The 42,851-nt window shown below is 67.5% G+C and carries 44 protein-coding genes; 18 read left to right on the top strand and 26 right to left on the bottom strand.

Going from position 1 to position 42,851, the window contains the following annotated elements; all coding sequences use genetic code 11:
- Positions 1-200 precede the first annotated feature (200 nt).
- The 3 genes from GZH52_RS15820 to GZH52_RS15810 are packed head-to-tail and all read right to left on the bottom strand — an operon-like array spanning position 201 to position 1,799.
- The gene (locus GZH52_RS15820) at positions 201-662 is read right to left on the bottom strand and encodes a SixA phosphatase family protein (RefSeq protein WP_163317909.1); all 462 of its coding nucleotides are present in this window, start codon (positions 660-662) and stop codon (positions 201-203) included.
- Between the two features lie 58 nt (positions 663-720).
- The gene (locus tag GZH52_RS15815; RefSeq protein ID WP_163317908.1) at positions 721-1,452 is read right to left on the bottom strand and encodes an LrgB family protein; all 732 of its coding nucleotides are present in this window, start codon (positions 1,450-1,452) and stop codon (positions 721-723) included.
- On the bottom strand, positions 1,449-1,799 hold the full coding sequence (locus GZH52_RS15810; protein ID WP_163317907.1) for a CidA/LrgA family protein: 351 nt from the start codon (positions 1,797-1,799) through the stop codon (positions 1,449-1,451). Before GZH52_RS15810 ends, GZH52_RS15815 begins: the two co-directional genes overlap by 4 nt.
- Positions 1,800-1,856: 57 nt before the next feature.
- Here GZH52_RS15810 and GZH52_RS15805 point away from each other — a divergent pair, with 57 nt between their 5' ends.
- Both GZH52_RS15805 and ubiA read left to right on the top strand, forming a co-directional pair.
- A complete protein-coding gene (locus tag GZH52_RS15805; protein WP_163317906.1) occupies positions 1,857-2,408 on the top strand; it encodes a chorismate--pyruvate lyase family protein in 552 nt (183 codons plus the stop codon).
- Complete coding sequence (gene ubiA, locus GZH52_RS15800; protein WP_163317905.1) at positions 2,378-3,253, top strand: 4-hydroxybenzoate octaprenyltransferase; 876 nt, start codon at positions 2,378-2,380, stop codon at positions 3,251-3,253. Before GZH52_RS15805 ends, ubiA begins: the two co-directional genes overlap by 31 nt.
- On the opposite strand, the gene GZH52_RS15795 is transcribed toward ubiA, so the two are convergent.
- The 6 genes from GZH52_RS15795 to GZH52_RS15770 all read right to left on the bottom strand — a co-directional run bounded on the left by GZH52_RS15795 (position 3,231) and on the right by GZH52_RS15770 (position 7,773).
- Positions 3,231-3,668 carry a hypothetical protein gene (locus GZH52_RS15795; RefSeq protein ID WP_163317904.1) on the bottom strand — a complete coding sequence of 146 codons (438 nt, stop codon included), beginning with the start codon at positions 3,666-3,668 and terminating at the stop codon, positions 3,231-3,233. The two genes, ubiA and GZH52_RS15795, sit on opposite strands and share 23 nt — an antisense overlap.
- Entirely contained in the window at positions 3,665-4,381 is a 717-nt protein-coding gene (locus GZH52_RS15790; RefSeq protein ID WP_163317903.1) for an NUDIX domain-containing protein, read from the bottom strand. Before GZH52_RS15790 ends, GZH52_RS15795 begins: the two co-directional genes overlap by 4 nt.
- Entirely contained in the window at positions 4,381-5,250 is an 870-nt protein-coding gene (locus GZH52_RS15785) for an ATP-binding protein (protein WP_163317902.1), read from the bottom strand. The genes GZH52_RS15790 and GZH52_RS15785 overlap by 1 nt, the downstream gene beginning before the upstream one ends.
- A 68-nt stretch (positions 5,251-5,318) precedes the next feature.
- Positions 5,319-5,987, bottom strand: coding sequence for a histidinol-phosphatase (locus GZH52_RS15780; RefSeq protein ID WP_163317901.1), 669 nt, complete (start codon positions 5,985-5,987; stop codon positions 5,319-5,321).
- Positions 5,984-6,661, bottom strand: a complete 678-nt coding sequence (gene hda, locus GZH52_RS15775; protein WP_163317900.1) for a DnaA regulatory inactivator Hda — start codon at positions 6,659-6,661, stop codon at positions 5,984-5,986. The genes GZH52_RS15780 and hda overlap by 4 nt, the downstream gene beginning before the upstream one ends.
- 35 nt (positions 6,662-6,696) lie before the next feature.
- Positions 6,697-7,773, bottom strand: a complete 1,077-nt coding sequence (locus GZH52_RS15770) for an AI-2E family transporter (RefSeq protein WP_203525807.1) — start codon at positions 7,771-7,773, stop codon at positions 6,697-6,699.
- An 84-nt stretch (positions 7,774-7,857) separates the two neighbouring features.
- On the opposite strand from GZH52_RS15770, the gene purM reads away from it, so the two are divergent.
- The 9 genes from purM (at position 7,858) to GZH52_RS15725 (ending at position 16,245) form a co-directional block, all read left to right on the top strand.
- Positions 7,858-8,895, top strand: coding sequence for a phosphoribosylformylglycinamidine cyclo-ligase (purM, locus tag GZH52_RS15765; protein WP_163317899.1), 1,038 nt, complete (start codon positions 7,858-7,860; stop codon positions 8,893-8,895).
- A gap of 108 nt (positions 8,896-9,003) precedes the next feature.
- On the top strand, positions 9,004-9,642 hold the full coding sequence (gene purN, locus GZH52_RS15760; RefSeq protein WP_163317898.1) for a phosphoribosylglycinamide formyltransferase: 639 nt from the start codon (positions 9,004-9,006) through the stop codon (positions 9,640-9,642).
- A complete protein-coding gene (locus GZH52_RS15755) occupies positions 9,642-10,787 on the top strand; it encodes a DUF3108 domain-containing protein (RefSeq protein WP_163317897.1) in 1,146 nt (381 codons plus the stop codon). The genes purN and GZH52_RS15755 overlap by 1 nt, the downstream gene beginning before the upstream one ends.
- Positions 10,783-12,033, top strand: coding sequence for an RsmB/NOP family class I SAM-dependent RNA methyltransferase (locus tag GZH52_RS15750; protein WP_432417445.1), 1,251 nt, complete (start codon positions 10,783-10,785; stop codon positions 12,031-12,033). The genes GZH52_RS15755 and GZH52_RS15750 overlap by 5 nt, the downstream gene beginning before the upstream one ends.
- A gap of 24 nt (positions 12,034-12,057) precedes the next feature.
- Positions 12,058-13,404, top strand: a complete 1,347-nt coding sequence (locus tag GZH52_RS15745) for a chloride channel protein (RefSeq protein ID WP_163317895.1) — start codon at positions 12,058-12,060, stop codon at positions 13,402-13,404.
- Between the two features lie 80 nt (positions 13,405-13,484).
- On the top strand, positions 13,485-13,811 hold the full coding sequence (grxD, locus tag GZH52_RS15740) for a Grx4 family monothiol glutaredoxin (RefSeq protein WP_163317894.1): 327 nt from the start codon (positions 13,485-13,487) through the stop codon (positions 13,809-13,811).
- 168 nt (positions 13,812-13,979) lie between these two features.
- A complete protein-coding gene (gene upp, locus GZH52_RS15735) occupies positions 13,980-14,612 on the top strand; it encodes a uracil phosphoribosyltransferase (RefSeq protein ID WP_163317893.1) in 633 nt (210 codons plus the stop codon).
- Between the two features lie 84 nt (positions 14,613-14,696).
- Positions 14,697-15,941, top strand: coding sequence for a uracil-xanthine permease family protein (locus GZH52_RS15730; RefSeq protein ID WP_163317892.1), 1,245 nt, complete (start codon positions 14,697-14,699; stop codon positions 15,939-15,941).
- A 130-nt stretch (positions 15,942-16,071) separates the two neighbouring features.
- A complete protein-coding gene (locus GZH52_RS15725) occupies positions 16,072-16,245 on the top strand; it encodes a hypothetical protein (protein ID WP_163317891.1) in 174 nt (57 codons plus the stop codon).
- A gap of 43 nt (positions 16,246-16,288) precedes the next feature.
- Here GZH52_RS15725 and GZH52_RS15720 read toward each other — a convergent pair whose 3' ends face one another.
- Positions 16,289-19,126 (bottom strand): FAD-binding and (Fe-S)-binding domain-containing protein, encoded by a 2,838-nt coding sequence (locus tag GZH52_RS15720; protein WP_163317890.1) that lies wholly within the window; start codon positions 19,124-19,126, stop codon positions 16,289-16,291.
- A 121-nt stretch (positions 19,127-19,247) separates the two neighbouring features.
- Here GZH52_RS15720 and GZH52_RS15715 point away from each other — a divergent pair, with 121 nt between their 5' ends.
- Entirely contained in the window at positions 19,248-19,802 is a 555-nt protein-coding gene (locus tag GZH52_RS15715; protein WP_163317889.1) for a hydrolase, read from the top strand.
- Positions 19,803-19,872: 70 nt separating this feature from the next.
- Here GZH52_RS15715 and GZH52_RS15710 read toward each other — a convergent pair whose 3' ends face one another.
- The 4 genes from GZH52_RS15710 to GZH52_RS15695 all read right to left on the bottom strand — a co-directional run bounded on the left by GZH52_RS15710 (position 19,873) and on the right by GZH52_RS15695 (position 25,954).
- The gene (locus tag GZH52_RS15710; protein ID WP_203525806.1) at positions 19,873-22,635 is read right to left on the bottom strand and encodes a hypothetical protein; all 2,763 of its coding nucleotides are present in this window, start codon (positions 22,633-22,635) and stop codon (positions 19,873-19,875) included.
- A gap of 337 nt (positions 22,636-22,972) precedes the next feature.
- A complete protein-coding gene (locus GZH52_RS15705) occupies positions 22,973-23,653 on the bottom strand; it encodes an ATP-binding cassette domain-containing protein (RefSeq protein ID WP_163317887.1) in 681 nt (226 codons plus the stop codon).
- A complete protein-coding gene (locus GZH52_RS15700) occupies positions 23,646-24,860 on the bottom strand; it encodes an ABC transporter permease (RefSeq protein ID WP_163317886.1) in 1,215 nt (404 codons plus the stop codon). The genes GZH52_RS15705 and GZH52_RS15700 overlap by 8 nt, the downstream gene beginning before the upstream one ends.
- Entirely contained in the window at positions 24,860-25,954 is a 1,095-nt protein-coding gene (locus tag GZH52_RS15695) for an efflux RND transporter periplasmic adaptor subunit (RefSeq protein WP_163317885.1), read from the bottom strand. Before GZH52_RS15695 ends, GZH52_RS15700 begins: the two co-directional genes overlap by 1 nt.
- A 26-nt stretch (positions 25,955-25,980) precedes the next feature.
- Between GZH52_RS15695 and GZH52_RS15690 the strand changes: the two genes are divergently transcribed.
- Positions 25,981-26,301 carry a DUF2322 family protein gene (locus GZH52_RS15690; protein ID WP_163317884.1) on the top strand — a complete coding sequence of 107 codons (321 nt, stop codon included), beginning with the start codon at positions 25,981-25,983 and terminating at the stop codon, positions 26,299-26,301.
- Positions 26,302-26,313: 12 nt separating this feature from the next.
- The gene (locus GZH52_RS15685) at positions 26,314-26,610 is read left to right on the top strand and encodes a hypothetical protein (RefSeq protein ID WP_163317883.1); all 297 of its coding nucleotides are present in this window, start codon (positions 26,314-26,316) and stop codon (positions 26,608-26,610) included.
- A 192-nt stretch (positions 26,611-26,802) separates the two neighbouring features.
- On the opposite strand, the gene GZH52_RS15675 is transcribed toward GZH52_RS15685, so the two are convergent.
- The 6 genes from GZH52_RS15675 to flgA all read right to left on the bottom strand — a co-directional run bounded on the left by GZH52_RS15675 (position 26,803) and on the right by flgA (position 31,483).
- A complete protein-coding gene (locus tag GZH52_RS15675) occupies positions 26,803-27,315 on the bottom strand; it encodes a GNAT family N-acetyltransferase (RefSeq protein WP_163317882.1) in 513 nt (170 codons plus the stop codon).
- Positions 27,316-27,379: 64 nt separating this feature from the next.
- On the bottom strand, positions 27,380-28,876 hold the full coding sequence (locus GZH52_RS15670) for a DEAD/DEAH box helicase (RefSeq protein ID WP_163317881.1): 1,497 nt from the start codon (positions 28,874-28,876) through the stop codon (positions 27,380-27,382).
- A gap of 112 nt (positions 28,877-28,988) precedes the next feature.
- Positions 28,989-29,909, bottom strand: coding sequence for a CobD/CbiB family protein (locus GZH52_RS15665; protein WP_163317880.1), 921 nt, complete (start codon positions 29,907-29,909; stop codon positions 28,989-28,991).
- A 72-nt stretch (positions 29,910-29,981) separates the two neighbouring features.
- Positions 29,982-30,449, bottom strand: a complete 468-nt coding sequence (locus GZH52_RS15660) for a flagella synthesis protein FlgN (protein WP_163317879.1) — start codon at positions 30,447-30,449, stop codon at positions 29,982-29,984.
- A 5-nt stretch (positions 30,450-30,454) separates the two neighbouring features.
- Positions 30,455-30,733: a flagellar biosynthesis anti-sigma factor FlgM gene (gene flgM / locus GZH52_RS15655; RefSeq protein ID WP_163317878.1), complete on the bottom strand. Its 279-nt coding sequence runs from the start codon at positions 30,731-30,733 to the stop codon at positions 30,455-30,457.
- A 66-nt stretch (positions 30,734-30,799) separates the two neighbouring features.
- Positions 30,800-31,483 (bottom strand): flagellar basal body P-ring formation chaperone FlgA, encoded by a 684-nt coding sequence (flgA, locus tag GZH52_RS15650; protein WP_163317877.1) that lies wholly within the window; start codon positions 31,481-31,483, stop codon positions 30,800-30,802.
- Between the two features lie 129 nt (positions 31,484-31,612).
- On the opposite strand from flgA, the gene GZH52_RS15645 reads away from it, so the two are divergent.
- Positions 31,613-33,628 carry an autotransporter outer membrane beta-barrel domain-containing protein gene (locus GZH52_RS15645; RefSeq protein WP_163317876.1) on the top strand — a complete coding sequence of 672 codons (2,016 nt, stop codon included), beginning with the start codon at positions 31,613-31,615 and terminating at the stop codon, positions 33,626-33,628.
- A gap of 53 nt (positions 33,629-33,681) precedes the next feature.
- Here the strand turns inward: GZH52_RS15645 and astB are convergent, their stop codons facing one another.
- From astB to GZH52_RS15620, 5 genes are all read right to left on the bottom strand, one after another.
- The gene (astB, locus tag GZH52_RS15640; protein WP_163317875.1) at positions 33,682-35,025 is read right to left on the bottom strand and encodes an N-succinylarginine dihydrolase; all 1,344 of its coding nucleotides are present in this window, start codon (positions 35,023-35,025) and stop codon (positions 33,682-33,684) included.
- A 189-nt stretch (positions 35,026-35,214) separates the two neighbouring features.
- Entirely contained in the window at positions 35,215-36,621 is a 1,407-nt protein-coding gene (gene thrC, locus GZH52_RS15635; RefSeq protein WP_163317874.1) for a threonine synthase, read from the bottom strand.
- Between the two features lie 10 nt (positions 36,622-36,631).
- Positions 36,632-37,147 (bottom strand): GNAT family N-acetyltransferase, encoded by a 516-nt coding sequence (locus GZH52_RS15630; RefSeq protein WP_163317873.1) that lies wholly within the window; start codon positions 37,145-37,147, stop codon positions 36,632-36,634.
- On the bottom strand, positions 37,140-38,450 hold the full coding sequence (locus tag GZH52_RS15625) for a homoserine dehydrogenase (protein ID WP_163317872.1): 1,311 nt from the start codon (positions 38,448-38,450) through the stop codon (positions 37,140-37,142). The genes GZH52_RS15630 and GZH52_RS15625 overlap by 8 nt, the downstream gene beginning before the upstream one ends.
- An 81-nt stretch (positions 38,451-38,531) precedes the next feature.
- Positions 38,532-39,761: a pyridoxal phosphate-dependent aminotransferase gene (locus GZH52_RS15620; RefSeq protein ID WP_163317871.1), complete on the bottom strand. Its 1,230-nt coding sequence runs from the start codon at positions 39,759-39,761 to the stop codon at positions 38,532-38,534.
- 163 nt (positions 39,762-39,924) lie between these two features.
- On the opposite strand from GZH52_RS15620, the gene GZH52_RS15615 reads away from it, so the two are divergent.
- Positions 39,925-40,293 (top strand): Mth938-like domain-containing protein, encoded by a 369-nt coding sequence (locus tag GZH52_RS15615; protein ID WP_163317870.1) that lies wholly within the window; start codon positions 39,925-39,927, stop codon positions 40,291-40,293.
- 72 nt (positions 40,294-40,365) lie between these two features.
- Here the strand turns inward: GZH52_RS15615 and GZH52_RS15610 are convergent, their stop codons facing one another.
- Positions 40,366-40,749 carry a carboxymuconolactone decarboxylase family protein gene (locus GZH52_RS15610; protein WP_163317869.1) on the bottom strand — a complete coding sequence of 128 codons (384 nt, stop codon included), beginning with the start codon at positions 40,747-40,749 and terminating at the stop codon, positions 40,366-40,368.
- A 237-nt stretch (positions 40,750-40,986) separates the two neighbouring features.
- Between GZH52_RS15610 and GZH52_RS15605 the strand changes: the two genes are divergently transcribed.
- Positions 40,987-41,841 carry an HDOD domain-containing protein gene (locus tag GZH52_RS15605; RefSeq protein ID WP_163317868.1) on the top strand — a complete coding sequence of 285 codons (855 nt, stop codon included), beginning with the start codon at positions 40,987-40,989 and terminating at the stop codon, positions 41,839-41,841.
- Positions 41,842-41,938: 97 nt separating this feature from the next.
- Entirely contained in the window at positions 41,939-42,466 is a 528-nt protein-coding gene (locus GZH52_RS15600; protein ID WP_163317867.1) for a DUF6680 family protein, read from the top strand.
- Positions 42,467-42,851: the final 385 nt, after the last annotated feature.

Below are 42,851 nucleotides of genomic sequence, written 5' to 3'. Positions count from 1 at the left end.
TTCCTTCTCTTGCAGTGCAAGTGTTGGCTGCGCCAAGCACTCACACCTATCGGTTGTTCGTTCTGTTAAAGAGCAGTGACGTTTCGCGTTGTGTGCGCTGCGTCGAGGTGGCGAACTATACGTTTGCGGCCCGCCTCCGTCAACACCCGGCAGCAACAAAACCCGGACAAATTCGTCATACCATTGTTTTACAAGGAAAATCAGTTTTGCAGCATCGACACCGGCATCATCACGCGCAGGCGGACCTGCTCGAGGTCGCCGTGCGCCTTGTGCTGTAACCACCACACGCTGCCCTTCTTCACGCTGAAATACAGCGGCTGCTCGCACAGCAGGCTGGAAGCGATACGGCCGATATACGGCTGGTGACCGACGACGACGACGGTACGCGAGCCGCCATGCGGCCAGTTCAGCGCCTTTAGCACATCGGCCCAGCCGATGTCGGGGTTGATGCCGCTCTCCACCCGGAAGTCCTTGCGCAGATAGCTTGCCGTCTGCTGCGAACGCCGCGCTTCGGACGCCCATAATTCGTAATGCACGGGCAGGCGGTCGCGCAGCCAAGCCGCCATCTGACCGGCCTGCTTGTGGCCGCGGCGGGTCAGCGTCCGCGCCAGATCGTCGTTGCCGTCTTCCGCCTCGGCGTGTCGCCACAGGATCAGGTCCATACCGTCTGTCTCCGTTCTCTTGTTGGCCGCGCAGCTTCCAGTATCGCAGCCCGAGGCGTCAATGCCAGAAACGGGTCAGCAGTCGGAGTAGCAGCGGCGCGATCAAGGCGGTCATGAGGCCGTTAAGCCCCATCGCCAGCGCGGCGAACGCACCGGCGCCCTGCGAGATCTGGAACACGCGCGCGGTACCGATGCCGTGCGCGGCAACCCCGGTCGCAAAACCCAGCACCCGCTCGTCCATCAGGCCGAGCCGGGTAAACAGCGGGCGCACCAGCACCGCGCCGAGGATGCCGGAGACGATCACGAATGCCGCCGCCAGCGTCGGGTCGCCGCCGATCGCCTCGGCCACCCCCATCGCGATCGGCGTCGTCACCGAACGCGGCACCAGCGACAGCACCAGGGTTTCGGACAGACCAAACAGCCGCCCCAGCAGCACGCTGCTGGCAATCCCGATCAGCGAGCCGGCCAGCAGCGCCAGCGTCAACGCCACCGCCGAGCGGCGCAGCCTGGCGAACTGGTGGTAGAGCGGCACCGCCAGCGCGACGGTCGCCGGCCCCAGCAACAGCATCAGCAAACGCCCGCCTTCCATATAGGTGTCGACGCGGACGCCGCCGGCGAGTAGCACCGCGCCGACCAGCACGCAGCCGACCAGCACCGGGTTGCTCAGCGGGTGGCCGTGGCAGCGCCGGTTCAGCCAGAGGGCCACACGGTAGGCAAGCAGGGTGAGGAAGAGGCCGAACAGCGGCCCGCGGCTGACAGCGGACAGGGCGTCCAACACCGATGCACTCATCTCGCGGCCTCCTTGCGGGCCAGTAATGCACGCAACAGATAGGCCGTTCCCAGCAGCGGCAGCAGGGTCGACAGCAGCAACACCAGCGCAAGACGCCAGCCGGCATCGAGCAGTTGCGGCCACCACGCGAGCACGCCGACGCCGGCCGGGATGAACAGCAAGGACAGATGGCCCAGCAGGGTCGGTACCGAATGCTGCAGGCCCTCCGGCACCGAGCGGCGCGCCAAGAGCGTCAACAGCAGCAGCAACATGCCGACGACGGCCCCCGGCAGCGGCCAGCCGAAACAGCGCACGATGAATTCGCCGGCGAGCTGGTAGCCCAGCAACCAGATGACAGCTTCGAGCATGCGGATTCCTCCTTCCGATGGACGACAATCGCCAGCCACGTTTGGCATAATGCGCCGATGACTTTCACCCCACCGCTGTGGCAGGCGAGCGCACCGGCCGTCACGCCCGCACTCCAGGGCGCGCTGACCGCAGCCGGCTCGCTGACCGAGTACCTGCAGGCCAGCGGGCGTCTGTTTGCCGTCGACGTTTTATTCCAAGGGAATAGTACCGCGCTGCAAGACGAAGCGGCACTACTGGGAAACCCGTCTGCCGCCTACGCCCGCCACGTCGCGCTGACGCTGGACGGCCAAACCGTGGTGGTCGCGCGCAGCGTATGCCGCGCCGACTGTCCGCACTGGCAAGAGCGGCTTAACCGCGGTCGCCGCTCGCTGGGGCTGACGCTGTTCGGCGAGATGCCGACGCTCGCGCGTGGCGCGCTTGCCTACGCGCGGCTCGGCGCGGGCGACCCGCGCCACGCGCTCGCCGCGCCGTTCGGGGCGCAAGGCGCGCTGCCGGCACGCCGCTGCCTGTTCAGCTTTGAAGGCGCTCCGCTGATCGTCACCGAACTCTTCCTGCCCGCACTCGAACTGCTGACCCCATGTCCATACCCGCCCGTGAAGACCGCCTGACCGTCTACCTGCAACTGATGCGCGCCGACAAGCCGATCGGCACCCTGCTCTTGCTGTGGCCGACGCTGTGGGGGCTGTGGCTGGCGGGCACCGGCAAGCCCGACTGGCTGATTGTCGCCATCTTTGCCGCCGGCACCTTTTTGATGCGTTCGGCCGGCTGCGTGATCAACGACTACGCAGACCGCCATTTCGACGCACATGTGGAACGCACGCGCCACCGGCCGTTCGCGCGCGGCGCGGTCAGCGAGAAGGAGGCGCTGCTGCTGGCGCTCGCGCTCGCGCTGCTTTCCTTCGTGCTGGTGCTGCCGCTAAACAAGTTGACCTGGCTGATGAGCGTGCCGGCGCTGCTGCTCGCGGCGAGCTACCCGTTCACCAAGCGCTTCTTCCCGCTGCCGCAGGCCTATCTCGGCCTCGCCTTCTCGTTCGGCATCCCGATGGCGTTCGCCGCGCAGACAGAAAGCGTGCCGGCGATCGCGTGGCTGCTGTTGGCGGCCAACCTGTGCTGGACCGTCGCCTACGACACCGAGTACGCGATCGTCGACAAGCCGGACGACCTGAAGATCGGCATCCGCACGTCGGCGATCACCTTCGGCCGTTACGACGTCGCCGCGGTGATGCTCTGCCACGCGCTGTTCCTCGCGCTGATGGTGGCCGTCGGCCTCGTCGCCGAACTTGGCTGGCCTTACTACCTGAGCCTGACCGTGGCAGCCGGGCTGATCGCGCGCCAGTACGCGGACATCCGCGGGCGCGACCGCGCGCGATGCTTCAAGGCCTTCCTCGACAACAACCGGGTCGGCCTTGCCGTGTTCGCCGGCGTCGCGCTCAGCTACTGGCTGCCGCTGTAGCGAACGGTACGACCAGCCGGCGCGTGCCCAGCTGCAGCGTCATCAGCCAGTTGCGGCTCTGGCTCACGCACACCGGCAACTGCACGCGCGCGACCCAGCGCCCGTCCTCGCGCACGAAGCGATAACGGTTGAAGCCCATGTCCATGTCGGCCATCGCGAATTCGGCGGTGGGCGCGTCGCCGACCTCGCCCATCAGCGCGATCTCGAACGGTTTGCCTTCCAGCGGTGCACTGGCAAAGCGCAGTTCACCGCCGCCGGGCAAGACGCACGCAGCGCCCACCGTACAGGCGACGGTCTCGGTCTGCGGCACCGCCGGCTGCGAACGCCACCACCAGCCAAGCAAGGCCAGCTTGAGCGCGGCGAGCAAAAAGAGCGCGACGGCGAGCCACAGCCATTTCTTGCGGTCCATCTTCATGCGTCCGCCTCCAGCACGCCGTGCGCGCCGTGTTCGAGCGCGACAGCCAGCGCCGCACCCGCCGCGTACACCGGCAGCGGCCAACCATCGTTGACCACCCGGTCGAACGTATCCCACTCCCCTGCCGCGTCGGCCACCGCAAAGTCGAAGCCCAGCCGGGCCGCCTCGGAGAGCTCGGCCGCCGAGCCCACACAGGCGCCGGCCCACGGCGCGTCCGGACGCCCGCTGCGTTGCCAGTCGTTTAGCGCCAGCAGCACGCCGGCCTCGTTACCGATGGCAAAGCCCCCATCCACGCCGACCCGCAGCGACAGCGGCAGGCTCAAGGCGCGCAGGATGGGGCCATTGGCCGGCAACATCGGCGCGACGCGCTCCTCGCCCGGTTTCTGCCAGGCAAACGACTGCCCTTCGTGCGGGCGCGGCGTTCCCGCCCACGACCAGACGCGGAAGAAGGTCAGGTGCACCGACGCGTGTTCGTAATGGTGGACGCGGGTCAGCCACGGCGTCGCGTGCTCCACCCGGACGCCCATCTCCTCGTCGAATTCGCGCGCGAGCGCCGCAAACAGCGTCTCGCCCGGCTCGACCTTGCCGCCGGGAAACTCCCAGTAGCCGGCGTACGGTTTACCCTCGGGGCGCGAGCCCAGCATGTAGCGGCCGTCGGCGTCGATCAGCGCGCCGGCGACCACCGCGATGGTCTTGCCTGTGTTGTCCTTCATCAGAATGCCTTGCGTTCCTTTTGTGTGCGTCCGGCCCAGTCGCAGGCGAACTGCCACGCGACCCGCCCCGAGCGGCTGCCGCGCGCGAGCGACCATTGCAGCGCGGCGCGCTCGGCGGCGGCGTCCATCGCCAGCGAGAAGTGGCCGAGCCAGCCGGCGACCGCCGTCAGGTAGGCGTCCTGGTCGAAAGGGTAGAACGACAGCCACAGGCCGAAGCGGTCGGACAGCGAGATTTTTTCCTCGATCGCCTCGCCCGGGTGGATCTCGCCGCTCTCGCTCTTCCCGTCGCGGTTTTCGCTGAGGCGCTCAGGCAACAGGTGGCGGCGGTTGCTGGTTGCGTAGACGAGCAGGTTGCCGGCGCGCGGCGCGACGCCGCCGTCCAGTTGCGACTTGAGCGCCTTGTAGCCGTCCTCACCCTCCTCGAACGACAGGTCGTCGCAGAACAGGATGAAGCGCTCGGGCCGATTCTTCACGATGTCGACGATCTGCGGCAAGTCGCCCAGGTGCGTCTTGTCGACCTCGATCACGCGCAAGCCCTTCTCGGCGAACTCGGCGAGCAGCGCCTTGATCAGCGAGGACTTGCCGGTACCGCGCGCGCCGGTGAGCAGCGCGTTGTTGGCCGGCCGCCCCTTGAGGAAGTGGCGGGTGTTGCGTACCAGCGCCTCCTTCTGCCGCTCGACGCTGGAGAGTTCGTCCAGCCGGATGCTGTGCGGCTGGTATACCGGCTCCAGCCAGCTGGCCAGCCCCTGGCGGCGCCAGCGGAAAGCCGGTGCCGTCCAGTCGGGCGCCGGTTGCAGCGGCGGCAGCAGCGGCTCCAGTCTGGCCAACACTTGCTCGGCCCTCTCCAGAAAGGCGTTCAACCTGTCCATGCGTCCCCCTTGCTTGTCCATAAGAAAAAGGCCGCGGCAGGCTTGCCGCGGCCCGGTGCGCGAACCGTTCAGTCGCGCAGCGTGATCACCGGCCAGCCGTGCGAGATCGCGTGTTCGCGCAGCGCGTCGTCCGGGTCGACCGCGACCGGGTCGCTCACCAGCGAAAGCAGCGGCAGGTCGTTGCGCGAGTCGCTGTAGAAGAAACTGTGCCCGAAGCTTGCGAGCGTCTGACCACGCGCGGCCAGCCACTCGTTCAGGCGGGTGATCTTGCCGTCCTTGAAGCTCGGCGTGCCGGTGTAGCGGCCGGTGTAGCGGCCGTCAGCGTCTTCCTCGAGTTCGACCGCGATCAGGTGCTCGACGCCCAGCTCGCGCGCGATCGGCCCGGTGATGAAGCGGTTGGTCGCGGTGACGATCATCACCAGGTCGCCCTGGGCCTGATGCGCGGCCACCAGCGCGCGCGCCTTGGCCGGAATGATGGGCAGGATATGCTCGCCCATGTACGCGGCGTGCAGGCGGTCGAGTTCTTCGCGCGTAAAGCGGGCCAAAGGCGCCAGCTGGAATTCGAGGAAGGCGTCGATGTCGAGGGTGCCGGCCTTGTACTGTTCGTAGAAGTAGTCGTTGTGGCGGGCGTGGTGTTCGGCGTCGAGGATGCCGCGGCCGATCAGGAATTTCGGCCACTCGACGTCGGAGTCGCCGGCCAGCAGGGTGTTGTCGAGGTCGAACAGCGCAAGGTTCATGGGGCTTCGTTTCGGGTCGTTTGCAGGATGTTCTTCACCAGCGGCACCGTGATCGGCCGCTGCAGCGCCAAGGAATAGCGATCCAGCGTGTCGAGCATGTCGATCAGGCTGGAGAGGTCGCGCCGCCAGTGCGTGAGCAGGTAGCGGAACACGTCGTCGGGGATCGCCAGCTGGCGCTCGGCGGCGTGCCGCTTGAGCGCGGCGAGCTTGTCGTCGTCGGACAGCGCCTTGACCTGGAACACCAGCCCCCAGCCCAGGCGGGTGCGCAAATCGTCGCGCACCGGCAGGCGCATCGGCGGCAGGCGGCCGGCCATCAACAGGCGCCCCTCGCCGCTTTCCTTCAGCGAGTTGTAGATCGAGAACAGCGTGATCTGGTCGTCCGGGGTCAGGTCGTCGACATGGTCGACCGCGATGAAGCTCGCCTCGCGCGCGAAGTCGGGCAGGTGCTCGGTCTTGGCGTCGAGGTAGATCGCCGCGCGGCCGGTGCGCTCGGCGTGGGCAATCCACGCCTGCAAGAGGTGCGTCTTGCCGCAGCCGGGCGCACCCCACAGGTACACGAAGCGTTCGCCCGACGCGTCGTTGAGCGCGGCGATGATCTCGCGGTTATGCTCGGCGAGAAAGTTGTCGAAGCCGGGCGTCGGCGTCGGCGTCAGGTCGAGGACGAGTTGATCCAAAATGCGTTCTGGGTGTGTCTGCGATAAAAAGCCGTTTAGCGCCCGATTTTACGCTGATAGAAGCGCGAGGTGAAATAGCGCGCCAGCAAGCTGCGCGCGAGCACCATCACGATCGCCGCCAAGGGCAGCGCCAGCAGCACGCCGGTAAAGCCCATCAGCTGGCCGAATGCCATCAGCGCGAAGATCACCGCCATCGGCGACAGGCCGATGCGCTCGCCGACCAGATAAGGCGTGACGACGAAGCTCTCCAGCGTCTGCCCGGCCATGAATACCCCCCACACCAGCGCAAGCCCCGAGAGCGTGCCGAACTGCAACAGCGCCGCCAGCGTCGCCAGCAACAGGCCGATGAAAGCGCCAAGGTAGGGGATGAACACCAGAAGGCCGGCAACGATGCCGATGGCGAGGCCGGACTCGAGCCCGGTCAGCATCAGCCCGCCGCCGTACACCGCCGCCATGATCAGCATCACCGAGATCTGCCCGCGCAGGAACTCGCCCAACACCTGGTCGAGCTCGCCGGTGACGCGGCCGACCTCTGCCGCCCAGCGTCTGGGCACCAGCGTCGCCACCCAGCGGCACATGCGCGGCCAGTCGAGCAGGAAGTAGTAGAGCAGCAGCGGCAACAGCACCATGTTCGACACCAAATCGAACAGCACGGCGCCGCCGTGCGTCAGCTGCGGCCACAGTTGCTCGAGCGCCTTGCGCAGCGCGCCGCCCTGGTCGGATAGCGCGTTGCGCCAGGTGTCGGCGTTGAGCACGATCTTGACGCCGAAACGCGCGTCCAGCCACGGCAGGAAGCGGTGCTGCACGAAGTCGATGAAGGCCGGCAGCCGCGCGGCGAGCGCCTGCGCCTGCTCGATCAGCATCGGCACCACGACCAAGAGCAGCAGCGAGATCAGCAGCATGCCGCCGGCCATCACCAGCAAGGACGCGAGCGGGCGGCCGACGCGGTGGCGGGTCAGCGTGCCGACCAGCGGGTCGAGGATGTAGGCGAGCACCGCGGCGACGACGAAGGGCGTAAGCACGCCGGCGAGGCTGATGACCAGCCAGAAAAAGAGGACACCGCACGCGACGGCGACCAGCCATGGCATCAGCGAGTTGGCAGAGCGTTTCATCTTTGATTCGGGTAGAATATCGGCGCTTTCGTTCAGGCGAAAGTTTGAAGTAAAACAAACACGTTAGCAGAAAGCGAGTCGACCTTGAACACCACGGCCCTCAGTTACCGCGACGCAGGCGTAGACATCGACGCCGGCGACGCGCTCGTCGAAAACATCAAACCGTTCGCCAAACGCACCATGCGCCCCGAGGTGCTCGGCGGACTCGGTGGTTTCGGCGCACTGGTGGAAATCTCCAAGAAATACCGCGAACCGGTCCTCGTCTCGGGCACCGACGGCGTCGGCACCAAGCTCAAGCTCGCCTTCGACTGGAACCGTCACGACACCGTCGGTATCGACCTGGTCGCCATGAGCGTCAACGACATTCTGGTACAGGGCGCAGAGCCGCTGTTCTTCCTCGACTACTTCGCGTGCGGCAAGCTTGACGTCGCGCAGGCGACCGACGTGATCAAGGGCATCGCCGCAGGCTGCGAGATGGCAGGCTGCGCGCTGATCGGCGGCGAGACCGCCGAAATGCCGGGCATGTACCCGGTCGGCGAGTACGACCTGGCGGGCTTTGCCGTCGGCGTCGTCGAGAAGAGCCGCGTGATCACCGGCCGCGACATCGCGCCGGGCGACGTGGTGCTCGGCCTCGCGTCCAACGGCGTGCACTCGAACGGCTACTCGCTGGTGCGCAAGATCATCGAGCGCGCGACCCCGGATCTTGACGCCGAATTCGACGGCGGCAAGACGCTGCGCGAAGCGGTGATCGCGCCGACCCGCATCTATGTGAAGCCGCTGCTCAAGCTGATGGCCGAACTGCCGGTCAAGGGCATGGCGCACATCACCGGCGGCGGCATTACCGAGAACACTCCGCGCGTACTGCCGGAGAACTGCGTCGCGCGCATCGACGCCGCCGCGTGGCCGCTGCCCAAGCTGTTCCAGTGGCTACAGGAACAGGGCCAGGTCGACGCGCAGGAGATGTACCGCACGTTCAACTGCGGCATCGGCATGGTCGTCATCGTCGCTGCCGAGCACGCCGACGCCGCGGCCGAGCTGCTGCGCGCCGAGGGCGAGACCGTGTACTGCATCGGCCGCGTCGACGCGCGCGCCGGCGACGAACACCAGACCCAGGTCCGCTGACCCGCCACCACAACAAGGCCGAAGGCCGACGACGCCGTGCCGCGCCCGCATCCGGGGCGGTGCGGCGTTTATTGCTTCTGGCGTGCAAACCGCTAGCGTGAAACCATCATGAAACGAATTGTCATCCTGATTTCCGGCCGGGGCTCGAACATGCAGGCCATCTGCGAACAAGAGATGTCCGGCGCCGCCGTCGTCGCCGTCATCGCCAACCGCCCGGACGCGGCGGGCCTGGCCTGGGCGGCCGCGCACGGCATTAAAGCCCGCGTGGTCGACCACAAGGCCTACCCGGACCGCGCGTCATTCGATTTGGCGCTCGCCGAGGTGATCGACGGCTACGCGCCGGACCTTGTCGTACTGGCCGGCTTCATGCGCATCCTCGGCGCCGACTTCACCCGCCGCTACGAGGGGCGCATGCTCAACGTGCACCCGTCCTTGCTGCCGGCGTTCACCGGCCTCAACACCCACCAGCGGGCGATCGACGCCGGCTGCCGCGTCGCCGGCTGCACCGTGCACTTCGTGACGGCCGAGCTTGACCACGGCCCGATCGTGGCGCAAGGTGCGGTCCCCGTGCTCGAGGGCGATACCGCGGCGACGCTGGCCGAACGCGTGCTCGCTGCCGAACACCGCCTGTATCCGGCCGCGGTGCGCGACTTCGTCGCCGGCCGCCTGACGCTGGCGAACGGCCGCGTACACCGCGTGGCTGCCGCCAACGCCGGCGCGCAGTTGCTGAGCCCCGCCGAGGCCTGATGAAACACGCGCGGCCCCTGCTGATCGCCGTCGCCCTCTCGCTCGCCGTCCACCTCGCGGTGTTCGGCGGTGGACATTGGCGCTGGCCGGACGCCGCGCAGGACATGGCGGTCAAGCCGCTGACCGCGCAATTGCGCAAGCTGGAACTGGACGCGCAGCACGAGGTGCCGCCCGCGCGGCCGACCGTGCGCCTCACGCCCAGGCAGGCGGATGCGGCGCTGGCCGCCGCCCGCCCCGCGCCGCGCAAGGCCGAGGCGTCGGCACCGCAGGCGGAGGCGTCGGCCGCGCGTGCCGATACGCGCGCGACCAGCCCCCCAGGCGACGAGGCGCCGCCGTTCGCGCCGGCACCGCCCGCGCAGACGGCCGCAAGCTCGATCGCCCGTGCGGCCGAGGCGCTCGACGCGCTCGCGAGCGCGCCTGCTGCAGTGGCCGCGCCCGTCGCCGAAGCCACGGCGCAGGACGATGGCCGGATCCGGCCCGCGACGCCGATCACCGCCTTCCCGGATCAGGCGACGCTGCACTACCACGCCTACTACGGCAATATCCAGGTCGGCAGCGGGCTGATCCACTGGCAACGCCAGGGCGGCCGCTACCACCTGGAGGCGCGCGTCAAGGGGCTGTTCAGCCCGCTGCTGCGCTACGTCTCCGAAGGGCGGGCGGCCGGCGGCAAGCTTGCGCCGGAGCGCTACCAGGCGTGGCGAGACGAGGCGCCGCGCGAATACGCGCGTTTCGACCGCGAGGACAAGCGCCTCGACTTCGGCGACAAGCAGGAGGCTAGCGTGCCGCTCGAGCCCGGCGCGCAGGACGTACTGAGCCTGGGCTTCGCGCTGGCGCTGGCCGGTGGCGAGCCCGCGGCGGGCGACACGCAGATCACCACCGGCAAGAAGGTGTACGGCTTCAGGCTGCGCCCGTCCGGCGAGGCCGACTACGACACCGGCGACGGTGCCATCCGCGTGGTGCTGGTGCGCGCCGGCGAAGGCGCCAACCGCAACGAGTACTGGCTGGCGCCGGACTTCGCCAACCTGCCGGTGCGCATCGTGCGCGCCGACGAAAAAAAGACGCTCGAACTTCGGGCTTACCGTATCGACATTGCAGGCAGCCCCGTGTGGACACTGCCGCCCAGAAAGAACAGCCATGAAAATTAATCCGCTGCAGTTCCAGCAGACCGTGCGCGTCCTCGAGAAGATGCTGCGCTTCGAAAGCCCCGCCGACGCCGTGCTCTCCGGCTGGTTCCGCGAACACCGCGAACTGGGCGCCAACGACCGCCACGTGATCGCCGAGGCGAGCTTCACCATCCTGCGCCGGCTGGAGACGCTGCGCGCCTGGTGCGCACCGAAAAAGCCGAACGCGCGCCACCTGCTCTTGGTCGCGATGGCCAAGCTGTGGGGCACCAATATCAAGGAGTTCGGCGAGGCGGTGAACGAGGACGAGAAGACCTGGCTTGCCGCCGTCAAAGGCAAGACGCAGCCGGACAGCCTGGCAGCGCGCGCCGAGCTGCCTGCCTGGATCATCGAGCGGCTGGCCGACCAGGACGAAGAAGCGGTCATCGCGCTGGGCCGCGCGCTGATGCAGCCGGCACCGCTCGACCTGCGCGTGAACACGCTGAAGGCGCGCCGCGCGCAGGTGCTCGACCTGTTGCGCGACGAGGGCTTCGAAGCCGAGGCGACGCCTTACTCGCCGCTGGGCATTCGTCTGGCCGGCAAGCCGTCGATCAACCGCCACGAATGCTTCCTGCGCGGCGAGATCGAGGTGCAGGACGAGGGCAGCCAGCTGCTGGGGCTGATCACCGGCGCGCGCCGCGGCGAGATGGTGGTCGACTTCTGCGCCGGTGCCGGCGGCAAGACGCTGCTGCTGGGTGCACAGATGAACTCGACCGGCCGCCTCTACGCGTTCGACGTCTCCGAGAAGCGCCTGGCCAACCTCAAGCCGCGCCTCGCGCGCTCCGGCCTCTCCAACGTGCACCCGACGCTGATCGCGCACGAGAACGACGTGAAGGTCAAACGCCTGGCCGGCAAGGCGCAGCGGGTGCTGGTCGACGCGCCGTGCTCGGGGCTGGGCACGCTCAGGCGCAACCCCGACCTCAAGTACCGGCAGAGCCCGGAATCGATCGCCGAGCTGAACGTCAAGCAGGCGTCCATCCTCGCCTCCGCCGCACGGCTGGTGGCCCCAGGCGGCCGTCTGGTGTACGCGACGTGCAGCCTGCTGCCACAGGAAAACATGGGCATCGTCGAAGGCTTCCTCGCCGCGCACCCCGACTTCGAGCTGACGCCGGTCGACGCCGTGCTCGCGGAACAAAAGATTCCGCTCGCTGTCGGTGACGTGTTACAACTGAACCCTGCCGTGCACCAGACTGACGGCTTCTTCGCCGCCGTACTCACCCGCAAACCGTAACAGAGGACCGCCGCCGCCGTGCCCTTGTCGCCGCCGTCTGCCATCGTCGCCACCAGCCGCCGTGTCAGCCGGCGCATGGGTTTCCTGTTCCTGACCCTGCGGCTGTGGCGACGGCGGCTGGAACTGTGGGTGGCGGCGATCCTGATCGGCTTGGTCGCGGTGGTGTTCAGCCTCGGCGGCCACGCGCTGCACGAACTGTTCTTCCGCGTTTACGAGCACTCGCCGCACTGGGCCTTGCTGATCACTCCGCTCGGGCTCGCGCTGTCGGTCTACCTGTCGCGCCACGTGCTGGTCGGCGCCGGCGGCGGCGGCATCCCGCAAAGCATCGCCGCGCTGGAAGCGGACGCCAGCTTGCTGCGCGAGCGCTTCCTGACGCTGAAGGTCGCCGTCGGCAAGACCTTCCTCACCCTGCTGGGCATCGGCTCGGGCGCGACCTTCGGCTACGAGGGGCCGATCGTGCAGATCGGCGCCGCGATCAAGTACCGGCTGGGCATCCGCGGCATCGGCGCCGGCGGTTACGGCCGCGGCCTGATCCTCGCCGGCAGCGCGGCCGGCGTCGCCGCCGCCTTCAACGCGCCGCTCGCCGGCATCGTGTTCGCGATCGAGGAGATGGGGCGCACCTTCAACCAGAAGGCGAGCTCGACCATCCTGCTCTCGGTGATCATCGCCGGCCTCACCGCGTACGCCTTCCTCGGCAACTACAGCTACTTCGGCACCGCGTCGGTCTCCATCCACTACCTGCGCGGCTGGACGGCGATCCTCGCCACTGGGCTGGCCGGCGGCGTCGCCGGCGGGCTGACCGCCCGCGCCGTCCTCGCCATGAGCGGTGCGCTGCCCGGCCCGCTGGAAAAATTCCGCCGGGGCATGCCCATCCTGTTTGCCGCCGCCTGCGGCCTCGCCATCGCCGTCATCGGCATTGCCAACGACGGCGTGACCTTCGGCACCGGCTACTTCCGCGCACGCGACATCATCGAAGGCCATACCGAAGGGCTGGAAAACTACGGCCTGCTCAAGCTCGCGACCCTGCTGTTGAGCTACCTGTCGGGCGCGACCGGCGGCATCTTCGCGCCGGCGCTGTCGGTCGGCGCCGGCATCGGCCTGAACGTCGCCGCGTGGCTGCCCTCGCAGCCGGAGACCGCGGTAGTGCTGCTGGGCATGGTCGCCTTCTTCGCCGGCATGACACGCGCACCGGTGACCGGCTTCGTGATCGTGATGGAGATGACCGACTCGTCGACCATGCTGATCCCGCTGATGGCCAGCGCGCTGATCGCCGCCGCGGTGTCGCGCCTCTTCAACCGGCACTCGCTGTACGACGCGCAGGCGCGGATACTGCTGCGCACGCTGCGCGCGGCGCGCACCCCGGCAAATTGACCCGGATGCCATGGCAAGGCTAGAATTTCCAACCGACCAGCTCGGGTATTCGGGCGCCAGACCACAATAAAGGGAACACCATGAACATCCAGGACACCATCCGCGACACCGTCACCCAGAATCCGGTCGTGCTCTACATGAAAGGCTCGCCGACCTTCCCGCAGTGCGGCTTCTCCGCACGCGCGGTACAGATCCTCAAGGCGTGCGGCGTCGCCGACTTCAAGGCGGTCGACGTGCTGCTCGACCCGGACGTGCGCCAGGGCATCAAGGACTACGCGAGCTGGCCGACCATCCCCCAGCTCTACATCGGCGGCGAATTCGTCGGCGGCTCGGACATCATGACCGAGCTCTACCAGAGCGGCGAGCTGCAGCAGATGCTGGAAGCGCTCGCCAAGCGACCCGCCTGACATCGCGCGCATCTGCTACCAAATCCATATGGATTTTGGTGGGAAAGTTGCGCTAGAATACGCCCCATTCGACCGGTTGCGCCCTGCGCAGCCGGTTTTGCACATCGAAAGCTGCCGATCCCGCCGCCTGACGGCGCTGGAGACGCAGCTTTTTCACAAGGGCACGCCATGAACATCACCGTCGTCAAACACCCGCTGGTTCAGCACAAGCTCGGTCTGCTGCGCGAGGGCGACATCAGCACCATGAAGTTCCGCCAGCTCACCCACGAACTCGCGCGTCTGCTCGCCTACGAGGCGACCCGCGACTTCGAGCTGGAATCCGTCACCATCGACGGCTGGTGCGGCCCGATCGACATCGAACAGATCAAGGGCAAGAAGGTCACCGTGGTGCCCATCCTGCGCGCCGGCCTCGGCATGCTCGACGGCGTGCTCGACCTGGTGCCGTCGGCCAAGATCAGCGTGGTCGGCCTCTACCGCAACGAAGAGACGCTGGAGCCGGTGCCCTACTTCGACAAGTTCGTCGATAGCCTGGACGAGCGCATCGCGATCGTGATCGACCCGATGCTCGCCACCGGCGGCTCGATGAACGCGACCATCGAGCTTCTGAAGCGCAAGGGCTGCAAGCAGATCAAGGCGGTGGTGATGGTCGCCGCCCCCGAAGGCGTGAAGGCCGTCAACGACGCGCACCCGGACGTCGAGATCGTTACCGCTTCGCTGGACAGCCACCTCAACGAGAACGGCTACATCATCCCGGGCCTGGGCGACGCCGGCGACAAGATCTTCGGCACCAAGCACGCCTGAGCACAGTCATTGCATATCAAACGCCGCCCGCTTCGCAGGCGGCGTTTTTTTGAGAACCACCATTTACAACACAAGGGGAAAACCATGTTTCAACACGTGAAACAGGCGGTGTCGGGGGCGCAGATCCTGTTCGTCGCCTTCGGCGCGCTGGTGCTGGTGCCGCTGCTCACCGGGCTCAACCCGGCGATGGCACTGCTGGGCGCCGGCGTCGGCACGCTGCTGTTCCAGCTCATTACCGGCTTCTCGGTGCCGATCTTCCTGGGGTCGAGCTTCGCCTTCATCGGCCCGATCATCTACTCGATGCAGACCTGGGGCATGGGCGCGACCATGTTCGGCCTGTTTTGTGCAGGCTTCATGTACTTCGTGGTCGCCGCCATCGTGCGCTGGCGCGGCATGGAACTGGTCAACCGCCTGCTGCCGCCGGTGGTAATCGGCCCGGTCATCATGATCATCGGCCTGTCGGTCGCCGGCGCCGCGTCGAATATGGCGATGGGCCGCGCCGGTGGCGCGCAGGTGATGCCGTACGAGAGCTCGCTGTTGCTGGCGGCGATCTCGCTGACCACCACCATCGTGGTGTCGATCTTCGCGCGCGGCATGTTCCGCCTGGTGCCGATCCTGGCCGGCGTCACCGTCGGTTATATCGCCGCAGCCTTCATGGGCGCGGTCGACTTCGCCAAGATCGCCAACGCCCCGTGGTTCGCCATCCCCGAGTTCCACTCGCCCGAGGTGAACTGGGCGGCGGCGATGTTCATGCTGCCGGTGGCGATCGCCCCGGCCATCGAGCATATCGGCGGCGTGATGGCGATCGGCGGCGTGACCGGCAAGGACTACACCAAGACGCCGGGCCTGCACCGCACGCTGGCCGGCGACGGCCTGGGCGTGTGCTTCGCCGGTCTGGTCGGCGGCCCGCCGGTAACCACCTACGCCGAAGTGACCGGCGCGGTGATGATCACCCGCAACTTCAACCCGCGCATCATGACGTGGGCGGCGCTGTTCGCCATCTGCATGGCGTTCTTCGGCAAGTTCAACGCGCTGCTGCAGTCGATCCCGATGCCGGTGATGGGCGGCATCATGGTGCTCTTGTTCGGCACCATCGCGTCGATCGGCCTGAAGACGCTGATCGAATCCAAAGTCGACCTGATGGAGCCGCGCAACCTGGTGATCATTTCGGTGGTGCTGACCGCCGGCATCGGCGCGCTCGAACTGAAGATCGGCTCGTTCAGCCTGGTCGGCGTCGGCCTGTGCTCGGTGCTCGCCATCGTGCTCAACCTGATCCTGCCAATGAAGTCGGCCGCACACGAAGGCATCGTCGAAGGCCAGGACGTCTGAGCCCCTGCCCTGCGCGGCCGGAATACACCGGCCGCGCGGGGCATGTCGCGCCGCTGGCCGCCGATGTCGGCAATGAGAAAGACAAACGACTGTTTTAAAAAGACAATCCCTCCATCACAGGAGAGATAAAATGACGACTCTGGTCGCGTGCGCGCTGGTCTACTTTTTCGTGCTGCCGATTGTCGGCGGCGCACTGGCCTACCTGAGGGGCGACGTCGCCGCCGAGTTCAAGCAGGCCGGCGAAGCCGAACGGGTGCCACTGTTCAACCCCTTCTACAGCAAGTCGCCGTTCAACCTCAGCTGAACGGCCCTCGCCCGAAAAGGCAGACGCGTCGCGTCTGCCTTTTTTATTGCGCGTTATCCGCCTTCGCACGCGTCGCGCGGTCGACCAGCACCATCAGGTGGCGGTAGCTGAGGCCCGAATGCTCGGAGAGACCGACCTCGCAGGTCGCGCTGTTGCTGTAGCCGGCCACGCAGCCGGCCACCTCTTCCCTGAGCGTGGCGAGCGCCGACGCGTTGAGTTCGGGGTGGCTGAAGCCCTTGTCGCCGGCAAAGCCGCAGCAGGTGACGCCGGCGGGCTCGACCACCTCGCGCGCGCAGCGGCGTGCCAGCGCGTTCAGCACGCCAGCGTGGCCGGTGCGCCGCATCGAACACACCACGTGCAGCGCGACCTTCTCGTCCTGCGGCTCGAAGACGAGCCACTCGGACGCCACCTCGAGCACGAAGCGCGTCACGTCGTACACCTTGAGCCGGGCGTCGGCCAGGCCGTCGAGCAATGCCGCCGTGCACACGCCGTTGTCGACGACAATCGGCCAGCGCCCGCCCTCGCTCGCGTCAAACAGCGCGGCCGATAGTTCGGCGAGCTTGTCCGCGGCGACCGCCGCCGCCCCCTTGGACTTGAACGGCGTGCCGCAGCACAGCCCTGACAGGTCCTGCGGGTAAAGCACCGCATAACCCGCCTTGGCGAGCACCGAGGTCACCGTGTCGCCGACCGTGCGCGCGCCGGCGTCGCCCGGTGCCATCGCGCGGGTCAGGCAGGACGGCAGGTAGACCACCTTGCGCGCGCTGCCCGCCACGCCCGTTTTCGGCTCGAAACGCCCGCCGCGCGGGAAGGACGGCGAGAAATGCGGCACCTTGCGACCGAACAGCGCGCGCGCGCCGGCAAACAGGCGGCCGCTGGCCTTGTCCCCCGCTACCGTGCGCAGCGCGGACACCGCCCCCAGCGCGCCGCGGGCGGCGCCGAGCGCGGCGCCGTAGTGGCGGGCGACACTGGCGGCGGCACGCGCGCCGCCCTCGCCCAGCCGCTGGCCGCGCAGCTTGAGGGTGAGTTCGCCGGTATTGATGCCGACCGGACACACCGTCGCGCACAAGCCGCACGCGGCGCAGGTCTCCTCGCCCGCGTACACGTAGTCCGCCTCGAGGCAGGCGAGCCGTGCCGGGTCTTCGCCGTCGCCCGCCAGCCGCGCGATCTCGCGGCGGGCGACGATGCGCTGGCGCGGCGTCAGCGTCAGCGCGCGGCTCGGGCACTGCCCCTCGCAGAAGCCGCATTCGATGCAGCGGTCGACGATGGCGTCGGTCGCCGGCAGCGCCTTCAGGTGCTTCATGTGCAAGCGGGGGTCGCCGCTCAGGATCACGTCGGGGTTGAGCAGGCCCTGCGGGTCGAACAGCGCCTTGATCTCGCGCATCACCTGGTACGCGTCGCGCCCCCACTCCAGCTCGACAAACGGCGCCATATTGCGCCCGGTACCGTGCTCGGCCTTGACCGCGCCCTCGTATTCGACCGCGACCAGATGGCAGACGTCATCCAGGAAAGCCTCGTAGCGCGCGGCGCTGTCCCCTTGGGCGAAATCCGGCGTGAACACGAAGTGCAGGTTGCCCTCCAGCGCGTGCCCGAAGATGATCGCGTCACGGTAGCCATGCTTGTCGAACAAGGCCTGCAGGGCCAGCGTACCGTCGGCCAGCGCGTCGACCGGGAACACTACGTCCTCGATGATCACCGTGGTACCGATCTCGCGCATGGCGCCGACGCTGGGGAACATTCCCTTGCGGATCGCCCACAGCCGCGCGCTCTCGGCCGCATCGTCGGTGAACGCGACCTCGCCCAGCACCGGCGCGCTGGCGAGCCAGCCGCTGACCTCTGCAACCTGTCCGGCCAGCGCTGACGCGTCGGCGGCGCGCGTCTCGACCAGCAAGGCGGCCGCGCCGTCCGGCAGTTCGGCGATATGGCCAGGCACGCCCGCCTTGTGTTCGACCGAGCGCAGGCTCGCACGGTCGAGCAGTTCGGCGGCGGCGACCACGTCCTTGTGGCCGGCGAGCAACGCGACCACCCGGCACGCGGCGTGGATGTCCGGGTAGCACACCAGCGCGCTCGCCTTGCACGGCAACTCCTCGACCGTGCGGTACACCACCTCGCTGACAAAACCCAGCGTCCCTTCGCTGCCTATCATCAGGCGCAGCAGCATCTGCAGCGGGTCGTCAAAATCGACCAGCGCGTTCAGGCTGTAGCCGGTGGTGTTCTTCATCTTGTACTTGCGCGCGATCCGCGCGGCCAGCGCCGCATCGGCCCGCACCCGCGCCGACAGCGCGGCGAGCCCGGAGAGCAGGCCAGCGTGGCGCTCGCGGAATCCGGCGACGCTATCCGCGTCGGCGGTGTCGAGCAGGCTGCCGTCGGCGAGGATCAGGCGCAGGCTCTCGACGGTGCGGTAGCTGTTCTGCGCGGTGCCGCAGCACATCCCGCTCGAATTGTTGGCGACGATGCCGCCTATCATCGCCGCGCCTATGGTCGCCGGGTCCGGCCCGATCTTGCGCCCGTAAGGCGCGAGCGAGGCGTTGGCGACCGCGCCGACCACCCCCGGCTGCAGACGGATGCGCGCACCGCCGTCCAGCACCTCGCAGCCCTTCCAGCCGTCGGTCGCAACCATCAGGATGGAGTCGCTCACCGCCTGCCCGGACAGCGAGGTGCCCGCCGCGCGGAAGGTCACCGGCAGCGACAAGTCGCGCGCCGCGGCGAGCACCGTCTGCACCTCGGCCTCGCTTGTCACGCGCACCACCACCTGCGGGTTCAGCCGGTAGCACGACGCGTCGGTGCCGTAGGCCAGCGTGGAGAGCGGGTCGGTATGGATACGCCGCGCATCGAGGTGGCCGGCGAGGCGGCGGACGAATTCGCGGTAAGCTTCGGACAGCATCAGGCAACCCCTGTGTCGCGGAATGACCGCACCATTATGACACCGGGGGCTGACGCACACCGCTAGGGGATGCCCCCAAAGCCGGCACGGGCTATGCTAGGCAGATATCAAGGAGAAACCCATGCTGATGAACCGAGCCCGCGCCACCTTGCTGGTGGTCGACGTCCAGGAAAAACTGCTGCCGGCGATCGACGGCGCCGAAGCGCTCGCCGCGCGCCTCGCATGGCTGGTCGGCGCCGCCAACGACTGCGACCTGCCGGTGGTGTTCTCCGAGCAGTACCCGCAGGGGCTGGGGCCGACCATCGCCTCGCTCAAGGCGCTCGCGCCGGCCGCTCAGACCGTCGACAAGCTGCATTTTTCCTGCACCGCAGCCGGCTGCCTGCCCGCCGGGCTGCTGGCGCGCAAGCAGGTGATCGTGTGCGGGATGGAAACGCATGTGTGCGTGCTGCAGACCGTGCTCGGCCTGCTGCAACTGGGCAAGCAGGTATTCGTCGTCGCCGACGCGGTCGGCAGCCGTGCTGACAGCGACAAGGCGCTCGGCCTGCAAAGAATGCGGGACGCCGGCGCGGTGCTGGTCAGCCGCGAGATGGTGCTGTTCGAGATGCTGGAAAAATCCGGCAGCGAGCACTTCAAGGCGATGAGCAGGAAGTACCTGCAAGGCGCACGCCCTGCCTGATCCTTGCTGACTCACACGATGTAAAAAAGGGGCGCCCGATCCGGGCGCCCCTATCACTTGCAAGTCCGGCTCAGTCGAGCGCGGCCATGCGAGCGTTACGGAAGTAGATGAAGCGGTCGTACGACAGCGGGCGGGTGTTCGCGAACAGATACATGCCCACCGACCAGTTGTACGGGTTGGTCGCAGCAGCTTGGGCGGTCACCATCGGCCGGTCGAACAACACCTTCCCGTTGACCGTGATCTTCAGGAAACCGCGGCCACCCTGAGCCGCCGTGCGCTCGTCGAGGTAGGTCTCGATCCGCACATCCTGCTCGGCGTTCGGGTCGAGATTGCCGACCTGGGTGATGCGCTGGCCTCCCTGCGAAGGGTCGATCCGCTCATCGAAGCTCAGCTGGAGCTTGCCCGGGTTGCTCGAGTCGGTGTCGACCGCCATCAGAAGCGCCGGGCCGATCCCGTGCGTCTTGACCTGCCAGATCGTCGCAGGCGACTCACCGGCCGGCGCCATATGCCACGGCTGGCCGAGGCGACGGCCACCTAGGCGGAACTGCAACTGCCACTCGTAGTGCTTGCGGGTAGAGAACTGGAACGCGTTGACCTGCGTGCGCAGCTTGTCCTCGACGATGCCGTCGCCCGCCACCACGCCGATCGCGGTGAAGTCGCCGTCCTTGAACACGCGATCCTTGACGCCTTCGTTGCTCAGGCTGTGGCCCATCACGTTCTGTGCCGACTGGGTCTGCGGGTTCCACACATTGATGGTCGCGATGTCCGAGCGGCCGATTTCCGCGTTGTAGAACGGTACGCTGCCGCCAAAGTCGTGCGTGATCTTGCTTGCGCCCAGATCGACCGGCACCTGGGTGTTGCCGAGAGTCGCCTTGTAGGGCGCGTAAGCCACATAGGCGCTGCCGCTGAGTGGCGGGAGCGGAGTTACCCCACCATCACCACCATCACCACCGTCACCACCACCGCTGCCACCATCGCCGCCAAGGTCGACCAGGCGTGCGCTCCGGAAGTAGATGAATCGGTCGTACGACAGCGGGCGGGTGTTCGCGAACAGATACATGCCCACCGACCAGTTGTACGGGCTGGCCGCACCGGCCTGTGCGGTAGCCATCGGCTTATCGAACAGCACTTGCCCATTGACCGTGATCTTCAGGAAGCCGCGGCCGCCCTGCGCCGTCGTGCGCTCGTCAAGGTAGGTCTCGACCCGCACATCCTGCTCGGTGTTCGGGTCGATATTGCCGACTTGGGTGATGCGCTGGCCGCCTTGCGTCGGGTCGATCCGCTCGTCGAAGCTCAGCTGGACCTTGCCCGGGTTGTTCGGGTCGGTGTCGACCGCCATCAGTAGCGCCGGGCCGATCCCGTTCGTCTTGATCTGCCAGATGGTCGCAGGCGACTCACCGGCCGGCGCCATATGCCACGGCTGGCCGAGGCGACGGCCGCCCAGGCGGAACTGCAGCTGCCACTCGTAGTGCTTGCGGGTAGAGAACTGGAACGCGTTGACCTGCGTGCGCAGCTTGTCCTCGACGATGCCGTCGCCTGCCACCACGCCGATTGCGGTGAATTCGCCGTCCTTGAACACGCGGTCCTTGACGCCCTCGTTGGTCAGGCTGTGGCCCATCACGTTCTGTGCCGACTGGGTCTGCGGGTTCCACACATTGATGGTCGCGATGTCCGAGCGGCCGATTTCCGCGTTGTAGAACGGTACGCTACCGCTAAAGTCGTGCGTGATCTTGCTTGCTCCGAGATCGACCGGTACCTGGGTGTTGCCGATGGTCGCCTGATAGGGGGCATGCGCCACGTAGGCATCCCCGCTCGGCGGTACCAGGCCACCATCACCACCCTCCCCTCCCGTGTCGCCACCGTTCGATTCGACCGCCATCAGGCGCGCGGTCTTGAAGTAGGCAAAACGATCGGCCTTGTTGGCCGGCGTATTCATGCTGATAGCCCAACCGTACGGGCTATACGCGCCAGCTTGCACGGTAGGCCCCTGCTGCTCGTGCACCACGCGGCCGTTGACGCTGATCCTGAGGAAGCCCTGGCCGCCCTGCTCGGCCGTCCGTTCGTCAAGGAAGGCTTCGATGCGCACGTCTTGCTCTGCCGCGGGATCCAATCCGCCCGTTTCGAGCACCCGCTTGGCACCCTGCGTCGGGTCGATGCGGGTGTCGAAATTCAGGCTCAGGCGGCTGCCATTGTTACGGTCGGTGTCGACGCCCATCATCAGCGCCGGAGCGAAGCCCGCACTCTGCAGCTGCCACAGGGTGGCCGGCGCCTCACCGGGGCGGGTCATCCTCCATTGCTGCGACAGGCTGCTGCCGGCCAGACGGAATTTCAGTTGCCATTCGAAGTGGCGGCGGGTCGGGATCTGGAACGCATTGACCTGCGTACGCTTGGTACCGTCGACTAGGCCGTCGCGCTTGCGCACACCGATCGCGGTGTAGCCGTCCTGCTTGAACACATAACCCGGTACGCCAGCGTCGTTCAGGCTGTGGCCGATCACGTTCTGCTGGCTACCCGTCTGCGGGTTCCAGACGTTGATCGTCCCGATATCGGAGCGGCCGATCTGCTGGTTAAAGAACGGCACGTTGCCGCTGAAATCGTGGGTAATTCTGTCTGCACCTAGGTCGACAGGCACGCTGTTCTCTCCGATCGTCGCGGCATAAGGCGCCGTCGCGACAAACACCTCGCGCGTGACACTGGCGGTGCGCAACTTGCGTCCGCTAGCAGCGTCCCCTTGCGACACCATGGGAGCAGCCCCCTCGTCAGCCGCACCAGTCCCGCTGCCGATACAGCCGGTCAGCATGGCCCCAAGCAGCGCCGGGAGGACAAGTTTCAATCTATTCATCAAAGCAACCAAATGCAATTCACAAAAAATTAATGCCCTCTGTCGTTCATCGATAAATTCGTCTGACAGAAGGCAAGCAGGCGCACACTATCCTACGCCGATAGTGAATTGTAAATAATTGATTCAATTGAATTTTTTATAGCAAATACTTAATTCATGAAATGCTCCCCACTGGAAGGCGTGCCTGAAAAGGCGTCAAAACATATGCATACGAAACGGCAAGAGATGTTCAACGCAATAGGGATTAGGCCAAGAAGCACAAAACCCATTTAGCATTTGATGTGGCAGATAAAAAACTGCACGTCCGCGATGAAAAAAGTGAATGCGCTCAGTTCTTTAGAGAGCCATCGACCAGCCGCACCTGCCGCCCGCAGCTGTCGGCGAGGCGCGCGTCGTGGGTGACGATCAGGAAGGTGGTGCCGTCTTCGCGGTTGATCTCGCGCATGAGCGCGAACACGTCGGCGGCGGTCTGGGTGTCGAGGTTGCCGGTCGGCTCGTCGGCGAGCACCAGCCGCGGGCGCGCCATCAGCGCGCGCACGATGGCGACGCGCTGCTGCTGGCCGCCGGAGAGCTGCACTGGCTGCTTGTACGCGTGTTCGGCCAGGCCAACCCGCTCGAGCAGTGCGGCGGCGCGGGTACGGTCGGCCGCGTCGACGCGGCCGTGCCCGGCGAACACCGGCATCAGCACGTTTTCTAGGGCAGTGAACGCCGGCAGCAGGTGATGGAACTGGAAGATGAAGCCGAGGTAGCGGTTGCGCAGCCGGGTGCGTGCGTCATCTCCCAGGTCGTGCGCGGCCTCGCCGGCGATGACGAGCCTGCCCTCGCTCGGCGGCTCGAGCAGGCCCATGATGTTGAGCAGGGTCGACTTGCCCGAGCCGGACGGCCCGGTCAGCGCTGCGAATTCGCCCTCGGCGAGCGAGAGGTCGATGCCGTGCAGCACCTCGATCAGCGGCGCCTTGCCTCCGCCGTAGCGCTTGCGGATACCGGTGAGGGTGAGTACGTCAGCCACGGATCGCCTCCACCGGGTCCAGCCTCGCCGCACGGCGGGCGGGCGCCCACGCGGCGAGCACGCCGACCGCCGTCGCGATCAGCGCGGTAACGACAAACAGCGAAGGGGTGACCACCACCGGGAACAAGGGCGAACCGTCGGTATTGCGTGCGATGCGGGTAAAGCCCAGCGCCAGCGCGGCGCCCAAAGCCGAGCCGAGCAAGGAGCCCGCCAGGCCGTACAGCGCGCCCTGCAGCAGGAATACCGCGCGGATGCGCGCCCCCGGCGTGCCCATCGCGCGCAGGATACCGATCTCGCGCTGCTTCTGCACCACCGACACCACCAGCACCGACGCGATGCCCAGCGCGACGGCCAGCGTGACGAACACCTTGATCATATTGCTCGACGCGCTCTGGCTACGCAGTGCCGTCACTAGTTGCGAGTTGGTCTCCTGCCAGCTGTCGGCGTCCAGCCCGGTGCGCGCGGCGGCAGCGGCGGCCAGCGCCTCGGCGTCGAACAGGTCGTCGGCGCGCAGGTAGATCTCGCTGATGTCGAGCCGGTAGCCCAGCTGGTTCTGCGCGCTGCGCAGCGGCATCAGCAGCCAGCGGCGCGACAAATCCTTCAAGCCGAAGTCGAGCAGCGCGGCGATGGTGTAGCTCTCGGCGCTGCCGGTGGCGGTGACCACCCGCAGGCGGTCGCCGACCTTGAGCCCCAGGTCGCGCGCAAGCTCGGTGCCTATCATCACGTCGCCGCTGGCCAGTCGCAGCCGGCCGGCGCGCAGCTTGCTCTCTAGCGGGACGATACGCTGGTAGTCGGCCAGCTCGACGCCCATCAGCACCACCGACTTGCGTACGCCGCCCTTGACCACGAAGCCGGGGCCGCTGGCGAGCGCGGCGCTGGCGGCGACGCCGGGCACCGTGTCGGCGGCGGCCTTCAGCCGCTGCCAGTTGCCGATGGTGTTCTCGCGCTGGGTGCGCGTCTCGACTTCGGCGAGCAGCGTCTCGCCCTCCGGCACCGTGATCTGGCGCAAGTTGACGTCCTCGCGCGGCTTGAGCGTTACGTGCGCCTGCGTCGACAGCGTCTTGTCGATGATGTTGGCCTGCAGGCCGCTGACAATCGCGGTGATGTAGACGACGACGGCGACGCCCAGCGTCACCCCGGCCAGGATCAGCCAGCTCTGGAAGCGGCCCTCGCGCATCAGCCGCCAGGCGACGGTCGGCACGAACATCAGCGTTCAGCCTTGGCGCGTGCACGCATGCCCGGCACCGCGTCCTGCCCCGGCAGCACCAGAAGATCCCCCGCCGCCAGCCCGGACAGCACCTCGACGCGGCCGTCAGCCTCGACGCCGATGCGCACCGGCACCGCCTCGACGCGGCCGCCGGCGAGACGCAACGCCTGGCGGCCACCCGCGCCGTCGCGCAGCGCGCCGGCAGGCACCGTCAGCGCCGAGGCCTTGCGCGCGGCAACCATCTCGGCCGACACCGTCATGTTGTGCGCGAGAAAGGCCGGCGGCGCGTCGGGCGCGAGGGTGACCTCGACCGTGCCGCGCTCGGCGTCGACGCGCGGCGCGATCTTCACCAGACGCGCGTCAAACGGCGCGTCCGGCCGCGCGTCGGCCGCCACCCGCGCACGCTGGCCGGGCGCGAGCCTCGCGAGGTAGCGCTCGTCCACATCAAGGCGGATCTCCCGCCCGGCTCCGGCGGCGAACGACAGCACCGGCTTGCCGGCGGTGACCAGGTCGCCGACCTCGACTTCGCGCGCGAGCAGCACGCCGTCGTGCGGCGCGCGCACCGACAACTGCGACAGGCGCGCCCGAGCGGCAGCGACCGAGCCGTTGGCGGCGTCGACGCGCGCGCGCGCAAGGCGGACCTTCTTGTCTTCGGCGTCGAGCGCGGCACCGCTGATGAAGCCCTGCGCAAACAGGCCCTGCTGGCGCGCGTACTGGCGATTGGCCTCGGCGAGTGTCGCCGCGGCTTCCTCGGCGGCCGCCCCGGCCTGTGCAAGCTGCGCGGCGACTTCGTCCGACTCGAGCGAGAGCAGCAGCGTGCCGGCCGCGACCCGCGCGCCTTCTTCTACCGGCGTCGCGCGCACGCGTGCGGTCAGCGTCGCGCCCAACGCGCTCTCGCTCGCTCCGGCCACCCGTCCGCTGGCGACCACGGTCAGCGTCAGCGGGCGCGCGGCGAGGCGCTCGACTTCAAGCTTCGGGCCGTACAGCACACGCGGCAGCACGAACCACGCGGCGGCGGCCAGCAAGACAAGCACGAGAACGATGTACAGCAAACGGCGGCGCGGCATGGCGAAGCCCGATAAAATGACATCCATCTTTTTACCACAGGGCCGACTCCGCCATGAACAGCTTCCAGCAACAACTCGCCGCATTGCCCGCCTGCGAGCACCTCGCCGCGATCGAACTGGCCGACCCGCAAGGGATGGTGCTCGCGCGCATCGCAAACGCGCCGGGCAGCGCGGGGTCGCTGCGCGTCTACCACGCGCTCGCCGCACGCTTCGGCGCGATCACCTCCGAAGCGGCTGCCGCCGGGCTGGAAATCTTCGCCGAGCACACCGAACACGCGCGTAACAATCCGGGCAGCCACCCGAATATCGACCGCCTGTTCGCGCTGGCGGCCGGTGAGCTGCCGGTGCTTGCCGTGCGCGAAGTCACGCGCTAGCAAGGGAAACTTATGGAGACCATAAATTGGAAGGATCGTGGTTCCTCTGTCGATATTGTAAAAAGTGTCAATGCAGAACGACATTTCACCGTCGTTGTTGAAGGAGCACTAGCAAAGGCATTTGGTGCTCACTTTGGCACAAGGGCTATTGGCCTCACTCCCGTTGAGGTGTCGGCGATTCTTGGCCTCACGGTTATCGTTGCGATTGGCTCCCTAACCCTCTACGCCTTGTCAAAGGGCTATAGAGTGACCGGAAAAGCAAGAACACCAGATGGTACTGAATATGAAATCTGCTTCGAGCCGACCTAGAACCCATTCTGATCTGGCCCGTATCTAAATCCACAACCCTCTGAAAGTGACAGACCGCCCATGGGCGGTCTGTCATTCACAAAGAACGAGCAGAGCACCCCGGCAGCCACCCGAATATCGACCGCCTGTTCGCCGTGGCGGCGGGTGAGCGGCGGGTGAGCTGCCGGTGTTTGCCGTGCGCGAAGTCGCGCGCTAGCGTGCGCGCCGGTACAGCCTGAGCGCGGGCTCGCCCGGGTACACCTCGCGGTAACCGTCCCAGGCGAAGCCAAGCTTCACCAGCAGGCCTTGCGAGGCGAGGTTGGCGTCGTCGGTGATGCCCAATAGTTCGCAGACGCCCGCTTCGCCTTGCAGGTAGTCGACGCACGCCTGGCCCGCCTCGAAGCCGTAGCCGTACCCCGCGTAGGCGGGCAACAGCGCGAAGCCGAGGTCGGGCGCCGGCAGCTGCGGCCGGAACACCGGCCCGCAGATGCCGATCGGCGTGTCGCAACCAGCCAGGCCCACCCGCCACAGCCCGGCGCCGTGCTCCCGGTAGCTCGCACCGGGACCGGAGTCGAGGTAGCGCAAGGCGCCCGCCGCGTCGCGCACGCCCTTGTCGCCAACCTGCTGCAGGAAGGTCGGGCTGTTCAAGAGTTCGACCAGGAAGTCCGCGTCGGCGGCGGACAGTTCGCGCAGGGTCAGCCGCGCGGTGGCAAGTTTGACGGTCATCGTTGGGGTTCCCGCAAAGAAACAGGCCGCCCGAAGGCGGCCTTGGGAGGCGAAGGCGGACGGCTTACTTGTAACGCGGCGGCAACAGCAGCGCCGATACCTCGCGCTTGTCACCCGGACGGCGGCGGCGCCCCGGGATGCGCGGCGTATCCGGCCGGCCGTCATCCTCCAGCAGACGGTTGTCCTGCGGGTAGCGGTCGACGCGGATCACCTTGCGCTCGGCGGCCTTGTCGGCGCGCTCGTGGCGATCGCCGCGCGGCGCGCGGTCGGCCCGCTCGTAACGCTCGGGCTTGTCGCGCCGCTCGTGGCGGTCGCTACGCTCGTGACGCTCGCCGCGTTCTGCCCGCTCGCCCTTGTCGTGGCGCGCGTCGCGCTCGGCGCGGCCACGCGGCGCGTCGGCGCTCGGCTCGACCGCACGGCCCGGCGCGAAGCCCTCGGCCTGCTGCGGGGTCAGCTTCTGCCGCGTCAGCTTCTCGATCTGCTCGTGGAACTTGGTCTCGGACGGCGACATCAGCGAGATGGCGACGCCGCTGGCACCGGCGCGGCCGGTGCGGCCGATGCGGTGCACGTAGTCTTCCGGCGAGTGCGGCAGCTCGTAGTTGACGACGAAGGGCAGCTCGGAGATGTCGAGCCCGCGCGCGGCGACATCGGTCGCGACCAGCACCTTCACTTCGCCCGACTTGAACGCGGCAAGCGTCTCCAGGCGCGCGCTCTGCGCCTTGTCGCCGTGGATCGCCTCGGCGGCCAGGCCCTCGCGCTGCAGCTCGCGGGTCAGGCGGTCGGCGGTGAGCTTGGTGTTGCAGAACACGATCACCTGGCTCATGTCGCGCTGGCGGATCAGGCGGGAGAGCAGCGCGCGCTTGCGGTAAGCGTCAACCTCGTACACCAGCTGCTCGACGTCGGCGTTGGTCGAGTTCTGGCGGGCGACCTCGACGGTCTGCGGGTCGCGCATGAACTCGGCGGCCAGCTTCTTGATCTCCGGCGAGAAGGTCGCGGAGAACAGCAGCGTCTGCCGCGTCTTCGGCAGCAGCGCGACGATCTTGCGGATATCGGGGATGAAGCCCATGTCCAGCATGCGGTCGGCTTCGTCGAGCACCAGGATGTCGACCTTGTTCAGCATCACCGTCTTCTGGCCGACATGGTCGAGCAGACGGCCCGGGGTCGCGATCAGGATCTCGACGCCGCGGCGCAACTCGGCGGTCTGCGGGTCCATGTTGACGCCGCCGTAGACGGTCGTCGTGCGCAGCGGCAGGTACTTGGTGTAACGCGCGGCGTTCTCGCCGACCTGGTCGGCCAGCTCGCGGGTCGGGGTCAGGATCAGCGCGCGCACCGGGTGCATCGCCGGCGATGCGCTGGCACTGGCGAACTTCTTCAGGCGCTCGAGCAGCGGCAGCACGAAGGCGGCGGTCTTGCCGGTCCCGGTCTGCGCGGCGGCCATCAAATCGGTACCGCTGGTGACCAGCGGGATCGCGCGCGCCTGGATAGGCGTGGGCTCGGTGTAGCCCAGCTCGTCGATGGCCCTCTGGATTTCGGGCGAGAGGCCAAGCTCGGCAAATGTCATGTCTTGCTCCGGCGGCCCGCGCTGGCAGGCCGCGTATCAATGTTCATAAAACGACGACGCCGCCCCCTGTGCCGGGGCGGCGCGACGGGCGGCCTTCAGCCGCCGAAGTAAGTCAGGCAAACAGGCCGGCGACCGAGAGCAGCAGCAGGAAACCCAGCCACAGCAGTACCGAGCGCCAGACCAGGCCGACCGCGCTTTTCAGGAAGGCGGGGTCGGCCTCGTCGCCGGTGCCCAGCTCCGGGCGGATCTTCAGCCCGTAGTCCTGCCTGAGCGGGTCGCCCAGGCGCACGCCGATCGCGCCGGCGGCCGACGCAAGCAGGATGCCGGCCGTGTAGTTGCCCCAGGTCCTCGCCTGAGAGCGCCAGCAGTAGACGGCGTCTTCGAAGTCGCCCACCACCGCGAAGCTCGCCGCGGTCAGCCTGGCCGGCAGCCAGTCCAGCCACAGGCCGGCGCGCGCGGCGAAACGGCCGAACGGGTCCTCGTCGAGGTTGCGCTCGCCCCACTTCTGCGCGAGGACGCTGGCGAGCCGGTACAGCAAGGCGCCGGCCGGGCCGGGCAGCACGACGAACCAGAACATGGTGCCGAACACATGGCGGTAGCTGTCGAGCACGCCCTGCTCGATCGCCAGGCGCGACACCTCGTTCACCGACATGTCCGACGTCGGCGTTCCCAGCCACTGGCCGAGCGCGCCGCGCGCGTCGTGCTCGCGGCCTTCGGAGAGCGCCAGCGAGATTTCGGAGAAGGCGCCGGAGAAGTGGCGAAAGCCCATCGTCAGGTAGAGGACGAACACGTTCCACACGAAGGCCAGCGCGGGGCTTAACTGGCCGAGCAGCCAGTAGACGCCGAGCGCGATCGCCACCGCCGGCACGATGGCCGCCAGCCAGGCGATGACGCCGTGGCGGGCGGAGCCTGCGTTGAAGTTGCGCTCCAGATGGTTGGCGTAGCGGACGAACAGCAGCCAGACCCGGTTACGGTTACCGAGGGGCCGGATCTGTTCGAGCGCCAGCGCGGCGATCAGGGCGAGCAAGGTCATGGCGGCATGCGGAAAAAGTGGTCAAACCCGCCCCGAAGATAACACAAAGCGCATCGGCATGGCGCGCCGGCGTCAGGCGCTGCCGAGCTTGCGGCCGCTGCCGGCGGGGGCGGCCTGCGCGCCCGAGCGGTCGTAACCGGCCTCGCGACGCAGGGTGTCGCGGATCTCGGAGAGTAAGGTCTCGGCCATCGCCGCGCGTTCGCGGCTGGTCTCGGCGTTGGCATCGTTGAGGGTGCGCGCGCGCATCAGCGCGGTCTCGAGCCTGAGCCACGCCTCGCGCACGGCGGCGTCCACGCCGGGCAACCAGCGCGCGATGTCGTCCGGCGTGGACAAGCCGGCGTCGCCGCATAGCGCAAGACGCGCCTTGCCCTGTGCGGCGAGTTCGGCCAGCAGCGCTTCCTTGTCGCGCGCGATCGCGATCAGCGGTGCGCCGTCCAGCCGCAACAGCGCGCGTTGTTCGTCGGCGAGCAGCGCCGCGAGCCGCTCGAGCAGCCCTCGCTCGGCGTCACAACAAGCGACAAAGCGCGCATCAAAAGACATGGCCGTCACGGCCGGCCGATCAGGTCGCGCGCGGTGGCGATCAGGCCGTCGGCGATCGCCTCGGCGTTGACTAGGTACTCGCCGGCGCTGATCGCCGCGCGGATCGCGTCGACCTTGGCCGCGTCGAACGCGGGCTCGGCGGCGGCGGCCTGCAACTGGCCGGAGAGCGGGTTGATCGCGACCTTTTCGCTGCCCGCCTGCGCACGCGCGGGCTCTTCGCGGCGCGCGGACTTGGCCTGCGGCGCGTACGCGGCGGACGCCTTGCTCGCTGCATCGATTTTCATGGTCATTCCTTGTCCGGCAAAACTACTCTGCCTCTTTATCGGCCGCTCGAGCCGTTTCTTTAAGACTCAGCGCACATTGACGACGACGCTGCCGTCGTCACGCGCGACGCCCTGCACCACGCGGCCGGACGGCATCCTGACCGCCACCGACTCTCCAGCCGCCGCGTTGTTGTTGGCGACGCCATCGGCGGCCACCCGCACCCCGCCGTATTCGACCAGCGCACGCACCGGCGCGCGCATGCGCACGACAAACGGCGCGCGCAGCGCGGTCGGGCGCAACACCGTCCCCGGCGGGATTTGCGCGCGCGCGGCCTTGCCCAGCAGCAGCGAGGCGTCGTCCACCCCCTGGCGCGCCAGCGTCGCGTTGCCGACGTCGGCCAGCTTGATGTCGGCGGCGGTCAGCACCTGCCCCGTCGCGATCAGGCCGCTGGCGACAAACACGCGGCGGGCGACGCGCGCCGCCTCGACAGGCAGGCCCAGCGACCAGCCCAGCGACGGGCAGCGCACCGCGACCTGCCCTGCCGGTCGGCCGTCCGGCCACGCGGTCTCCAGCGCGTCGCACGCGGGCAGGAACACCCGCGCGTCCGGCGGGCCGACCCGCTGCGCGGGCAGGCGGTGACGCACGGCCTCTGCGTCGACAAAGCGCTGCGCGCGCTCGCGCAACTGCGCGAGATCCTGCCCGGCCGGCGCACCTGCCGCGGCGCCAGCCACCAGCAACGCGCAAAGTGTCGCGAAAAAACGTCTGCACATGGGCGCATTCTAACCGTTGTAACCGGACTGCCCCAAGCCGCTGTTGACGTCCGCTCTTGCATTTAGAATATTTGCTTCATGCGGACATTTCATTCGCATGACACACCATAAAAAACAGAGGGGCATTCCATGCAAGCATCCACCCTGCGCCGCGGCAGCGCCGCCGTCGCTTTCGCGCTATTGAGCGGTTTCTCGCAAGCCGGCACATTCGATCAACTCTGGGTATTCGGCGACAGCCTGAGCGATACTGGTGCCTTTAGTGGCGTGGGCGGACTACCCGACGGCAGCCGCTGGACCACCAACAATGCCCCACTCGCCGTCAACGTGCTCGCGGCCGACCTTGGCCTGAGCCTCAGCGCGACCAACACGCTGACCGGCTACAACCCGGCCGGCAACAACTACGCGCAAGGCGGCGCCCAGTCACTCGAAACCGCCAACCAAGGGCCTGGCGGCCTGAATATTCGCGACCTGCCGACCCAGATCTCCGATTACCTAAAGCGCAGCGGCGGCAAGGCCGACCCGAGCGCGCTCTACTTCGTGTGGACTGGCGGCAACGACATTCAGGCGGTGGCAGCCACAAGTGATCCTCAACAGAACGCGGCAAAGGTCGCCTCCTTGCTGGCAAAAGAAGTCGGCCAGCTCTCCAAGGCTGGCGCCAGGCTGATCATGGTCCCCAACCTGCCAGCCCTCGGCAACACACCTGCCGCTTTGTATCTGACTATTCAGAAGTATGCCGCAGCGACAAATACCTCCGGCAACAGCAGCGCTGCAATCGGTGCAGCGTGGCAAAAGCTAAGCCTCGCCAGCACAGACACTGCAGCCAGCACACAAACGGTCACCAACGATGCACTCCTCGCAGCCTCTCAGGCTCTTGGCGGTAGCGCTACCCTTCAAGGGCTGAGCGACGCTTATGCACAAACCAAAAGTGGACTTAACGGGCTGACCATGCTTTTCAACAGCAGTGTCGATGCCGGCATCGCGCAAACTGGCGCCAACGTGGTGCGCCCGGACGTGGCCGGCCTGTTCGCAGCGGTACTGGCCAACCCGAAGGCTTTCGGCGTCAACAACACCCTCGGCACGGCCTGCACTGTCAGTTCGCTGCTCTGCCAAAGCGGCGCACAGACCCCCGGTCAGGCACAGGGTCTGAGCTATGTCTTCGCCGACGAACTTCACCCGACCCCGCTCACCCACCAGGTACTCGGCGACTACTTCGCCAACATCCTCGCCGCGCCGGCGTTCGCCGACGCGCTGGGCCAGGTGCCGCTCGCCTCGCGCCAGGTGATCCGCGACACGCTGCACGCGCACGCGCGCGCACTGGACGCCGCGCCGCGCACGGTGCACAGCGTCGGCGCCATCGTCGGCGGCGGCTTCGGGCGCAACCATGTCGAAGCGGGCACGCTCAAGCCCGAGGCGATCGGCACGCTGGGCTTCGACTACCAGGCCTCGCCCGAGCTTGCGCTCGGCGTCGCCTTCAGCGGCGGCAAGACGCGCGCCGGCGTCGGCAGCCTTGGCAGCTACAAGGGCGACAGCCTCGCGCTGTCGGCGATCGGCAACTGGCGGGCGGCGCCGCTGTGGGTCGACGGTGAGGTCTTCCTCGGCAACACCGACCTCGACACCCGCCGCAATATCAACCTGGGCCCGACCTACCGCGCGGTGCAGACGGCCTCGACCCGGGCGACCCAGTTCGGCTTCGACGTGAACGGCGGCTACCGGATGCAGTGGGGCAAGGTCAGCACCGGCCCGCTGGCCGGCCTGCGCTACGAGCACGTGAAAGTCGGCGCGCTGATCGAGGACACGCTCGACTTCAGCGCGATGCGCTTTGGCGAGCAGAAGGTCAAGTCGCTGGTCGGCTCGCTCGGCTGGAACGTCGCGACGACCGCCGGACGCTTCTCGCCGTACGCGAGAGTCGGCTACTACCACGAGTTCAAGGGCGACGCGCGCGACATCGAGGCGGGCCTGTTGAGCACGGCCGGCAACTTCACCGTCGAGGGGCAGGCGCTGCCGAAGAACTGGGGCGAACTGGGGGTGGGCAGCGCGGTCAACGTCGCCCCGGGCGTCACCGCGTTCGCGCAGGCCACCGGCAGCTTCGCACGCGACGACGGCAACTTCTGGGGCGTCAACATCGGCCTGAACGCGACGTTCTGAGCGCCCTTCCCCAAGGCAAACACCCCGCAGATTTGTCGCGGGGTGTTTTTCGTTCAGCGCTGGAAGGGGTAAACGCTGCCGAGCCTAAGGATGCCGGTCAGCTCGTCGAGCGCCTGCTGGCACTCGATGAGCAGTGCCGGGTCGGCGAGGTCGGCGGCCGACAGGCGGTCGCGGTAGTGGCGGCCGACCCAGCCGGTGAGCCGTGCGTAGAGTGCGTCGTCCATCCACACCGCCGGATTGACCGCGGCGGCCTCGGCGTCCGTCAGCGCGACGCGCAGGCGCAGGCAGGCCGGGCCGCCGCCGTTCTGCATCGATTGCTTGAGGTCGAACACCCGCACCTCGGCGATCGGCCCATTGCTTGCCAGCAGCCTGTCGAGGTAGGCCGACACCCGCGGGTTGACGCGGCACTCTTCGGGCACCACCAGCAGCATGCGCCCGTCGGCGCGGCAGAGCAGCTGGCTGTTGAAGAGGTAGCTTTGCACCGCGTCGGCCAGGCTGACCTCGTCGGCGGGCACCTCGACCGCCTCGAAGGCGACGCCCTGCGCGGCGAGCTTGGCGGACAGTTCGGCGAGCACAGCAGTCTGGTCGGCGAACGCCAGTTCGTGGTGGAAGGACACATGGCCGTTGCCGACGGCGATCACGTCGTTGTGGAACACGCCCGCGTCGATGGCGTCGGCGTTCTGCCGCGCGTACACCACGCCCTCGGGCGCGAGGCCGTGCAGGCGGGCGATGGCCTCGCTCGCTTCCAGCGTCTGCCGCGCAGGGTAGCGGCCAGGCCCCGGCGCGCCGGCGGCGAACGCCGAGCGGCCGTACACGAACAGCTCGACGCCGCGCGCGCCGTAGTCGCCGCAAAAGCGGGTGTGGTTGGCCGCGCCCTCGTCGCCGAAGTGCATCTGCGCGGGCAGCGCCGCGTGGTGCGCGAAACGCGCCTCGTCGGCGAACATCGCCTTGAGCAGGCGGCCGGTCTGTTCGTGTTCGAGCGAACGGTGGAACTTGTTGTTGAGGTTGGCCGGCGTGAAGTGCACACGGCCGTCGGCGGTGTCGGCCGACGGGCTGACCGTCGCCGCGTTGGCGGTCCACATCGGCGAGGCCGAGCTGACCGCGGCGAGGATGGCCGGCGCCTCTTTCGCGGCGCGCGCGAGCACCGCGGCGTCGCTGCCGGCAAAGCCCAGCCTGCGCAGTGCCTGCGTGTCCGGGCGCGCGTGCGGGGCGAGCACACCCTGCCGGTAGCCCAGGTCGGCGAGCGCCTTCATCTTGGCGAGGCCCTGCAGCGCGGCCTCCTTCGGGTTGGCGAGCCCGTGGGCGTTGCCGGTGGAGGCGACGTTGCCGTGCGACAGCCCGGCGTAGTTGTGGGTCGGGCCGACCAGCCCGTCGAAGTTCGCTTCGAACGCTTGCATCGAGGTTTGCTCCCAGTACGGCCTTCCTCTGGAGGGAAGGCTCCGCCGCATTAAACCATCGGGGCAGACGCCGGCATTCCGCCCACGCGACGCCTATTTACACAAACATCATTCCCGCCCGCCGCGAGCCGCGCACCCAGCAAAAAGGCAGCCCGCAGGCTGCCTTGCCGTGGTCTTGCGAAAGGCGGATCAGGCCAGCGCGTGCGCGATCAGCGACTTGACGGTGTCGGCGTCGGCGTCGACTTCGACCACCCGCTGCGGCAGGTCCTCGATGCCGTCGAAGCCGGCCGGGCGCGGCGGTTCGCGATCCAGCGCCTCGCGTATGGTCTCGGCAAACTTGGCCGGCAGCGCGGTCTCCAGGCAGAGCACGGTCTCGCCAGGCTTGCGCAGCTCGCGCGCGACCTTCACGCCGTCGGCGGTGTGCGGGTCGAGCACCACCTTGTCCTCGGCGTCGACCTGGCGGATGGTCGCCAAGCGGTCGGCGTGGCTGCTGGCGCCGGAGACGAAGCCGAAGCGTTCGCGCACGTCGGCCATGCGCGCCGACAAATCGAACCCCTCGCCCGCGTCGACCGCGCGCCACAGGCGGGCCACTTCGGCGCCGTCGCGGCCGACCAGGTCGAACACGAAGCGCTCGAAGTTGGACGCCTTGGAGATGTCCATCGACGGGCTGGAGGTGACGAAGGTCTCGGCCGTGGTGCGCGGGCGGTAGACGCCGGTGCGGAAGAACTCGTCGAGCACGTCGTTCTCGTTGGTGGCGACGATCAGACGGTCGATCGGCAGCCCCATCTGGCGGGCGATATGGCCGGCGCACACGTTGCCGAAGTTGCCGGACGGCACGCAGAAGCTGAGCTTCTCGTCATTGCCCGCGGTCGCGTTAAAGTAGCCGGCGAAGTAGTACACCACCTGCGCGACCACCCGCGCCCAGTTGATCGAGTTGACGGTGCCGATGCGGTACGCGTCCTTGAAGGCGTGGTCGTTCTGCACCGCCTTCACGATGTCCTGGCAGTCGTCGAACATGCCGCGCACGGCGATGTTGTGGATGTTCTCGTCCTGCAGGCTGTACATCTGCGCGCGCTGGAAGGCGCTCATCTTGCCCGCCGGCGACAGCATGAACACGTTGACGTTCGCCTTGCCGCGCAGCGCGTGTTCGGCGGCCGAGCCGGTGTCGCCCGAGGTGGCGCCGAGGATGTTCAGCCGCTCGCCGCGCTTTTGCAGCACGTACTCGAACAGGTTGCCGAGCAGCTGCATCGCCATGTCCTTGAAGGCGAGCGTCGGGCCGTTGGAGAGCTCGAGGATCTTCACGCCGTCGCCAAGCGTCTTGACCGGGGTGATCGCTGCGCTGCCGAACACCGCCGCGGTGTAGGTGCGCGCGGTCAGCGCCTTGAGGTCGTCCTCGGGGATGTCGGTCGCGAACAGGCGCAGGATCTCGAACGCAAGTTCCGGGTACGGCAGCGCGCGCCAGGCGTCGAGCGTCGCGCGGTCGACTTGCGGGTAGCGCTCCGGCAGCGCGAGGCCGCCGTCGGGGGCGAGCCCCATCAGGACGGTGTCGGAGAATTCGAGCGGCGCCATCGCGCCGCGGGTGCTGATGTACTTCATCGGTTTCTCTTTAGTCTTGTGTAAGGTGCTTGCCGAGCATCAGGAGGTCGCGCCGCACGCCGTCCAGTTCAGCCACCTGCGGCAGCTCGCCCCAGCGCGCGTAGCCCGCGCGCGCGAACAGCGCGACCGACGGCGCGTTGTGGCCGAACACCAGCGCGACCAGAGTGCGCACGCCAAGTGCCGGGCACGCCGCCTCGACAAAGGCGAGCAGCGCCGCACCCAGCCCGCGGCCGCGGGTGTCCGGCGCGAGGTAGACGCTGACCTCGGCGGTCGCGTCGTACGCGGCGCGGCTATGGAAGGCCGACAGGCTGGCCCAGCCGACTACCCGGCCGCCGGCCTCGGCGACCCACAGCGGGTGGCGCTCGCCGTGCGCGGCGAACCAAGGCTCGCGATCTGCCACGCTGACCGGCGTAAGGTCGGCGGTGACCATGCGCGAGGCGATGGTCGAGTTGTAGATGTCGACGATCGCCGCAAGGTCGCCCCGCGCTGCCCGGCGGACGTTGACGCCGGGTGCAAGCTCAGCCATTGAGTTCTTCCATGCGCAGGCGCACCACCGGGCAGGTGACGCTGGCCAGCGATTCGATCGCGGCGATCGCCGCGTTGGCCTGGCGCTCCTTCACGCGGTGGGTCAACAGCACCACCTCGGCCGTGCCTTCGGACAGCGAGCCCTTCTGGATCAACGCCTCGATCGAGATGCCGTTCTCGGCGAGCAATCGGGTGATCTCGGCCAGCACGCCGGCGCGGTCGGTCACGCTGATGCGCAGGTAGTAGGAGCTGACTACCTCGTCCATCGGCAGCAGCGGCAGGTCCTTGAGCTGGTCCGGCTGGAATGCGAGGTGCGGCACGCGGTGCTCGGGGTCGGCCGTCATCAGGCGAGCGACGTCGACGATGTCGGCGACCACCGCCGACGCGGTCGGCAAGGCGCCGGCGCCCGCGCCGTAGTAGAGAGTCGGGCCGATCGCGTCGCCCTTGGCCAGCACCGCGTTCATCACGCCGTTGACGTTGGCGATCAGGCGGCCCTCGGGGATCAGCGTCGGGTGCACGCGCAGTTCGACCCCGTCCTCGGTGCAGCGGGTCAGGCCCAGCAGTTTCACGCGGTAGCCCAGTTCCTCGGCGTAGCGGATGTCGCGGCCGTCGAGGCGGCTGATGCCCTCGAGGTAGCACGCGCCGAAGTTCATCGGGATGCCGAACGCGATGGCCGCCATGATGGTCAGCTTGTGGCCGGCATCGTGGCCTTCGACGTCGAAGGTCGGGTCGGCTTCGGCGTACCCCAAGCGCTGCGCCTCGGCAAGCACGTCGGCGAAGCTCGCGCCCTTCTCGCGCATCTCGGTCAGGATGAAGTTGGAGGTGCCGTTGATGATGCCGGCGATCCACTCGATGCGGTTGGCGCTCAGGCCCTCGCGCAGCGCCTTGATGATCGGGATGCCGCCGGCGACCGCCGCCTCGAACGCGACCATCACGCCCTTCTCCTGCGCGCGCGCGAAGATCTCGTTGCCGTGCAGCGCCAGCAGCTTCTTGTTGGCGGTGACCACATGCTTGCCGTTGGCGATCGCGCGCAGCACCAGGTCCTTGGCGACGGTGTCGCCGCCGATCAGCTCGACCACGATGTCGACGTCCGGGTGGTCGACGACCGCGAAGGCGTCGGCCACGATGATGACTTCCTCGCCGACCAGCTCGCGCGCCTGCTCGACATTGCGGCGCGCAGCGATGGTCAGGCGGATGTCGCGGCCGGCACGACGGCTGATTTCTTCAGCATTGCGCTTCAATACGGTGGCGACACCGCCACCGACCGTCCCTACCCCCATCAGGCCAATATTGATCGGCTTCATGCTTGTGCTCCTGGTTTTATGCTCGTGTTCGCTGCAAAGAAGGGACCGCGCACGGTCCCTTGTTGTGGTCCGCCCTGGCGTTCAGTTGGTACCGTGGCGCAGGCGGTAGTTTTCGAGGAAGTGCCCGACCCGGCCGAGCGCCTCGGTCAGGTCGTCCGTATTCGGAAGGAATACCACGCGGAAGTGATCCGGTGCAATCCAGTTAAACCCCGTCCCCTGGACCAGCAGCACCTTCTCCTGCTGCAACAGCTCGAGGATGAACTGCTGGTCGTCGGCGATCGGGTACACCTCGGGGTCGAGGCGCGGGAACATGTAGAGCGCCCCCTTGGGCTTCACGCAGGAGACGCCGGGCATCGCGCTCAGCATCTCGAACGCGAGGTCGCGCTGGCGCGCCAGGCGGCCGCTGGGGGCGACCAGGTCGTTGATGCTCTGGTAGCCGCCCAGCGCGGTCTGGATCGCGTACTGGCCGGGCACGTTGGCGCACAGGCGCATCGAGGCGAGCATGTTCAGCCCCTCGATATAGTCGCGCGCGTGGCGCTTCTCGCCGGACACCGACATCCAGCCGGCGCGGTAGCCGCAGGCGCGGTAGTTCTTGGAGAGGCCGTTCATCGTCACGCACAGCACGTCCGGCGCCAGACTGGCGATCGACACGTGGTGCTCGCCGTCGTACAGCACCTTGTCGTAGATCTCGTCGGCGTAGATGATCAGCTGGTGCTTGCGGGCGAGTTCGACGATCTGCTCGAGCAAGGGTTGCGGGTAGACCGCGCCGGTCGGGTTGTTCGGGTTGATCACCACGATGGCGCGGGTGTTCGGCGTAATCTTGGCCTCGATGTCGGCGATGTCGGGGAACCAGCCCTGCGCCTCGTCGCACACATAGTGCACCGCACGGCCGCCGGCCAGGCTGACCGCCGCCGTCCACAAGGGGTAGTCCGGCGCCGGCACCAGCACCTCGTCGCCGTTGTCGAGCAGCGCCTGCATCGCCATCACGATCAGCTCGGAGACGCCGTTGCCGACGTAGATGTCCTCCAGGCCGACGCCGGGGATGTTCTTCTCCTGCGTGTAGTGCATGATCGCCTTGCGCGCGGCGAACAGGCCCTTGGAGTCGGCGTAGCCGGAGGCCGCCGGCAGGTTGGCGATCATGTCGGCGGTGATCTCGTCCGGCGCGTAAAAGCCGAACGGCGCCGGGTTGCCGATATTGAGCTTGATGATGCGATGGCCTTCTTCTTCCATCTTCTTCGCGTGCTCGAGCACCGGTCCGCGGATGTCGTAGCAGACGTTGGCAAGCTTCTGCGATTTGCGCACGGGTTGCATGGGGCAGAATCCTTCTGGCGGGCCGCGCCCGCGTAGGTGAGGTCAGGCCGGCGCGGCACGCGCGCCGCCACCTGAGTGTCATTACAGTCGGCTATAATCCTATCCCATCCGCTGCTGCGCTGCACTAGCCAGCGGCGCCCCCCTCGCGCAAGGAAACCCGCCCATGAAACTGCACCAGTCCGAGCTCGCCGGCCACCACCTGTTCAGCGGCTACGGCGACGGCTATTTCGAGCTCGGCCAGACCCGCTACAGCCACCCGCTCGTGGTGTGCGGCGAACACGCCGCGCAATGGAGCGCGACCTCGTTCGACGCGCTCGCGCCCGAGCACTTCGCCGAGCTCGCCCGCTTCGAGCCGGAGGTGGTGCTGGTCGGCTGCGGCAAGGCGCAGCGCCTGCTGCACCCGCGCCTGTACGCCGCGCTGTCGGCCGCGCGCGTCGGCGTCGAGGTGATGGACAGCGCCGCCGCCTGCCGCACCTACAACATCCTGCACGCCGAGGGCCGCAAGGTGCTCGCCGCGCTGCTGCCCGCCTGACGCGGCAACGCCCCGCATCCCTGACGGGACACGGGGCGTTTGTCTTGCCTTCCCTACAGCGCGACGCGCGCTTTACAGCGGGCTGGCCTCTGCGCCGGCCGGCTGCAGTGCGCGCTCGCCGCCGAAGCTCTCGTACGCCATCAGCGCCTCGGCCGCCGTCATCAGCGACGGGCCGCCGCCCATGTACACCGCCACCTGCAGCATCTCGAGGAACTCGGCACGCGTGCAGCCCAGCTCGACCAGCGCCTTGGCGTGGAAGGCGAGGCAGCCCTGGCAGCGGCCGGCGATGCCGATGGCGATCGCGATCAGCTCCTTCTGCTTGTTGTCCAGCGCGCCGTCGGCGTGCGCGGCCCGGTTCATCTGGCCGAAGCCCTTCATCGTCTCGGGGATTTCGCGGCGCAGCTCGGCGACCTTGGCGCCGAGGGCGGCGGCCAGTTCCTGGTAGTTGTGGCTCATGGTGGCTCCTTCGTTAGCAGTTCTTACATTATGTGTTTTTATATATCGAATGACAAGCCCCCTGCCGTGACCGCTGCACGGCCGGCGTTACACCCGTGCCCCCCCCTGCCACGGACAGGCCAGCCGCACGCCGCGCCGGCCCCCGCCGTGCGCAGCACGGCGCAACCCCGCCATGAAAGCGGACAGCGTGAAAATCAAGCGCATATAATGCGGATGTTTAAATGACAAAGAAATAAGATGGCTGACGAAATTCTGCTGGATCGGGACAACACGGAATCGCTGCTGAAAAACCTGGTGATCCCGCCGCGCCCCGTGCTGCTGGAACAGCTGGAGACGCTGAAACAGGCCGGCGACATCGCGCCCGACAGCCTGGTGCAACTGATCGGGCAGGATTTGGCGCTGTCGGCCGCCGTGCTCAAGGCGGCCAACTCGCCGCTGCTGGGCCAGCAGCGCGCCATCACCTCGGTGGCGCAGGCCATCAGCCTGCTGGGCACGCAAAGCGTGATGCACCTGGTCAACACCATGGTGCTGCGCAGCCAGTTCTCGCAACCGTCCAGCCCCGCGCTGGAAGCCTACTGGGACGAGTCAGGCGCCTGCGCGCTCCTGGTCAACCAGCTGGCGCGGCTGGTGCTGGCCTGCCCCCAAGACAGCCAGAGCTTCGCGCTGTTCCGCGGCTGCGGCATCCCGCTGATGCTGCTGCACTTTCCCAAGTACGGCCAGACGCTGGCCATGACCGCCCGCACCCGGGACAACCAGCTCTGCGCCATCGAGCAGGCGCTGCACAACACCCACCACGCGGTGCTGGGCTATATGCTGGCGCGCGCCTGGCACATGCCGAAAAACTTCTGCCGCGCCATCCTCGAGCAGTACGACCCGGACGCCTTTGAAAAATCGTCGTCCCGGCTGGGCGACGAGGCGCTGCGCATGATCGCGCTCGCCCGCGCCGCGCGCCATGTGTGGCGGACGCAGACCGACCTCGAGGCCGACCCGGGCTGGGACGACGTCGGCCCGGCCATGCTGGCGTACCTGCAGCTGGGCGCCATCGAATTCCAGGACTGGCGCTCGGCCATGCACGACACCCTGCTCGCCTGAGGCGTCGGTGCATAACGCCGCCGTAATCCACCTCCAAAGCCATATTGACCAATATCCGCACAGATGTGCATTTAACTCTGAGCATCAAAGGAAAATGGTGTCCCTTACTGACGGACTAATAGTTCTTGCTACGATAGTGAGCCCGCTCATTGCTGTGCAAGTAACACGATATCTCGATGACCGCAACGAAGTTCAAGGACGAAAGCTCCAAGTATTCAAAACACTCATGGCAACACGCGCATACACGCTTGCGCCTGCTCATGTTGAAGCGCTCAATAGAATCGACTTGGAGTTTTCATCCAAAATCCCTACCGAAAAGGCTGTATTGGATGTCTGGCAACAGTACCTCGACCATCTTGGTAATCCTCAGCAGCTAGATGCTCCGACTTGGGGCAATAAGCGAATCGATCTTTTGGTCGATCTCTTACACGCGATGGGCAAATCACTAGGCTATGACTTCAACAAAACCCAGATAAAGAACGGGACATATTCCCCGGTAGCACATGGGCAAATCGAATCAGAACAAGGACGCATGCGTCAGATGACTCTAGAGCTTCTAGAAGGTAAGCGCGTCTTACCTATGCACGTCACAAACTTGCCGCCAACAGAGCTCCCCCCAGAATAAGGCTAATCAGGCTCTAGGATGGACTAGCCGCTATCTGTAGCGCAACCCACCACCTACGATGCAAATACTTGCTCGCCAGCCGCCAATCCCCGTCAGGCTCGCGCCGGCGTAAAAGCGGCCGGCGAGGTTTTAAGCTGGCTCCTGTCTGAGCGATTCGACGGTAGCGAATCGCGAGTTAGCCAGCGCCTCGCCGACCGTTTTTACGTCGGGGTTTCGCGGGCCGTCGGGGGCGTTTGGGATGCAAGGGGCTTGTCGCTACAATCTATGGTCAGCCTGAACTTTGCAAGGACAGAATCGTGATGAACAATGACAGGGAAGGCTTGCTCTAATCTATCCGGATTCTTGATGGGCAGCTATGCCCGATCCATGATGTGAGCCGCTCCTG

The sequence above is a fragment of the Crenobacter caeni genome (assembly GCF_010435965.1).
GTDB lineage: Bacteria > Pseudomonadota > Gammaproteobacteria > Burkholderiales > Chromobacteriaceae > Craterilacuibacter > Craterilacuibacter caeni.
Note: the sequence above shows the minus strand (reverse complement) of the source record. Positions and strands in the feature narration are given on the sequence as shown.

Excerpts from the sequence above, each read along its gene's own strand:
- GZH52_RS15820 (WP_163317909.1), bottom strand. The coding sequence starts at position 662 with ATGGACCTGATCCTGTGGCGACACGCCGAGGCGGAAGACGGCAACGAC.
- GZH52_RS15815 (WP_163317908.1), bottom strand. The coding sequence starts at position 1,452 with ATGAGTGCATCGGTGTTGGACGCCCTGTCCGCTGTCAGCCGCGGGCCG.
- GZH52_RS15810 (WP_163317907.1), bottom strand. The coding sequence starts at position 1,799 with ATGCTCGAAGCTGTCATCTGGTTGCTGGGCTACCAGCTCGCCGGCGAA.
- GZH52_RS15805 (WP_163317906.1), top strand. The coding sequence starts at position 1,857 with ATGACTTTCACCCCACCGCTGTGGCAGGCGAGCGCACCGGCCGTCACG.
- ubiA (WP_163317905.1), top strand. The coding sequence starts at position 2,378 with ATGTCCATACCCGCCCGTGAAGACCGCCTGACCGTCTACCTGCAACTG.
- GZH52_RS15795 (WP_163317904.1), bottom strand. The coding sequence starts at position 3,668 with ATGAAGATGGACCGCAAGAAATGGCTGTGGCTCGCCGTCGCGCTCTTT.
- GZH52_RS15790 (WP_163317903.1), bottom strand. The coding sequence starts at position 4,381 with ATGAAGGACAACACAGGCAAGACCATCGCGGTGGTCGCCGGCGCGCTG.
- GZH52_RS15785 (WP_163317902.1), bottom strand. The coding sequence starts at position 5,250 with ATGGACAGGTTGAACGCCTTTCTGGAGAGGGCCGAGCAAGTGTTGGCC.
- GZH52_RS15780 (WP_163317901.1), bottom strand. The coding sequence starts at position 5,987 with ATGAACCTTGCGCTGTTCGACCTCGACAACACCCTGCTGGCCGGCGAC.
- GZH52_RS15770 (WP_203525807.1), bottom strand. The coding sequence starts at position 7,773 with ATGAAACGCTCTGCCAACTCGCTGATGCCATGGCTGGTCGCCGTCGCG.
- purN (WP_163317898.1), top strand. The coding sequence starts at position 9,004 with ATGAAACGAATTGTCATCCTGATTTCCGGCCGGGGCTCGAACATGCAG.
- GZH52_RS15755 (WP_163317897.1), top strand. The coding sequence starts at position 9,642 with ATGAAACACGCGCGGCCCCTGCTGATCGCCGTCGCCCTCTCGCTCGCC.
- grxD (WP_163317894.1), top strand. The coding sequence starts at position 13,485 with ATGAACATCCAGGACACCATCCGCGACACCGTCACCCAGAATCCGGTC.
- upp (WP_163317893.1), top strand. The coding sequence starts at position 13,980 with ATGAACATCACCGTCGTCAAACACCCGCTGGTTCAGCACAAGCTCGGT.
- GZH52_RS15730 (WP_163317892.1), top strand. The coding sequence starts at position 14,697 with ATGTTTCAACACGTGAAACAGGCGGTGTCGGGGGCGCAGATCCTGTTC.
- GZH52_RS15725 (WP_163317891.1), top strand. The coding sequence starts at position 16,072 with ATGACGACTCTGGTCGCGTGCGCGCTGGTCTACTTTTTCGTGCTGCCG.
- GZH52_RS15720 (WP_163317890.1), bottom strand. The coding sequence starts at position 19,126 with ATGCTGTCCGAAGCTTACCGCGAATTCGTCCGCCGCCTCGCCGGCCAC.
- GZH52_RS15715 (WP_163317889.1), top strand. The coding sequence starts at position 19,248 with ATGCTGATGAACCGAGCCCGCGCCACCTTGCTGGTGGTCGACGTCCAG.
- GZH52_RS15700 (WP_163317886.1), bottom strand. The coding sequence starts at position 24,860 with ATGTTCGTGCCGACCGTCGCCTGGCGGCTGATGCGCGAGGGCCGCTTC.
- GZH52_RS15695 (WP_163317885.1), bottom strand. The coding sequence starts at position 25,954 with ATGGATGTCATTTTATCGGGCTTCGCCATGCCGCGCCGCCGTTTGCTG.
- GZH52_RS15690 (WP_163317884.1), top strand. The coding sequence starts at position 25,981 with ATGAACAGCTTCCAGCAACAACTCGCCGCATTGCCCGCCTGCGAGCAC.
- GZH52_RS15685 (WP_163317883.1), top strand. The coding sequence starts at position 26,314 with ATGGAGACCATAAATTGGAAGGATCGTGGTTCCTCTGTCGATATTGTA.
- GZH52_RS15675 (WP_163317882.1), bottom strand. The coding sequence starts at position 27,315 with ATGACCGTCAAACTTGCCACCGCGCGGCTGACCCTGCGCGAACTGTCC.
- GZH52_RS15670 (WP_163317881.1), bottom strand. The coding sequence starts at position 28,876 with ATGACATTTGCCGAGCTTGGCCTCTCGCCCGAAATCCAGAGGGCCATC.
- GZH52_RS15665 (WP_163317880.1), bottom strand. The coding sequence starts at position 29,909 with ATGACCTTGCTCGCCCTGATCGCCGCGCTGGCGCTCGAACAGATCCGG.
- GZH52_RS15660 (WP_163317879.1), bottom strand. The coding sequence starts at position 30,449 with ATGTCTTTTGATGCGCGCTTTGTCGCTTGTTGTGACGCCGAGCGAGGG.
- flgM (WP_163317878.1), bottom strand. The coding sequence starts at position 30,733 with ATGAAAATCGATGCAGCGAGCAAGGCGTCCGCCGCGTACGCGCCGCAG.
- flgA (WP_163317877.1), bottom strand. The coding sequence starts at position 31,483 with ATGTGCAGACGTTTTTTCGCGACACTTTGCGCGTTGCTGGTGGCTGGC.
- GZH52_RS15645 (WP_163317876.1), top strand. The coding sequence starts at position 31,613 with ATGCAAGCATCCACCCTGCGCCGCGGCAGCGCCGCCGTCGCTTTCGCG.
- astB (WP_163317875.1), bottom strand. The coding sequence starts at position 35,025 with ATGCAAGCGTTCGAAGCGAACTTCGACGGGCTGGTCGGCCCGACCCAC.
- thrC (WP_163317874.1), bottom strand. The coding sequence starts at position 36,621 with ATGAAGTACATCAGCACCCGCGGCGCGATGGCGCCGCTCGAATTCTCC.
- GZH52_RS15630 (WP_163317873.1), bottom strand. The coding sequence starts at position 37,147 with ATGGCTGAGCTTGCACCCGGCGTCAACGTCCGCCGGGCAGCGCGGGGC.
- GZH52_RS15625 (WP_163317872.1), bottom strand. The coding sequence starts at position 38,450 with ATGAAGCCGATCAATATTGGCCTGATGGGGGTAGGGACGGTCGGTGGC.
- GZH52_RS15620 (WP_163317871.1), bottom strand. The coding sequence starts at position 39,761 with ATGCAACCCGTGCGCAAATCGCAGAAGCTTGCCAACGTCTGCTACGAC.
- GZH52_RS15615 (WP_163317870.1), top strand. The coding sequence starts at position 39,925 with ATGAAACTGCACCAGTCCGAGCTCGCCGGCCACCACCTGTTCAGCGGC.
- GZH52_RS15610 (WP_163317869.1), bottom strand. The coding sequence starts at position 40,749 with ATGAGCCACAACTACCAGGAACTGGCCGCCGCCCTCGGCGCCAAGGTC.
- GZH52_RS15605 (WP_163317868.1), top strand. The coding sequence starts at position 40,987 with ATGGCTGACGAAATTCTGCTGGATCGGGACAACACGGAATCGCTGCTG.